The following is a 41,646-nucleotide window of genomic DNA, read 5'->3' as shown; positions in this document are numbered from 1 at the left end:
GTTCGGACAGTCCGAACGCGACCCCCGGTTTTTCGATTGCTTCAGCCGGACTGCGGGTCGCTGTCGTCGTGCTCGTCCCCGGTCGACGTGCCCTGCTCGCCGCGAAGGGTCTCGCGCTGGGCTTCCGGGGTGTCGCCGTGCGGGTCGTCGCCCCGGGCGCCTTCGGCGGGGTCGGTCGGGTGCTGCGTGCGCTCTTCGGACGTCATTTCGTCCTCCTTCACGGTCGTTTCCGCAGCGGATACCCCCGCCGCGCACGGCTCAACCCCCGGCGTTTGCCGCGAAGATCGCCGGGTAAGCCGGGAGCGACGCGGTTGTCACCGGCGATCGCGCCGGGACCGCGGTGAGGTGAAGGAGACCCAGATGACCACGTCGGCGGAACCCGTCCGCCCGGGCCCCTTGGCCGCCCGGTCCGTCGTCCACTCGCCCGTGCCGCCCGCCCCGCGGATGCTGCGGCTGCCCGGTGTCTACCGCCCCCAGGAAGACACCGCCCTGCTCGCGTCGGCGATCGCCGAGCTGGCGATCCGGCCCGGCGCCCGCGCCCTCGACCTGTGCACCGGCACCGGCGCGCAGGCGATCACCCTGGCCCGCCGCGGCGCGGGAACCGTGCTGGCGGTGGACCTTTCGCGCCGGGCGCTGGCCTCGGCGCGGCTGAACGCGCTGGTCCGGCAGCTAGCCGTGCGCCCGTGCCGGGGAGGCCTCGCCAGAGCGCTGCGCGAGGGCCCGTTCGACGTCGTCGTGGCGAATCCGCCGTACGTGCCGTCCCCGGCGGCGACGGTCCGGGCCACCCGGGGCTGGGACGCCGGCCCGGACGGTCGCGCGCTGCTGGACCCGCTGTGCGCCGCCGCGGGCACGCTGCTGCGCCCGGGCGGGACGATGCTGCTCGTGCAATCGGCTCTGTCCGATGTGGACAAGTCGCGGGAAATGCTGGCCGCGCAGGGCTTGCGGGCCACGGTGGCCCGGCGCGCCCGGATCCCGTTCGGCCCGGTCCTTTCCGGACGGACGGAGTTCCTCGAGGCGGCCGGGCTGATCGAGCCCGGCCAGCGGGTGGAAGAACTGGTGGTGCTGCGTGCCGAACGCTGAGCGCGGGCCTCGCCGGGTGACCGTCGTCCCGGGCGGCCCGGTCCTGGTGGAGGGACCGGTCGAGCTGAGCACGCCCGAGGGCGAGCTGGTGCGCTCCGACCGGTTCCTGGTCGCGGTGTGCGCGTGCCGGCGGAGCAAGCGGTTCCCGTTCTGCGACACCAGCCACCGCAAACGCGTCCGCACCCAAGCGGACGACTGACGGGCGATGGCCTCCCGGTCCGGCCGGGAGGCCATCTCGTCTCAGCTCCGCAGGGACGACCGGCCGGCCTTCCAGCGGCTCAGCACCTGCTCGCCGAAGCGGCCCTCGAGGAACTCGGTCGCCTGAATGCCGAACACGATGTCGGCGGCCAGCTCGGGCTCCTGCTCCAGCAGGTCGCCGAGCACGTCGTGGCGCATGACCTGCTCGTGCACCGCGTCGGCCTCGATGTGCTCGGTGTAGAAGAACCGGCACGCCTCCGGCGCGTCCAGGCGCCGCAGGGCCTGGTCCATCCGCTGCGCGGACGGCGCTGTCGTGATCTCCGCCGCCGCGAAGTGCCCGCACAGCGCGCCCCGCAGCGACCGGTGCAGGCCGAACAGCGACATCATGTTGACCACCGCCAGCATCGAGCCGGGGACCTGGTCGATGAGCTCCAGGTAGCCGTCGGGCAGGCCGGCCGCGCGCAGCAGGTCGGTGTAGAGGCGGGCGTGCACGAGCTCCGCGCGGCCGCCGCCGAACTCGTCGAACTCCACCGCCACCAGCGCGGCCTTGGCGCGGCCGCGCAGCCGCGGGATCACCCACGCGTGCGGGTCGGCCTCCTTGTGGTGGTAGATCGAGCGGTGCGTGAAGTACTCCCGCAGCTGCGTCCAATCACCGTGGTCGCGCAGGTAGTGCGAGACGCCTTCGATATCGATCGGCTCGACCAGCAGGCCGTCGAGTTCCGCTTGGACGTCGTCGCCGCCCGCCACGTTGTCGCGCAACGCGGCGAGGAACCGGGCCTCCAGCGCGCCGCGCAGGCGCAGCAGCTCCGGGTCCCACTCCCAGTCGGGGGACACGCCCGGCAGGCCCTGGTAGTGCAGTTCGTAGCACAGGTGCAGGGCCAGCTGGAGGTCGTCGCCGAGCGGGTCGGCGTCGGCGAGACCGTCGAAGTCCAGGTCGGCCCGCGGCTGTTCGCGCAGGAGGATGCCCAGCACCGAAGCCGAAAGCGGGCCTCGCGCGGCCGGCAGGGTGGCCGCCGCGGTGGTGGAAGTCGTCATGGTCCCGGCTACCCGGTCAGCAGCGTTCCATGCGCGGCGGGCACGGTCGCCGCGGTGAGCCACCGCACCGCGGCCGCCGTCTCCTGGCCGGCCACCGCCCGCTGCTGCGTGGCCCCGGTGCCGCCGTCGCGCACCGCGTCGACGAGCTTCCGGACCTCGGCCAGGTCACCGCTGTCTTCCAGCGGTGCCCGGACGTGCGCGAGGAGGTCGTCGACGAGCGTCCACGCCGGACGGCGGGTCGCGTCGGCGGCGTCCACCAGGTCCCCGCCGAGGCCGTGGCGCGCGGCGGCCCACACGGCCGCGGCGGCCACCTGCGGGGACAGCGGCGTGGCCTCCCGGCCTTCGGAGAGCTCGGCGAGGGCCCGCTGCACCAGCGCCCGGCTGAGCAGGGCCTGCAGCACGGCGTGGTCGACGGTCAGGGCGGTGTCGGCGACCCGGAACTCGACCGTCGGGAACCGGCCGGACGGGCGGGCCAGCCAGAACGTCTGGTCCGGGTCGACCAGCGCGCCGCAGTCGACCAGCGTGTCGACGGCCCGCCGGTACTCGGCGTACCCGCGCAGGTGCGGGGCGACGCCGGAGCCGGGGAAGCGGGACTGCAGGACCATCCGCCAGCTGTCGTAGCCGGTGTCGCGCCCGTGGTCGAACGGCGAATTGGCGGACAGCGCGAGCAGCGTGGGCAGCCACCGGCCGAGGTGGTTGACGACGGCCACCGCGGTGTCGGGATCGGGCACGCCGACGTGGACGTGGCACCCGCAGGCCTCGTAGTCGGCGACGACCGCGCCGTAGACGGCGTCGATCTCGGCGTACCGGCCGGTGCTCGCGGGTGGCTCCGCGGCCGGCCCGGGCCCGACCGGCGTCCCGGTGGCCAGCAACGCGCAGTCTTCGGCCGCGGCGGCGCCGGCCAGCACCCGGCGCGCGGCGGTCAGCTGGTACCGGAGCTCGTCGGCGGTCGTGCAGACTCCGCTGGCGGCTTCGAGCTGAGTCAGCCGCAGTTCCCGGTGCACCCGGACGCCATCGGGCAGCGACCCGTGGTGGCGGTAGCGGGCCAGCACCGGCTCGGCGCACGGCGAAGCGTGCCCGGTGCGGGGGTTCACGAGGAGGAACTCCTCTTCGACGCCCATCGTGGGCGGGCCGTCGGACATGGGCAGCCTCCTTCCGGACCGGCTGGGGTTACCCGCTCCGGCCGCGGAAATGCGCCTGGACCCGGGGCTTGTTTCGCGGTTCGGCAGCCGCGGGTACCTCGCACTCATGACAACTCACGAGCGGTTGCGGGTGGTCGGCGCTCCGTCGTCGCACCGCCTGCCGTCACCCCGCGCCCCGTCCGACGGCGACCAGGGGAGCCACCTCCGCTGGAAGAGCCCGGACGCGGTGGTCGTGGAGGTCACAGGCGAGGTGGACCTGTGTTCGGTGGCCGCCTTGGCGGCGGTCCTGGACGAGCACGTCCGAGCACGCCCCGGAGTGCTGCGCGTGGACCTCGGCCAGGTGTGCTTCCTCGGCGCGGCGGGCATCCGCGTGCTGTTGCGGGCGCACCGGTACGCCGAGGCGGTGGGCGTTCACCTGGTGATCGACCCCGGCCGGTCGCATGCCGCGGTCCGGGCATTGGAATTGCTCGACCGGCTTCAGGATTAGGCCTTATCCGACGACTCTTCCGGCTGCGTCAGACGCTCTCGACAAGGACGTCACTTCTTGATGGACATCCAGGAGGCGACCTCGGCCAGTGCGTCGAGCGTCGCGCCGTCGAAGTGACCGGTGGCGGTGTCGGCTTCGGCGACGACCATCCCATAGCCCTCCGGGCGTGAGGCGTAATGCAGCCCCGTCATCTTCACCCCGGCCACCCCGAGCACCACGGCGACGTCCAGCGGCCGTACATCTCCGCTGTCCTGCACTCGCTCGACTCTTTCGAACGCCGCGGCCTGTTTCTTGCTACGGAAACCGACGCGCACCACCGAAACGACCGCGGCGTTGCCATGCCCGTCACCGACGGCCAGCAGCATTCGATGCAGGGACGAACACGGCGTTCTGATCAGAAACTCGCGCACTTTGTCCGTGGCTGCCGCGATGCACTCAGTCGAGTGTTCGAGATCGTGGACTTCTCGGCGCAGCTGCTTGACCTTCAGCTTGCTCCAGGCCTCGTCCGTCTTGCCTTTCTTCGCCGACTCGCGGCCTTCGGCTTCGCGAGTCTTGATCGACCGTCCCGGCAGAGCGTCGACGACGTCACCAGCGGCGTTGCCGGCGAAAGCTTCGGATGCTGCTGCTCCGGCACCCACGCCGCCACCACCCGCGAACACGCCGGCCGCACCTACCCCGGCGACGCCGCTTCCGGCAAGGACGACCGCGGCCGCGACCGCCACCAAGGGGCCCGCACCGCCCTTGCCGTCCTCGATGTAGATCCGTTTTCCATTTTTCGTGATCCAGCGACCCACGTGTGCGTTTCCCCTCGCATTTGCTCAGCGCGCCTCGCGTACGCGACGTGCAACTGAACATTTACGCATGGCGTCTGTGGGTGGTTGCCCGCCATTCGAGTGAACCCGAGCGCTGGAAACAGGGCATCGAGCCGCCGGAACTCCGAATGACTTGATCGCTGGGGCTCATTGCGTGAGCGCGTCACCATCGGCCCGGCGAGCCCGCACCGTGGTGCGAGGCGTCCTAGTCGCCGGTGAGCAGGTCGACCACGTCCTCGGCCCGCTTCCGTTCCCCGAACCGCCGCCGCTGGCGGTCGGCGCCGCCGCCTTCGGCGGCCAGGCGGGCCGTCCCTTCCCGCGCGAAGTCCAAGTCCCCGGCCGCTTCCAAGGCCGGGGCCGTCAGCTCCACCAAGTCGTCCAATACCGCCTTCGCCGGCTCCAAGTCCCCGCTCTTCGGGTGCGGGCAGCAACCGGTCACCCCTTCGCGTGACGCCCGCCAGAGCTGCGCGCGCAGCACCTCGTTCGACAGATGCGGCGCCGGGCCGTCGTCGGCCAGTGCCGTGGCGACCAAGCCTCGCGCCAGCACACCCAGCAACACCGCGTCTTCCGGCACCGCCGCGACGTCGGCGATACGGAACTCCAGCGTCGGCTGCTTGTCCGAGAGCCGGACGTCCCAGTAGATCATTCCGCGGTCGAGGATCGAGCCCGCGCGCAGCCAGCCGTCGACGATGCTCTCGTACTCGTCCAGCGAAGCGAAGCGCGGCGGTGGTCCGGCCGAGGGCCAGCGGCTCCACTGCTGGTAGCGCCAGCTGCAGTAACCCGTGTCGTAGCCGTCGGAAATCGCCGAGTTCGCCGTCACCGTGAGCAGCGCCGGCAGCCACGGCCGGATGCGGTTCAGGACCTGGACGCCGCTCTCCTTGTCCGGGATCGCCACGTGCACGTGACACCCGCAGGTGAGCGACGTCCGGGCGGTGGCGCCGAAGTGTTCGGCCATCCGCTCGTAGCGCGGGTTCGGCGTGATCACGGGTGGGTTCGTTTCGGACAAGAGCGGGGACGCGGCCGGCAGCACGCGGTACCCGCGCCGGCGGGCGGCGCCCGCGAGGTCATCGCGCAGCCCGCGCAACTGGCGCAGGGCTTCGGTGTGGGTCCGGCAGACGTCGGTGGCGGCTTCGGCCTGGGACCGCGTCAGCTCGTGCTGCAGCTCGCCTTGGTCGTCTCCGGCGGCTTCGGCCGCGTCGACGACGTCGTCGCCGGCGTGGGACAGGTGCCCGCGGCGGTCGACGACGAAGAACTCCTCTTCGATGCCGAACGTCAGCACATCGCCCGTCGGTTGGTTCACCGGTGTTCTCCTGGGGGGTCGGGGACCGGACGAATACCCGGCGGACGGTTCGGGCAAACCGGGTTTTCCCGCGCGCGCAGCGGGTATCCGACCGTCCATGTCGACCGACGCCATCGTGCTGCTCAAGAACGATCACAAGACCGTGGAGAAGCTGTTCAAGCAATTCGAGAAGGCGGGGGAGGAGGCGTACGACGAGAAGCGCCGGATCGCCGACTCGATCATCGAAGAGCTGACCGTCCACGCCTACATCGAGGAGGAGATCTTCTACCCGGCCGCGCGGGAAGCCGTGCCGGAGACCAAGGACCACGTGCTGGAAAGCGTGGAGGAGCACCACGTCGTGGTGTGGATGCTGTCGGAACTGCTCGGCATGGACCCGAAGGACGAGACCTTCGACGCCAAGGTCACCGTGCTCACCGAGAACGTCCGCCACCACGTCGAAGAAGAAGAGGACGAGTGGTTCCCCGAGGTCCGCTCGGCGATGGGCCGCAAGCAGCTGCAGGAACTGGGGCAGCGGATGATCGACGCCCGCTCCGACGCCCCCAAGAACCCCCTGGAACTCAAGAGCGCCAAGGCCTGACGGAGGAGGGCGCCGCTTCCCGGGAAGCGGCGCCCTCGCGGTCACCCCTTCGCGACGACCCGGATGGACTCGAGTTCGGAGTCGGCCGGGTCGGGCAGCTGCATCCCCGCGCCGAGCCCGCTGCGCAGGTAGTCGAGCATCGGCTGGGTGATCACCTCGCCGGGCAGCACGCCGGGCGCCCCGGGCGGGTACGGCGTGATCATCTCGGCCGCGATCCGGCCGGCCGCTTCCGCCACGGGCACTTGCTCGGTCTCGCCGAAGAACGCGTCGCGCGGCAGCATCGCCGTCTCCAGCTCCATCTCCCGCGGCGACGGCAGATCCACCTTCGGCGGCTTTTCGAACGACGGCACGGCCTTCACCAGCGCTTCGACGGCGTCGAGCAGCGTGCCCGCGGTCCCTTCGTCGTCGGAGTGGGTGAACTGGGCGACGATCCGCCGGTGGTCGGACAGGCCGACCGTGACGCGCCGGTGCGCGCGCAGCCAGTCGGCGGCCTGGTACCCGCTGATGCCGAGGGGATCGAGGTCGAGGACGACCTTGAGCGGGTCGGCCGAGTCGGCGAGGTCCGGGCCGAGCAGTTCGTCGTGCAGCACGGTGACGCCCAGCTCGCCCAGCCGGCCGCGAACCGACTCCACGAGTGTCAGCGCACCTTCGAGCAGTTCCTTGCCGTGCTCGGCCATCTGGCGGCGCCAGCCGTCGAGGGCCGCGTACACCAGGGAGCTCGCGCTCGTCGTGCCCAGCAGGTCCTCGCGCGCCTTCAGCACCTTCGGGTCCACGCGGTCGCCCTGCAGGTGGAAGACCGAGCTCTGCTCGACCGCCGCGCCCATCTTGTGCACGCTCGTGACGCACACGTCGGCGCCGACGTTCATGCCCCACGGCGGGAGTCCGTCGTGGAACGGCAGGTGCGCGCCCCACGCCTCGTCGACGATCAGCGGCAGCCCGCGGTCGTGGCACCACTCGGCGATCGCGCGCAGGTCGCCGCAGGTGCCGTAGTCGGTCGGGGTCACGACCAGGGCGCCCTTGACCTCGGGATCGCGCTCGTGGGCCTCCGCGAACTCCCGGACGCCCGGCGGGTGGCTCAGGTGCCGTTCGGCGTCCCAGTGCGGCCGGACCCAGACGGGCCGGACGCCGCTGACGATCAGCCCGGAGATCACCGACTTGTGGACGTGCCGCGGCACGAGCAGCTTTTCGTGCGGACCGGCGACGGCGAGCATCGCGCTCTTCACCGAAAGCGAGCTGCCGCACGTCGAGAAGAACGTGTGCTCGGCGCCCACCGCGTCGGCCATCAGCTCCTGCGCTTCGGCGAGCACGCCCTGGCGCATCAGGCGGTCGTCGAGGCCGTTGAGCGCGATGACGTCGGACTTGAAGACGTCGGCGCCGACGATGTCGAGGACCCGGGGATCAACGCCGCGGCCCTGTTTGTGGCCGGGGGCGTTGAACGGGACGTAGCCGGCGCTGTGGTAGTCGCGCAGCGCCTCGAGCACCGGTGCCTTGCTGTGGTCCATGGCGCCGGAGTAGCCGGACGTGGTCCGCGTGAAACACCCCCGGTGGCGTGACCGCGCGTGGTTGGGGTATCCCGGAGGGCATGGAGTGGCACGAGGAGCTGCACGAGCGGGCCGACGAGCGCATCGAGCACCTGGACGAGCGGCTGTGGGCCGTCGCCACCGCGCTGCACGAGCGGCCGGAACTGTCCTATGAGGAGCACGCCGCCGCCGAGCGGCTCACCGGCGAACTGGCCGCCGACGGCTTCGCCGTGGAAACCGGGATCGCCGGGCTCCCCACGGCGTTCGTCGCCCGCGCCGGTGAAGGGCGGCCGTGCATCGCGCTGCTGCTGGAGTACGACGCCCTGCCCGGGCTCGGGCACGCCTGCGGGCACAACCTGATCGCCGCGGCCGGACTGGGGGCCGCGCTGGCCGCCAAGGACGTCCTGGGTGACACCCCGGGCTCGGTGCTCGCCGTGGGCACCCCCGCCGAAGAACGCGGCGGCGGCAAGGTCGCGATGGCCGAGGCGGGCGTCTTCGACGACGTCGACGCGGCCCTGATGATTCACCCGGGCGTGCACTCGTGGTCGTGGGCGCCGCTGACCGCGCAGGTCGAGGTCAAGGTGACCTTCCACGGCCGGGCGGCCCACCCGACCGGCGACCCGGAGCACGGCATCGACGCCCTCGCCGCGCTGATCCAGGCGTTCGGGGCGATCTCGGCCCTGCGCCAGCGGCTGCCCACCGGGTCGCACGTCCAGGGCATCATCACCGAAGGCGGCGAGGCGACGAACATCGTCCCCGACCGCGCCGAAGGCCGGTTCGGCCTCCGCGCGCTGACGACGGACGCGCTGGACCGCCTGGTCGAGGACGTGACGACGTGCGCGGAAGGCGCGGCGCTGGCGACCGGGGCGAAGGTCGACGTCGAACGCCTCGGGCGCGGGTACGCGCACTTCCGCGACAACCCGGTGCTGTCGGAGCGGTTCACCGAGCACCTGGCGGCCTGCGGGATCCACGCGACCCCGCCGGCGCCGGGGGCCTTCCTCGGGTCGTCGGACATCGGCGACGTCAGCGTCCGGGTCCCGGCGATCCACCCGTTCGTGGGTATTACCGCGGAGGAGAAGTCGGACCACACGCCCGAGTTCGCCGAGGCGGCGGCGAGTCCGCGCGGCCGGGCGGCGATGCTGGCCTCGGCGGCGGCGCTGGCCCGCACGGTGATCGACCTGCGGACACACCCGGCACTGGTCAGCCGCGCGTGGGACTGCTTCCGGGACCTGGCGCGGAACGGGCGCTGACCGGCCGCCGCCGCAGGCGCTCCACGTGGTTCATCGCCTCGCCCCCTTCCGGGATCGCCTGCATGAGCCAGTTGTGGAACATCCCGGGCCAGCGCGCTGCCCGCGGAGTCACCGGAGACGACGATGCGCTCGGCGTCGATCCCGTGGGACCAGCGGGTAGACCGGCAGCGTCACCGTGCAGCCGAGCCGCGCGACCAGGTCGGCGGCGTAGCGCCATGGTGCTTTCCGGCGCCCGCCGGACCTGGCGCGGCGGCCCGGCCGACCACTCCTTCCCGTCCGCACCCGGTTACCCGGGCGCGGACGGGACCTGACTAGGCGACGGAGGTGTAGTGCGACGCGTCACCTTCGAGCGACTCGCTGGGCCGCCCGTCGATGCCGGCCGGGACGTCGCCGGCCACCGTGACGCGGTTGAGCCGCCGCGGCAGGCCGTCGTAGTTGTCGATCGCGTAGTGCTGGGTGATCCGGTTGTCGAACAGCACCAGCTGGTCCGGCTCCCACGCCACGCGCACGACGTTCTCCGGTCGCGTCACGTAGGACTGCAGCAGTCGCAGCAGGTCCCGGGACTCGGTCACCGACAGGCCTTCGATCCGCTGGGCGAACCCGCCGATGAACAGGCCGCGCTCGCCGGTCACCGGGTGCACCCGCACCACCGGGTGCACGGTCCGGTACTTGAGCGAGACGAACTGCGCCCGGCGCTCGCGCTCCTGCTCGTCCACCGTCTCCGGCGGCTGCACGTAGTCGTAGTCGTTGGTGTGCACCGCCCGCAGCGTGTCGGCGAACGCCCGCAGCGGCTCCGGCAGGTCGCGGTAGGCCGCGGCGGCGTTCGCGATCAGCGTCTCCCCACCGTAGGGCGGCACCACGAGGCTGCGCAGCGTGCTGGCCTTCGGCGGGTTGAGGACGAAGGTGACGTCGGTGTGCCAGTGGTTGGCGCGCCCGCGCTCGCTGTCGACAGGCAGGATCGCCGGCGCGCCCTCGACGGCGGGCACCGTCGGGTGCGCCTTGGTGAGCTCGCCGAAGTGCGCGGCGAACCGCTGCTGGCCCTCGTCGTCGAGCCGGACGTTCCGGAACACCAGCGCCTTGTGCTCGTGCAGGGCGTCGGTCAGGAACGCCACCTGGGCGGCGTCGAGGTCGCCGGCCGGGTCGAAGCCGACGATCTCGGCGCCGATCCTCCCGGTCAGCTTGCGGACGTCGGTGCCGATGGTGGTCATGCGGGCTCCTTCACTCGGTTGCGGTTGACGGGCCGCGCGAGGCCGTAGTGCTCGCGCAAGGTGGTGCCGGAGTACTCGGTGCGGAACAGGCCGCGCCGCTGCAGCTCCGGGACGACGAGGTCGACGAAGTCGTCGAGCCCGCCGGGCAGGGTGGGCGGCATGACGTTGAAGCCGTCGGCGGCACCGCCGCGGAACCACGCCTCCAGCTCGTCGGCGACCTGGACCGGCGTCCCGGCGAAGACGCGGTGCCCGCGCCCGCCGGCCAGCCGTTCCAGCAGCTGCCGGATGGTGAGATCTTCCCGCCGGGCCAGGCCGACGACCAGGTCGAACCGGCTCTGGCCGCCCTCGGTGAAGCTGCCGACGTCGGGCAGCGGCCCGTCGAGCGGGTAGCCGGTGACGTCGTGGTCGAGCATCTTCGACAGCTGCCGCAGCCCGTAGTCCGGGATGATCAGCGCGTTCAGCTCGGCCTCGCGTTCGCGGGCCTCCGCTTCGGTGCGGCCCAGGATCGGCGAGATCCCGGGGAGGATCTTGATTTCGTCCGGCGTGCGGCTGTACTTCGCGAGCCGGCCCTTGACGTCGTCGTAGAACGCCTTGCCTTCGGCGAACGTCTGCTGCGCGGTGAACACGGCTTCGGCGTGCCGGGCCGCGTACTCCTTGCCGGTCTCCGACGACCCGGCCTGCACGAGCAGCGGGTGTCCCTGGGGCGGGCGTTCGATGTTGAGCGGGCCCCGCACCTGGAAGTGCGGTCCGTCGTGCTCGATCGCGCGGATGCGGTCGGTGTCGGCGTAGACACCGCTGGGCCGGTCGACGACGGCGGCGCCGTCGTCCCAGCTGTCCCACAGCTTTTTGACGACCTCGACGAACTCCTCGGCCCGGTCGTACCGCGCCTCGTGCGAAGGGCGCTTGGCGAGGTTGAAGTTCCGGGCCTCGTCGATACCGGCCGAGGTGACGATGTTCCAGCCCGCGCGGCCACCGGAGAGGTGGTCGAGCGAGGCGAACTTGCGGGCCAGGTGGTAGGGCTCGTTGTAGGTGGTCGACGCCGTCGCGATCAGTCCGATGTGGACCGTGGACGCGGCCAGCGCGGACAGCAGCGTCAGCGGTTCGAAGTGGCTGTGGGAGTTGTGCTTCACGTTGCCCCACAGGGCGACGCCGTCGGCGAGGAAGATCGAGTCGAGCTTTCCGCGCTCGGCCGTGCGCGCGAGGTCGACGTAGTGCTGCAGCGTCCGGGCCCGGTGCGGGTCGGTCGAACGGTGCCGCCACGCGGCTTCGTGGTGGCCGTTCGGCATCACGAACGCGTTGAGGTGCATCATGCCTTCTCCTTGGGACGCCAGGTGGAAAACCGCCGTTCGAGGCCGACGAAGCCGGCGTTGACGACGACGCCGAGCACCGAGACCGCGATGATCCCGGCGTACATCTGCTGGATCTGGAAGTTCACCTGGCTCGTGTTGATCAGGTAGCCGAGCCCGGCCTTCGCGCCGACCATCTCCGCGGCCACCAGCACCAGGATCGAATAGGACGCCGCCATCCGGATACCGGTGAACACCGTCGGCACCGCCGAGGGCAGGATCACCTTCCGGAACAGCCGCGGGCTGGACAGCCCGAGCGAGCGGGCCGCCTTGACCAGCAGCGGGTCGACCGTGTTGACCCCGGCGATCGTGTTGAGCAGCACCGGCCACACGCAGGCGTAGACCACCAGGCTGACCTTCGACAGCTCGCCGATGCCCAGCAGCAGCGTGAACACCGGCAGCAGCGCCAGCGCGGCGGTGTTGCGGGCCAGCTCCAGCAGCGGCTGCAGGAACCGCGCCACCGGCCGGTACCAGCCGATCAGCAGGCCCAGGGGCACAGCGACCGCGACGGCAACGGCGAACCCGGCGGCGGACCGTCCGACGCTGGCCAGCAGGTGGTCGGCCAGCTCGCCGTCGAGGGTCAGCTCCCACAGGGCCTGGAGGTCCTCCGACAGCGGCGGCAGGAACGTCCGCGTGCTCTCGTCGAGGACGAACCGGGGGACCAGCTCCCAGAGCAGCACGAAGAGGACGACCGCGGCGGAGGCGTGCACGGCCCGGGTGAGCGTCTTCCCGAACCTGCGTGGTTTCGGCGGCGGCTCGCTGGGTCTGGTGTGGACTGCGGGCGCTTCGAGGGTGGTGGTCGTCATCGGGCCGCGCTCCGTTCGTGTTCGGCCGCCTTGCGGACCTCGTCGTGCAGCAGTTCCCAGAGCCGGTGGCGCTGCCGGCCGAACTCGGGCCCGGAGCGCACGTCCCCGGCACGGTCGCCGAGGTCGACGTCGACGACGGCCTTGAGCCGCCCGGGCCGCGACGTCAGCACCGCCACCCGTTGTCCCAGGTAGACGGCCTCGTCGATGCCGTGGGTGATGAACACGATCGTCTTGCCGGTGCGGCGCCAGATCCGCAGCAGCTCCTCCTGCAGCTGCTCGCGGGTCTGGGCGTCGAGCGCGGCGAACGGCTCGTCCATCAGCAGCACGGCCGGGTCGTAGGCGAGACTGCGGGCGATCGCGACCCGCTGCTTCATCCCGCCGGACAGTTCGTGCGGGTAGCGGTCCTCGAAGCCGGACAGGCCGACCAGGGCGAGGTATTCGCGCGCCCGTTCGGCCCGTTGCCGCTTCCCGAGCGATCCGCCTTCGAGGCCGAATTCGACGTTGGCGCGGGCGGTGCGCCACGGGAACAGCGCGTACTGCTGGAAGACGACTCCGCGGTCGAGCCCCGGGCCGCGCACCGGGTCGCCGTCGATCAGCACTTCGCCGGACGTCGGGGTGGCGAGGCCGCCCAGCAGGTCGAGCAACGTCGACTTTCCCGAGCCGCTGGGGCCGACGAGCGAGAGGAACGTGCCGTCGGCGATGTCGAGGGAGACGTCGTCGAGGGCGGTCAGGGCGCCGAAGGTCTTGGTCACCGAGCGGATGCTGATCACTTGCTCACCGCCGGGGCGCCGTCGCGGTAGGGGTTGAACTCGTTGGTGTAGAGCTTCGAGGTGTCGATCCGGTCGTGCTTGAGGTAGCCCTCCTGCTTGAGCCACGGCTCCCAGCGGGTGTAGTCCGCGTCGGAGATGAGGCCGCCGCGGGTGATGCCGACGCTCTTCCAGTACTTCAGCGTGTCGGTGCTTTCGTTGCGGCCGCGGGCTTTCACGATCTTCGTGAAGCGGGCGATGACCTCGTCTCGCGGGGTGGTGCGTTCCCACTCGATCGCCTTGGCCACGGCGGAGACGAAGATCTTCGCGGTTTCCGGGTACTTCTTGATGAAGTCGGTGCGCAGCACGTACGGGCCGCCGTTGTAGGGCCCGAACGCGCCGACGTCGGTGAACAGCGGGCGGACGCCGCCGGCCGCGAGGGCGTGGTCCTGCAGGATCCCCTGGAGCGCGGCGACGTCGAGCTGGCCGTTGCGCAGCGCCTGTTCGGCGTTCACCGGCGGGATGACGACGAGCTGCACCTGCTTGATCTCGTCGCCGGAGAGGCCCTGCCCCTGGAGCCAGGTGTCGAGCGCGGCTTCGAGGTTCGCGCCGGCGGTGTTGACGCCGACCTTCTTGCCGATCAGGTCGCGGGCGGTCCGGATCGGGCTGTCCTCTTTGGTGTAGAAGCCGAGGAAGGTCTTGTCGTCGGAGCCGTAGTAGTTGACGACCGCCTTGACCGGCGCCCCGGCTTCGACGAGCTTGACGACCGCGCCGGTGAAGGCGCCGCCGAAGTCGGTCTGGTCGGTGGCCGCGGACTGGATGTCCTGCGGGCCGCTGATCGTGTTGCCGACCCACTTCAGCTTGACCGGGCCGAAGTAGCCCAGGTCTTCGGCGAGTTCGGGCAGGGTGACGGCGTTCGCGCTGCCTTGGTAGCGCAGCTCCAGCTTCTCCGGTTGCCCGGGCGCACCGGTGGCCGTCGCCGAAGCGCAGCCGGCCAGCAGCATCACGGCGGCGGCGAACAGGGGCAGGGTTTTCTTCACGGTGGTTTCGTCCGTTCCGGGAGTCGGTGGGGATGGCAGCAATTGTCGGCGGCCCCCGGACGGACGGTCAATTTTGCGAGTTCGTGAAATAACTCGTGCGCTTCACGAAGCGCGGGACCACCGTGTCGGAAGTGGACCGAGCGGGTCGTCGTAGAGGACGTCCAGGAGCACCGCCCCGCCGGCGGTGGCCAGTTCGGTGCCCGGGAAGCTCGTGCCCACAACGGTTTCCGTCGGGTTGACGCAGCGGGACCGGATCCCGACCTCGTCCCGGATGATGGGAAGGCAGCTCGGGACGTGGGCTACACTGCGGTCGACCACCACGAGCACGGCCGGATTCAGCACATCGAGCAGGAGTGCCGCCGCCTGGCCGATGAGCCGCGCGCGTTCTTGGAACATCCGCACCGCCGCGGAATCTTTTCCGGTCGCGAGCGCGAGCAATTCCGGAAAGTCCGGGCGTGCGAGCAATCCGCTTTCCGCGGCTTTGCGGGCGAGGGTCGCTTCGGAAACGGCGGCTTCGAGACAACCGGTGCGCCCGCACCGGCACGGCTCGGTGCTGTCGTCGACCCGCAGGTGCGCGACGGCCCCGGCGGCCGAGCGCGGCCCGTGGTGCACGGTCGCACCGGTGGCGAACGCGGCGTCCACGACGTTGCCGGTGAACAGCTGCACGACGCTGTCCCGCGCCCGCGGGTGGCCGAAGAGCCGTTCGGCGTGCACCAGGGCCCGCGCGTGCCCGTCGACCTCCACGGCCAGCCCGGTGCTGCCGGCCAGGAGGTCGCGGACCGGGACGTTCCGCCAGCCGAGCAGCGGGTGTTCGACGACGGTGCCGGAGGCCCGGTCGACCCAGCCACCGGTGGCGACCCCGAGCCCGAGCGGCTCACGGTCCGGCGCGTGCCCGAGCAGCAGGTCGTCGAAGATCTCGGCGGCGCGGGCGAGCAGGTCTTCGGCGGCCAGGCCGTCGTGCGGTTCTTCGTGCTGCACCAGGACATTCCCGCGCAGGTCGAGCAGGGCGACGGTGGCGTGGTGCACGGCCAAGTGCAGTGCACCGGCGACGTGCCGGTCCGTGTCGAGGTCGACGGGCACGTGCGGCCGCCCGACACCCCCGCGTGACTCGGCTTCCGGGAGTTCGCGCAGCAGTCCGCGCTGCAGCAGTTCGGCGGTGTGCCCGGTGACGGCGGCGGCGGACAGCCCGGTGCGGCGCGCGATGGTGCTGCGCGCGATCGGGCCGCCGTCGAGCACGGCCCGCAGGACCGCGCTCGCACTGGCGCTGCGCCGGGCACCGCGCGCGTCAGTCCTCTGTGGACTCTCCGCCCGGCTGGTCATCGCCCGATCGTGGCAGACGAACCGGCGCGCGCCCAGCGTGCCCAGGATGTGGGTGGCCGCCCGCCGAGGTCGCGAATGACTCATTCGGGACCTCCGACGTCCCGAATGAGTCATTCGCGGCACCCGGGGGTGGTGACCGGCGGGCGAGGATGCGGGCTTGACGCATACCCATATGGGCATATGATGAGCCGCGTGGCGCGAGCAGCGACGACGGCAGACACCTTCAACGCCGTGGCCGAACCCCGGCGGCGGCAGATCCTCGACGTCCTCATGGACGGTGAGCGGTCGGTCGGCGACCTCGTCGACCTGCTCGGCCTCGCCCAGCCCCAGGTGTCGAAGCACCTGCGAGTGCTGCGCGAGGTCGGTGCGGTGGACGTGCGCGGCGACGGGCGGCAGCGGCTCTACCGGCTCAACGGCGCCGCGCTCAAGCCCATCCACGACTGGGTCAAGCGCTACGAACGGACGTGGGCGGCGCGGTTCGACCTGATGGACGACGTCCTCGAGGAACTCAAGGAACAGGAGCAGTGACGTGGAGATCACCACCCCCGGCGACGACCGGGTCCTCATCACGCGCGAGTTCGACGCGCCCAAGCACCTCGTCTACCGCGTGTGGACCACCCCGGAGCTGGTGAGCCGGTGGTGGAGCGGCCACCGCGGCACGACCACCGAGGTCGAGCTGGACCTGCGGCCCGGTGGCCGCTGGCGGTACGTGCTGAAAACGGACGACGGCACCGAGGTCGGCTTCCACGGCGAGTACCGCGAGATCGTGCCCGAGGAGCGGATCGTCTACACCGAGGTGTTCGAGATGCCCGGCGTCGACCTCGATGACGTGGACGGCCCGCTGAACACCGTCACCTTCACCGCCCTCGACGGCGACCGCACGCGCCTGGAGCTGCTGACCGAGACCGGCAGCAAGGAGTTGCGCGACACCATCCTGCAGTCCGGCATGGAGGTCGGCGCGCGGGGGCAGATGGAGCTCATCCAGGAGCTGGCGGACTCCCTGCGTTAGCCGCGCGCAGGAACCGCTCGCCCGTCTTCGCCAGCGCGTCGGCGAGCTCCGGTGCGTCGAGCACCTCGAAGTCGACGTCGAGCACGCCCAAGTACAGCGCGAGCATCTGCGCGTGGTCGGAGCCGACCTCGGCGACGCAGCGGTCCGGGCCTTCGGGCGTGACGTCGACCGCGATCGGCAGCCGGGACCGGACGTACTCCACCGAAGCGTGCAGCCGCACCCGGGCGTGGAACCGCCAGGTCGCCGCGCCCGCGCTGCGCTGGACGAACTGCGCGACGTCGCCCTCCGGGGGCTCACGTGGGGCGAACCGCGGGCCGTTCGGCACCTTCGGCGTCATCCGGTCGACGCGGAAGGTGCGCCAGTCGTCGCGGGCGGTGTCCCAGGCGACCAGGTACCAGCGGCGCCCCCAGCTGACCAGCCGGTGCGGCTCGACGTCGCGGCGGCTCGGCGTGCGCTGGTGGCTCGTGTAGTCGAAGCGCAGCCGCTCGCTCGCCCGGATCGCCGTCGCGATGGCGGTCAGGACGTCCGCGTCGACGGACGGGCCGCCGCCGGGCACCGCGACCGTCGCCGTCTGCAAGGCCCGGACCCGGTGCCGCAGCCGGGACGGCAGCACCTGCTCCAGCTTGGCCAGCGCGCGCACCGACGTCTCGCCGATGCCGGCGACCCCCGCCGCCGTCCGCAGCCCGACCGCGACGGCCACCGCTTCGTCGTCGTCGAGCAGCAGCGGCGGGAGCTGGGCGCCCGCGCCGAGGCGGTACCCGCCCTGGACGCCCGGGGCGGCCTCGACCGGGTAGCCGAGCTCCCGCAGCTTGCCGATGTCGGTGCGGACGGTGCGCGCGGAGACACCGAGCCGGTCGGCCAGATCGGCGCCGGTCCAGTCGCGCCGCGTTTCGAGCAGCGACAGCAGCCGCAGGAGGCGAGCGGAGGTCTGCAACATTTTTCGAGGATCGCACGAATCGCGGAAGGAAGTCTTCCGCAATCGCTCATAACGTGCTGCTCATGACGAACGAAATCCGCCCTTTCCGCATCGACGTCCCACAGGCCGAGCTGGACGACCTCCACCGGCGCCTCGCCTCCGCCCGGTTCGCCGACCCGGTGCCCGGCGACGAGCCCGACTGGTCCCGCGGCATCCCGACGAGCGTCGTCCGGGAACTCGCCGAGTACTGGCGCGACGGCTTCGACTGGCGGGCCCAGGAAGCGGCGCTCAACGCGTTTCCGCAGTTCACGACCGAGATCGACGGCCAGACCATCCACTTCCTGCACGTCCGCTCGACCCGGGCCGACGCCGTTCCGTTGCTGCTCACCCACGGCTACCCGGGCTCGGTCGCCGAGTTCCTCGAGGTCATCGGCCCGCTGACCGAGCCGGGCCCGGACGCGTTCCACGTCGTCGTCCCGTCGGTGCCCGGGTTCGGGTTCTCGACGCCGTTGAGCGGCCCCGGCTGGGAGCTGGCCCGCACGACCGACGCGTTCGCCGAGCTGATGACCCGCCTCGGCTACGACCGGTTCGCCGCGCAGGGTGGCGACCTCGGCGCGGGGGTCACCGGCCGGCTCGCGGCGGTGTACCCGGAGCGGGTGATCGGCACGCACGTCAACAGCGACCGCGGCACGATCGCGCTGGCCGGCGAGCAGCTGCCGTTGCCGGAGGGCCTGTCCGAGGCCGAACAGTCCGAATTGGACGCCGCCCGCGCGGACTGGCGGGCCGGCCGCGGGTACCTCGACCTCCAGTCCCACAAGCCCGAGACGATCGCGGCCGCGCTCACCGACTCCCCGGTCGGGCAGCTGGCCTGGATCGCGGAGAAGTTCGAGGCGTGGACCGGAGCGAACGGCGTCGACCGCGACCGGCTGCTGACGAACATCAGTCTGTACTGGTTCACCCGCAGCGGCGCGAGCGCGGCCCGGTTCCTCTACGAGGCCGCCCACGCCGGACACGGCTGGCTGGCCCCCTCGGACGTTCCCGCGGGCTGGGCGGTGTTCGACTCTTCCCCGGTGGTCCGGCGGATCATGGACCCCGAGGAGAAGATCGCGCACTGGTCCGACTTCGCCGAGGGCGGCCACTTCGCGGCGCTGGAGGAGCCCGAGCTCCTCGTGGCCGACATCCGCGCGTTCTTCCGCGGGCTGCGGCCGTGAACGTCCGCGCGCTCAACCGGGCGCTGCTCGCGCGGCAGCACCTCCTGGAACGGACGTCGCGGCCGGCCGCGGCGATGGTCGGGCACCTGGTCGGGATGCAGGCGCAGGCCCCGCTCGCGCCGTACGTCGGGCTGTGGACCCGGATTTCCGGGTTCCGGCCCGGCGAGCTGGCGGCCCTGATCACCGGCCGCCAGGCCGTGCGCGGGCTGCTGATGCGGGGAACCGTCCACCTGGTCCTCGCCGAGGACGCGCGCGTGCTGCGGCCGCTGGTCCAGCACGTGGTGGCAAACGGTTACACCGGCCACTTCGGGCGCCGCATCGGCGACGCCGACCTCGGCGCGGTGTCCCGCTTCGGCCGTGAGCTGCTCGAAGAGCGGCCACGAACCCGGCGGCAGCTGCAGGACGCGCTGGCCGCGCGGTGGCCGGCGCACGACGCCGAGGCGCTCTCGTACGCGGTCGGCTATCTCGTGCCGACCGCACAGGTGACACCCCGCGGCGTGTGGGGTTCGACCGGCCCGGCCACGCTGACCACCCTGGAAGGCTGGCTCGGCGGTCCGCTGGACTGCCGTCCGTCGCTCGAGGACGTGGTGCGGCGGTACCTGCGGGCGTTCGGCCCGGCATCGGTCGCCGACGTCCAGGCGTGGTCGGGACTGACGAAGCTGCGCGAGATCGTCGAGCCGATGGGCTTGCCGACGTTCCGCGCGGAGTCCGGCGAAGTGCTGTACGACGTGGAAGACGGCGTGCTCCCGGACCCTTCGGCCCCGGCGCCGGCGCGGTTCCTGCCGGAGTACGACAACGTCCTGCTGGCGCACGCCGACCGGGCGCGGGTCCTCCCGCCCGGCCGGCGGGTCCCGCTGCCGCCGGGCAATGGCGCTTCCCGCGGGACACTGCTGGTGGACGGCTTCTACCGCGCGGACTGGCGGCTGCATCCCGACGCCCTGGAGGTCACCACCCACGACCGGCTGACGGCGGGGGAGCGGGCGGAGATCGAGACGGAAGCCGGGCGGCTGCTGGAGTTCCTCGACGCGGGGTCGCGATCTGTGCGAATCACCGGAACTTGAGCGAGGTGGTGGGCCAGAATTGCCCGGTGCAGTTCGCCATCCTCGGGCCGGTCGAAGCCCACCGTCCGGACGGGACCCCGGTCGCCCTCGGCGGGCCGCAGCTGCGGGGGCTGCTGGCCCTGCTCGCCCTCGACGCCGGGCGGGTGGTCGGCGCCGAACGGCTGATCGACGGCCTGCACGGCGAGCACCCGCCCGAGGGTGCTTCCGAAGCCCTCCAGTCGCAGGTCTCGCGGCTGCGCCGGCGCCTGAAGGACGGCGGCGCGCCCGACGGCCTGGTCGAGTTCACCCCCGCCGGGTACCGGCTGGCCGTCGATCCCCAGGACGTCGACGTCCACCGCTTCGAACGGCTCACCGCGCAGGCGCGGGAAACTCCCGAACCGGCCGTGAAGCTCCGGCTGTTCACCGAAGCTCTCGCCCTCTGGCGGGGCCCCGCGCTCGACGGGCTCGCCGACCCGCCGCGCGCCGCCCGGCTGGTGGAACTGCGGCTGGCCGCGACCGAAGACCGCGTCGAAGCCGCGCTCGCGCTCGGCCACCACGAGCGGCTCGTCGCCGAGCTGCGGGAGCTCACCCGCGAACACCCGCTGCGCGAACGGCTCACCGCCCAGCTCATGCGGGCCTTGCACGGCAGCGGGCGGTCCGCCGAAGCCCTGGCGGTGTTCGCCGAGATTCGGGAGCGCCTGGCCGACGAACTCGGCGCCGACCCGTCGGCCGAGCTCGCCGACGCCCACACCGCGGTCCTCCGAGCCGCCGCTCCCGCCCCGGCCCGCCGGGTGCCCGTGCCGCTCACCGGGTTCGTCGGCCGCGCCGAGCTCGACCGGCTCACCGCCGCCCTGCGCGACGCCCGGCTCGTCACGCTCACCGGACCGGGCGGCGCGGGCAAGACCCGGCTCGCCGTCGAAGCCGCGGCCCGGGCCGACGGCGAGATCTGCTTCGTCGAACTCGCGACGACCACCGACGTCCCGCGCGCGGTCCTCGCCGCACTCGGCCTGCGGGAACAGGGCGTGCTGACGCCGGGCACGGCCGCCGACCCGGCCGACCGCCTGGCCGCCGGGCTCGCCGACCGGCCGGTGCTGCTGGTCCTGGACAACTGCGAACACGTCGTCGCCGAGGCCGCGCGGCTGGTGCGGCGCCTGCTGGGCGAGTGCGCCGGTCTGCGCGTCCTGGCCACCAGCCGTGAAGCGCTCGGCTTGACCGGCGAGACGCTGGTGCCGGTCGGCGCCCTGCCCGCCGACGCCGCGGCGCGGCTGTTCACCGAGCGGGCCACGGCCGTGGCGCCCGGCGAAGCCCCGGAGCCGGGTGCGGTCGCGCGGATCTGCGCCGCCCTCGACGGCCTCCCGCTGGCCATCGAGCTCGCCGCCGCGCGGCTGCGTTCGCTGTCCGCCGACGACGTCGCCGCCCGGCTCGGCGACCGGTTCCGGCTCCTTTCACGCGGCGACCGGACCGCCGAGCCGCGGCACCGGACCCTCCGCGGCGTCGTCGAGTGGAGCTGGGACCTCCTGGACGCCGAGGAACAGGTGCTGGCGGGCCGGTTCGCGGTGTTCGCCGGTGGCGCGCGACCGGCCGCCGTCGAGCGCGTCTGCGATGTCCCCGACTTCGTGCTCACCGGCCTGGTCGAGAAGTCCCTCGTCGAGTTCGACGGCCGCCGGTACCGGATGCTGGAGACGATCCGCGCGTTCTGCGCCGAGCAGGGCGACGACCGGCGGGCGGCGCACGCGCAGTACTTCCTGGACGTCGCCCGCGCCCACGAGCCGAAGCTGCGCGGCGCGGACCAGCTGACCGCCCTGGCCGAGCTGACCGCCGAACACGCCGACCTCCACGCGGCCCTGCGCTGGAGCGCCGCCGAAGACCCGGAAACCGCGCTGAGGCTCATCGCCGCGCTGTCCTGGTACTGGTGGCTGCGCGGCCTGCGCAGCGAGGCGACGCCGATCGCGGACACCGTCCTGGCCGCGGTCGGTCCCGAACCGCCGCCGGGGCTGGCCGAGGAATACGTCCTGTGCGTGATCCAGGCGTCGGACACCGGCGTCGCGATCGAGCCGATCCTGCGGCAGCTCGACGGGTCGCTGCGATACCCGTACCTCTTCCTGCTGTGGGCGTTTTCCCCGCGCACCAAGGCCGAAGACGGCGAACGGCTGGCCGCGCTGATCGGCCCGGACGCGTGGTCCCGGGCGTTCGCGGGGATCGGCGACGGCCTCGGCGCCCAGTACCGCGGCCGGATCGCCGAAGCCGAGGCGCACTTTTCGGCGTCCCTGGACGCCTTCCGGACCTTGGGCGACCGCTGGGGCGAGGCGAGCGCGCTGGAGAAGCTCGCGGAGTTCGCGGACTGGCGCGGCGACCACGCGCGGTTCCGGGAGCTGATGGACGAGTCCGTCCGGCTGGCCGGCGAACTCGGCGCGGCCGAAGACGCGGCCGATCTGCTCTGCCGCCGTGCCGACGGCGTCCTGCGGCAGGGCGACGCCGACGCCGCGAAGGCCGACTACGAAGCCGCCGCCGAGCAGGCGCGCGCCGCGGGCACGCCGGTGACGCTCGCCCGGGCCCGCGGCGGCCTCGGGGAGATCGCGCGCCGTGCGGGTGACCTCGTGGCGGCCCGGCGCTGGTACTCCGCGGCACTCGCCCTGGCCGCCGACCCGGTGACCGGCGGCGAGACCCGCATCCGCGTCCACACCGGCTTCGGCTGGACGGCGGCCGCCGAGGGCCGCCTGGACGAGGCGACCGAACTGCACCAGGAAGCGCTGGCCACGGCGCTGGAGCACGCGAACCTGCCCGGCGCGGCCCAGGCGATCGAAGGGCTGGCCGGGGTGCTCGCCGGGCGGGAGGAGGACGAGCGGGCCGCGTTCCTGCTCGGCGTGGCGGTCGGGCTGCGCGGCGCGCCCGTCACCGGCGATGTCGACGTCGACGGCGTGGCCGACCGCGTCCGGGCCCGCATCGGCGCCCCGGCCTACGCCGCCGCCTTCGACCGGGGCCGGGAAACGCTGCCCGAGCAGGCGGTCGAGGAGGCCGGTCAGCGGCGGTTCGCGCTCGGTTCGTGAGCGGTCAGCGGCCCCGCCGAAGCTTCGGGGCATGACGAAGCACATCCTGATCTCCGGCGCCGGTGTCGCCGGCCCCGCCCTCGCCTGGTGGCTGCACCACCACGGCTTCCAGGCCACCGTCGTCGAGCGCGCGCCGAGCCTGCGCGAAGGCGGCTACAAGGTCGACATCCGCGGCGTCGCGGTCGACGTCGTCCGCCGGATGGGCCTGCTGGAGCGGGTCCACGCGGCGAGCACCGACATGCGCGGCGCGGCGTTCGTGAACAAGCGCGGCAAGCAGATCGCCACCCTCGACGCGGACACGTTCGGCTTCCGCCACGGCGACGACACCGAGATCCTCCGCGGCGACCTGGCCCGCATCCTCCACGACGCCACCCGTTCGCACACCGAGTACGTCTTCGGCGATTGGATCACCGGGCTCGACCAGGGACCCGACGGCGTCGAGGTGACGTTCGCCCACGGCGAGCCCCGCCGGTTCGACCTGGTGGTGGGGGCGGACGGCCTGCACTCCGGCGTCCGCGCGCTGGCGTTCGGCCCGGAGGAGGATTACCTGCGCCGGTTCGACGCGTACATCTCGATTTCGACGGTGCCCAACACGTTCGAGCTGGACCGCTGGGAACTCCTGCACTCGGCGGCACCGGGCAAGATGGTCAACGTCTACAGCACGGCACGGGCGCACGACGCGAAGGCGGCGTTCTGGTTCACCGCACCGCCGCTGCCCTACGACCGCCGGGACGTCGACGGCCAGAAGGACCTGGTCGCGGACCGCTTCGCCGGCCTCGGCTGGGAAATCCCGGACCTGCTCTCGGCCATGCGCGAGGCGGACGACTTCTACTTCGACCCGGTGTGCCAGGTGGTCATGGACCGCTTGTCGGCCGGCCGCGTGACCCTCGTCGGCGACGCGGGCTACTGCCCGTCGCCGGCGTCGGGCCAGGGCACGAGCTTGGCGCTGGCGGGCGCGTACGTCCTGGCGGGCGAGCTGGCCTCGGACTTCTCCGAGGCACTGCCCCGCTACGAAGCCTTGATGCGGCCGTTCATCGAGAAGAACCAGGCGCTGGCGAAGACGGCGTTGCGCGGGATCATCCCGCAGTCGCGGGCGTTCGCGTGGTTCAACACCCGGATGATCAAGCTGATGCCGTACCTGCCGGGCCGCAACCGCGTCCTGGAGCAGATGTCCCGCCCGATCCGGGAAGCGGCGAACGCGTTGGAGCTGCCGGATCACGCGGCTAGTGCAGCGGATCGTGGCCCCAGTTCATGAGCGAGTGCCGCCAGGTGGTGTCCTTGACGTCGCCCGAGGGGCGCTGGGCCAGGTGCCGGTGGACGTAGCCGACGACCTTGCGCATGTGGGCGAGGTCGTCGCCGGTGAGGTCGTCCTTCTTCTTCCGCAGGATTTCCACGATCCGGCGGCCGGACCGGTGCCCGATCGACTCGGCGTCCTTGTGCTGCCCGGCGGCCTTCGACTCGTCGGTGCCGAGCCAGTCGTCGAGCTGCTTGGCGGTCATGTTGACGCTGTCGCCGAACTCGCGGCGCGTTTCTTCGTCGTCCATTCCGGACGGGTACCCGCTGCGGCCGCGCAGCACGCAGGTCAGCATCGGGAGGGTGAACTCGCCGTCCGCCGTTTCCGGTTCCTGCGCGAGGAAGGCCCGGATCCGGTCGAGGGTGTTCTCGCGCTCCGGTGGCGGCATGACCAGGACACCCGCCCGGGTGGCCAGCGCCGCCACCAGGGAGCCGGCGGTGCGGCGCTGTCCGTGCGGGAATCCGGCGCGCTCCGGGGCACCGAACCGGGGCGGAAGGACCTCGGCCGTTTCGGCGCGCCAGCCGGTGGGGGTGTCCCGCGGGCCGATCACCGCTCTTCCGCCGGCGCGCGCCAGCCCGGCCACCCAGCCGACCCGGTCGTCCACGACGTTCCACAGCCCGGCCAGGACGCCGCCCGCCGCGAGGACCCGGGCGATCTCGGGGCCCGCGACCGCCATGTCGAACCAGTGCAGGGCGTTGCCGGCCAGCACCGCGTCGACGGACGCGTCCGGCAGCGGGATGGCCTCGGCGCGGCCCGGCCGGGCACGGACGTCCGGCAGGGCGCGGCGCAATTCCGCCAGCATGGCCGGGTCGGGCTCGACCGCGGTCACGGCGAAACCCAGGGCCACCAGCGTGGCGGTCAGCTTGCCGGTCCCGGCGCCGAGGTCGAGCACCCGGCGGCCCGGTGCCGGGTCGAGCGCCCAGCGCACCGCGGCCTCGGCGTAGTCCGGGCGGTGTTCGGCGTAGGCGGCCGCCGCCGCGCCGAACGACGTGGCGTGCGAGCGCCGCTCCATACGATCACCGTATCGGTTGGCCGGCGCCGGTGGTGAGCCGGCGAAACCGGGGTACCCCTCCCGCCATGACCAAGGAATTCAAGAAGGGCGACCGCGTCAAGTGGGACGCCGGCAACCAGAGCTCCGTCGGCACCGTGGAGGAGAAGCTCACCAAGGACACCCACGCCGGCAAGCGGGACGTCAAGGCGTCCCCCGACAACCCGCAATACCTCGTCCGCAGCGAGAAGTCCGGCAAGACCGCCGTCCACCACCCGGACAAGCTGCACAAGGCCTAACGCGCCGCCTTGACCTTCTCCGCGACCTCCACCAGCTCCTCCTTCGTCCGCACCCGCCAGTCGGCGCTCAGCACGAAGCCGTCGCCGGCGAACCGGGGGATCACGTGCAGGTGGACGTGGGGGATCTCCTGGCCCGCCGCCTTGCCGTCGGCCAGGAACAGGTTGATCGCCTCGCACTGCAGGGCCGTGCGCCGCAACGCCGCCGCCAGTTCCTGGGCGATCGTGAACATCCGCGCGCCCGCGGAAGCCGGAAGCGAAGCGAGGTCCGCGTGGTGGGCCCGGGGGAGGACCAGCAGGTGGCCGGTCGTCACCGGGCGCAGGTCGACGATCGCGACGAACTCGTCGTCCTCGTGCACGAACGCGGCCGGGGCCTGACCCGAGCCGATGGCGCAGAAAACGCATTCTCCGGTTGCCGTGGTCGCCGGCATGCGGCGGAGCTCAGCCATGCGGGTGACCTTATCGGCCACCGAGCCAGTTCTGCAGGGCCCACCACGACCGCACGGCGTCGAGAACGCGGCCGCCGCTGTTCTCGGCCAGGGCCACCGGGGTGAGCTCGGCCAGCCGGTCGAGGCGGTAGCGGACCGTGTTCGGGTGCAGGTGCAGCGCTTCGGCCGTGGTCCGCAGGCGCTGGCCGTGGTCCAGATAGGCCAGCGCCGTCGCGGCCAGCTCCCGGTGGAACGCGTTCGCGGGGTCGAGGGCGCCGAGCAGGCCGCCCGTGAGCAGATCCGCCAGCAGCGGCTGCGCCGACAGGGCGACTTCGCCCGCCAGCGCGGTCAGGTCGTGGTGGCCGGGCCCGGCGATCCGCGCCGCCGCCGTGCAGAGGCGGTGCACTTCCCGCAGCTCGGGCAGCGTCACCGGCGGCGCGACGACCAGCACCACGCCCTCGGCCGGCGAAATCCCCGCGGGCGGACGGGCCGCCAGGCCGGTGAGCCGGCCCTCCACCAGGCCGTACACCCCACCGAACTCCAGCAACGCCTGTTCGAGCGTGCGCGCCCGCGCCGGGTCGCTGACGTCGGACACCACGCAGGAGTAACGGCCTTCGGGACGCAACCCCGCCTGCCGCAGCTCCTCCGGCGTGGGCGGGTGCCCGGCGAGGAGCAGGGTGCGCAGCAGCTGGGTCCGCGCGTCCCGCACTGTTCGTGACAGCTGCAGTTCGGCGGCGTGGTAGCCCTTGACGATGTGCCGTTCCAGCGCGCCGGTGTAGCGCTCGGCGTCGAGCACGGTTTCGAGGATGACGTCGTCGGGCAGGCCCGCGGCCCGGGCGCGTTCGACGGCGAAGCGCGCCGCGAGCGTCCGGCCGGCCTGGACCCCGCGCAGCAGGTCGGTGAGCGGGACACCCTGGGCGGCCCGGTCGGCGCCCAGCGCCTCGGCGGTCGTGTAGTCGGCGCTGTCGGGGTTCGTGGTGGCGCGCAGCGCGGCCGAGAGCAGGAACTGAACGTGCCGCCGGTTCTCCGCCTCCGGCAGCCGCGCGACCTCGGGCGACTGGTCCCGCGCGGCCTTCACCAGCTCGTCGACGACGGTCTCGTCCGCGGCCATCGCGTCGAGCACCTGCCGGAGCAGCGGCGAGGCCGGCACGGCACCCTCCCGTTGTGGCAGGGCCACAACACCGCGTCCGCGATGTTGGGCGAGCGGCCCTACCGGAGCGGCTCCGGTGGCCGGTTATCGTGGCAATACCGGACAGTAACCTCGTTTCTCCGCGAAATCCACCGCACCTCTTCAATGCCGAAAGGTGTCTCCTCGTGCGCACTCCACGTCGGAAGCGGTCGTACTTGTCCCGCCTGGCCTGCCTCACCGCGTCCGTCGCCCTGCTGGCGACCGGGGCCGCGGTGCCGGCGACCGGCGCGGCGGCGCTGCGGGAGGTGATGTTCGTCGGCAACAACTGGGAAGGCACGGCCGACGTCATCCAGTCCCGCGGCTCGTTCGCCCGGATCGCGCGGGTGAACATCATCCCGGACAAGGATGCCCGGCTGACGGAGATCTACCTCAACCCGATCAAGCTGGCCTTCTTCCTGGGTATCCGCAACGGGCCCGGCGAGGGGCACGACCAGTTCGTCGACGACATGTACACCACCCCGGACGGCTCGTCGGTGGTGGCGTCGCGGCCGAGCTTCGCCGACGTCGTCTCGATCAACCTGACGACCGGCCGGATCAACTGGCGCTTCCCGGTGTCGGGCTTCCGCTCCGACCACATGGCGGTGTCGCCGGACGGCCGCCGCGTCGCGGTCTCCGCCTCGACGTCGAACACCGTGCACGTGCTGGACATCGTCACCGGGCAGCAGGTCGGCTCCTTCGCCACCGGCGACAAGCCGCACGAGAACGTGTTCACCGACGGCGGCCGCTACCTCTGGAACATGTCGATCGGCGAGGTCAATACCGACCTCGACGACCCGGGCTGGGACTTCACCAAGGGGGACCGGCGGATCACCGTGGTCGACGCCGCGACCTTCCGCCAGGTCAAGGTGATCGACATGCGCCAGCGGCTCGACGCCTTCGGCCGCAGCGACCTCTCGGACGCCGTCCGGCCGGTCGCGTTCACCCCGGACGGGTCGAAGCTGTACTTCCAGGTGTCGTTCTTCAACGGTTTCGCCGAGTACGACGTGGCCACCGACAAGATCACCCGGATCAAGGAACTGCCGAAGAACCCGGCCACCAGCGACGACCGCAAGACCTTCGTCAACGACTCCCGTCACCACGGCATGTCGATGAACCCGGCGGGCACCAAGCTCTGCATCGCCGGAACGATGGACGACTACGCGACGGTGGTCGACCGCACGACCCTGCAGCAGGGCACGCTGGTCCCGGCGGTGAAGCCGTACTGGGCCACGGTGAGCGGCGACGGCCAGGCGTGCGTGATCTCGGAAGCCGGCGCCGACCAGGTGACGGCTATCGACTTCACGACGGGGCAGAAGCTCGTCTCGGTCCCGGTCGGCGACCACCCGCAGCGGGTCCGGATCGGCCACGTGCCGGACGGCTGGACGGGCCCCACGGGTTCCTGACTTCGGGCGGTGCCCGCCGGGAGGAACCCGCCGGCGGGCACCGCCCTTGTGCAGGGTGGCACCGGCGCTGAGAGTTCCGCACTGCCCGGCCGTCCGGGCCGGTGGGGCTCCCTGGCCCCGGGCGAACCATGACCGCTCAGGACGTCTCGAACGCGATCGTCAGCCAGCCGCGGACTTCGTCGTCCACATCGGACACCGCGCGCAGGCTCAGCTTGTGCCCGACCCGCGGCCCGCTCGCCCAGCTCGCCGGGGCGATGCGGGCCGTTTCCACCGGCCGGGGCAGCCACAGGTACACCAGCACGTCGCGGGATCGCGGGCGCAGCTCCGCCAGCTTCCGGTCCCGCTTCAGGAACACCCCGACCTTGACGGCGTCCTCGTGGACGTCGCCGAGGGTGCGCAGGTGGCCGAGCACCGCGTCGTAGACCGCGCGCTGCCACGGTGGCTTGCCCGCGAACGTCTGCTCGACCGTGCAGCCGGGGACGCACGTGTGCCCCTGGCCCGCACGCGCGAACTCGCGGTCGCAGCGGGGGCACGTCCAGCGGGTCGGCATGCCGTCCAGGATGGCACTCACAGCGCGGCCGGACCGAGTGCCGGGATGGTCGCCGCCGCGTGGACCAGCCGGCGGGCCGCCTCGGCCGCGGCCTTGCGCTGGGACGGTGGGAGCTTGTCCAGCAGCGCCCCCAGCGCGGCCTGCCGACGCTCGAGCATGCGTGCCACGATCTCGTGCCCGGCCTCGGTCACCTCCAGCGTGACGACGCTGCGGTTGCCCGGGCTGCGGCCGCGGGCCACGTACCCGAGGCCTTCGAGCCGATCCGCCAGCCGCGTCACCGAGGACGCGTTGACACCCATCGCCGCCGCCAGCTGGGAGCTCGGGACGCGGCCGAGGCGGTCGAGGACCAGCAGCAGCCGCGACTGCGGGAACGACACCTCCGGCGGCGCCGCGTGCGCGCATTCCCACGCGATCCCGACCAGGACCACGGTGAGGCCGTCGAGGGCGGCCACGTCCGGGTCGCCGCCCAGGGCCGCGTCTTGGTGGTGGGGTTGCATGCCGCAATACTTGCCAATCGCAAGAGCATCGGTCAAGATGGACATCCCCGGCGCTCGCCGGGTGTGTCCGGCCGCATCGGCCACTCTTGCGTTTCCGCTGCCTTCAGCACGCCTGAGAACTGATTCCGTTGGCAGGCAAGAATAATTCCCCGGATTCTGCTGAACCTCCTCCCTGTGACGTCCGTGTACCCCGTACCCGCACTGTCGTCAGAAGGAGGAATCATGCCGGATCACCGTGGCATGACGGGCCGCGCCAAGGCCCGGACCGCGCTGGTCGTCGTGGCCACGCTCGCCGTGGTCGGCGTGGGCTCGGTCATGGTGCTGCAGGCCAACGCCCAGACCTCGCCCGGCTCGACGCAAGCGCAGGTCCCCGCCTACGGCCAGGACATGGCCGGCATGCAGATGGGCTCGGCCGGCGAAGCCGCCGCCACCGGTCCGGCGACCGGCGCCGGGCCGGTCACCGAGCTCGACAAGACGTTCCTGGTCAAGGTTCGCCAGGCCGGGCTGTGGGAGATCCCGGCCGGCTCCCTGGCGCAGACCCACGCCAGCAGCGAACAGGTCAAGCGCGCCGGGCTGCACCTGCTGGACGGCCATTCGCGCCTCGACCAGCTCGTGCGCGAAGACGCGAAGATGCTCGGGGTGACGCTGCCCGACCAGGCCACCCCCGAGCAGCAGGGCTGGGTCCGCCAGCTGACCGCCGCCCAGGGGCTCGAGTTCGACAAGCTGTTCGCGAACCTGCTCCGTTCGTCGCACGGCAAGATCTTCGCGACCATCGCCGAAGTCCGCGCCGGGACGCAGAACGACGTCATCCGGCGGCACGCGCGGCAGGCGAACCAGACGGTGATGGACCACATGGAGGTGCTCGAGGACACCGGACTGGTCGACGCCAAGACGATCGACGAGGTCGCGAAGGCGGTGAACCCGCCGGCGAAGTGACGCGCCGGGAGCCGCCCGCCGGGGATCCGGGCGGCTACCGGGCCGGCGGCACGATGCCGTACTCGTGGATCTTGCGGTAGATCGTCGCCCGTGAGATGCCGAGCAGCTTCGCCGCCCGGACCTTGTTGCCGTCCGCGTCTTCCAGGCACCGCACGATGGCGTCCCGCTCGATCGATTCGAAGCGGTTCAGCGGCCGCCGGGTCACCGCGTGGAACTCCGCCGGGAGGTCGCCGGGGCGGATGGTGCCGGCGCGGCGGCGCTGGGCGACCGTGCGCAGCACCTGGTGGAGCTGGCCGGTGTTGCCCGGCCACTCCGCCCGCATCAGCAGGTGCAGGGCCGCGGCCGAGCACGTCAGCCTGCCGCCGTAGCCGAGCTTGCTCAGCACCAGCGGGACGAGCTCGGCGAGGTCTTCGACGTGGTGGCGCAGCGGCGGCACCCGCACCGTCCGGGGGAAGAACTTCAGCAGCTCGGCCAGCGCCGGTTCGGTCTCGGCCTCCGGCACGAGGGTGACGACGACCCAGGGTGGGCTCGCGTCCTCGCGCAGGGTCCGCAAGACCGCCGCCAGCGCGGTGGCCGCCGGGGCCGCCAGCCGGTCCGCGTGCCGGATCACCAGCGTCCGGATCGGGGCTTCGGCGTGCTCGCGCGGCAGCGCGGCCCAGTCCGGGCCGGACGCCGCGTCGACGGTGCGCAGCCGGGCCGCCGGGTGGTGGCGCTGGTGCAGGCCCTTGGCCAGGGTCAGCTTGCCGGTGCCGGGCTCCCCTTCGAGCGCGACCCACTCGCCGCGCTGGTGGCCGGAGTCGAGGTCGTGCCCGCAGCGCAGCCACAGCGGTGCCGAGCCGACCACACCCGGCAGGTACATCGGCAGCATCGGCGTCGGGACGGCCAAGGTCTCCTCGGCCTCGATCAGCTTCACCGACAGCACGCCGCCCGCGGTCTCGGCTTCGCGCCGGCCCGCGACGCGGCGGCACAGCACCCGCACCCGCAACCCGCTCGACAGCGACAGGGTCGCCGGCGTCCGGCGGCCTTCGGCCAGCGCCTCGGTGGCGTGGCCCAGCAGCACCGACTGGTCGGCCGGGTCGAGCAGCTGCCGCGCCCGGTCGTTCATCATCACGATGTCTTCGTTGAACGCCAGCACGATGCCCGTCCACCGGCGGCAGGTCTGCAGGTAGGCCTGGAACAGCAGCATCTCCCGCAGATCGCTGTGGCGCAGCAGGGCCTGGCGGATCTGCTCGGCCGTCGAGCGGGCCAGCGCGACGAGCAGGCCGCCGGCGTCCTTGTACCAGCAGGTGAGGTCGACGGCGCCGACCTTCTTGCCCGAGATCGGGTGGTGGATCGGCACCCCGGCGCAGGCCAGGTTCTCCAGGTGCTCGGCGTAGTGCTCGTGGCCGAACACCGTCGTCGGGCGGCCGTCCTCCAGCGCGGTGCCGATGCCGTTCGTGCCGACGGACTGCTCGCCATAGCTGAACCCGGGCACCAGCTCGACGCGCTCGAGGTGCCGGGCGAGGTCGGCGTCCCCGGTCCGCTGGGTGAGCACGACCCCGCCGGGGTCGGTGAGGATGAGGCTGATCGGCTGGCCCTCGAACTGCTCGCCCAGCTTCTCCAGCACCGGTTCGGCGCCGCGCATGAGCGGGATGTCGAGGTTCTGGTCGCCGAGGTAGAGCGGGTCGATCCGGTCGGCCTCGACCTGGAACTCCCGCGACCGCCGCCACGAGGCGAGGATCGTCGGCCGGACCGTGTCCGCGGGAACCGTTTCCGCGGTGAGGAACCGCACCCGGGTGCGGGCGAGTTCGTCGTCGGCGACCAGGGCCATCTCGTCCACGTGACCTCCAGTTCCCCGCGGCCCACGTGGGTGCGGGCACACCCGTTGTGCCGCCCGTCCAGCGTACGGGTGCGGGTGACACACCGGTGTCTCAAATTGAGACGCTCCCGGCCGCGCGGCGGCGGTGCGATGGGGTCATGGCCGCCGAGACGTACAACCCGTGGACGATCGTCAACCTGGTCTTCACCCACCTGGCCGAGCAGGGGCTGCACCCGACGCTGGGCGCCGCGGGCGACCCCGGCGAGCCCGCCGCCGCGCTGCTGCGCGCGTTCGGGATCGTCCCGGCCGCCGAAGGGGACGCCCGGGTGCGGGCCGGCGTCCACGACGAGCTGGCCGCGTTGCGCGCGCGGCTGCTCGACACGCCGCCGGGCCGCGGTTCTGTCTCAGATTGAGACCCGCGGCCACCGCGCGGGCCCGCCTAATGGTCAACGCCGGGCCGGCGAGCCGTGAATAAGGAGTGATCCATGAGTCGCCAGAGTGTGGCGAAAGCCCACCAGAAGATCCAGGAACTGTCGTGGGAACCGGCGTACCACACCCCGGTTTCGCACTACGGCACCGACTACACCTTCCGGAAGGCCAAGAAGAAGGACCCGTTGAAGCAGGTCCTCCGCTCGTACTTCCCGATGCAGGAGGAAAAGGACCACCGGGTCTACGGCGCCGAGGACGGCGCGATCCGCGGCAACATGTTCCGCCAGGTCCAGGAACGCTGGCTGGAGTGGCAGAAACTGTTCCTGTCGATCATCCCGCTGCCGGAGATCTCCGCCGCGCGGGCGATGCCGCTGCTGTTCCGCACGGTCCCGAACCCGGAACTGCACAACGGCCAGGCGATCCAGATGATCGACGAGGTCCGCCACTCGACGATCCAGCAGAACCTCAAGCGCCTGTACATGCAGAACTACATCGACCCGGCGGGCTTCAACTCGAGCCTGCGCAACTTCCAGAACGACTACTGCGGCACCATCGGCCGCCAGTTCGCCGAAGGTTTCATCACCGGGGACGCCATCACCGCGGCGAGCATCTACCTGACCATCGTCGCCGAAACGGCGTTCACGAACACGCTGTTCGTCGCCATGCCCGCCGAAGCCGCCGCGAACGGTGACTACCTGCTGCCCACGGTGTTCCACTCGGTCCAGTCCGACGAATCGCGGCACATCAGCAACGGCTACGCGACCCTGCTGATGGCGCTGTCCGACGAAAGCAACCACCAGCTGCTCGAACGCGACCTGCGGTACGCGTGGTGGAACAACCACGCCGTCGTCGACGCCGCGATCGGCACGTTCATCGAATACGGCACCAAGGACCGCCGCAAGGACCGCGAAAGCTACGCGGAGATGTGGCGCCGCTGGATCTACGACGACTACTACCGCTCCTACCTGGTCCCGCTGGAGAAGTACGGGCTCGTCATCCCGCACGACCTGATCGAGGAAGCCTGGAACCGGATCTGGAACAAGGGCTACGTCCACGAGGTCGCGCAGTTCTTCGCCACCGGGTGGCTCGCCAATTACTGGCGGATCGACCCGATGACCGACGAAGACTTCGAGTGGTTCGAGTACAAGTACCCGGGCTGGTACGACAAGTACGGCAAGTGGTGGGAGAACTACAACCGCCTCGCGACGCCGAACGGGCACCACCCGATCGTCGCCGAGGACGTCGACTACGTGTACCCGCACCGCTGCTGGACCTGCATGGTGCCGTGCCTGATCCGCGAGGACATGGTGGTCGACCAGGTCGACGGCCAGCACCGGACGTACTGCTCGGAGACCTGCCGCTGGACCGACGCCGAGGCGTTCCGGCCCACCTACCAGGGCCGCAACACCCCGAACATGGGCCAGCTGGTCGGCGCCCGCGAGTGGGAGACGCTCTACCACGGCTGGAACTGGGCCGACGTCGTCTCCGACATGGGCTTCGTCCGCGACGACGGCAAGACCATGGTCGCCCAGCCGCACCTGGACCTCGACCCGAAGAAGATGTGGACGCTCGACCACCTGCGCCGGATGCCCGAAGTGCAGTCGCCGAACGTGCTGCTGAACCGGATGACCGACGCCGAGCGTGCCGCGTTCGTCGCCGACTACAACCGCCAGGGTCCGGCCGGGCGCCCCGCGCCGCAGGCCTGAGACGGAAGGGCCTGGCATGGCGGAGAAACACCGCGTCCGGTTCGAGCCGGTCGGGATCGAGATCGACGTCGCCGAGGACCAGACGATCCTGCGGGCCGCCGCCGAGCAGGGCGTGATGCTCATGCACGGCTGCAAGGAAGGGCAGTGCGCGGCCTGCAAGTCGTTCCTCCTCGACGGCGACGACGTCGAACACGACCGGTATTCGACCTTCGCGCTTCCCGACTACGAAAAGGAGGAAGGCTTCACGCTGCTGTGCCGGGCCCACGCCTACGAAGACCTGACGATCGAGCTGCTCAACTACGACGAGGAGATGATCCAGTCCGGCCTGCCGATCCAGGAGGCCGACGTCGAGGTCGTCGCCAACGATCCCGTGACGCACGACCTCCGGCACCTGGTGGTGCGGCTCGACGGCGACCTGAAGTTCTTCCCCGGGCAGTACCTGGACTTCGCGATCCCGGGCACCGAGGAGACCCGGTCGTTCTCGATGGCCAACACCTCCGCGCGCGACGGGCTCCTGGAGTTCGTCATCAAGATCTACCCCGACGGGCTGTTCTCCCGGTTCCTGGCCGACGGAGTCGCGGTCGGCGACCGGCTCCGGGTGACCGGCCCGTTCGGGGTGTTCACCTTGCGGGACAACCCGGGCGCGGACCTCGTGTTCGTCGGCGGTGGGGCCGGGATGGCGCCGATCCTGTCCCTGCTGCGGTCGATGGCCGAGCGCGGGATCGACCGGAAGGCCGTCTTCTACTACGGCGCCCGCCGCCGCCACGACCTCTGCTTCGAGGCGGAACTGCGGGCGCTCGAGGAGAAGCTGCCGTCTTTCCGTTACGTCCCCGCGCTGTCCGAGCCGGGCGACGCCGGCTGGACCGGCGAAACCGGCTTCGTCACCGACGTCCTGCGCCGGGCCGGCGTCGATCTGACCGGTGCCGACGCCTACGTCTGCGGGCCGCCGCCGATGGTCGAGGCCGCGCTGGAGCTGCTGCCCGCACTCGGCGTCGCGGACAAACGCGTCTTCTACGACAAGTTCACCACCACGGGCGAAGGGTAGGAAACCCATGACAGCCACCTCCGAACGCAGCGTGCCCAAGCCGGCGTTCACCGACGCCGAGGCGGGCGCGAAGGTCTTCCCGGACTCCACGGCCCGCCAGTACAACTACTTCACCCCGGCCAAGCGCAAGCAGAGCCACTACGAGGACGTCACCGTCGAGGTCCAGCCCGACCCGCGGCACTACCTGTCGCAGGGCTGGCTCTACGCCTTCGCCGACGGCCAGGGCGGCTACCCGCTGGAGTGGACCGCGCTGAAGGCGTGGGGCTCCGACCGCCCGCTGCCCGAGCGCGGCCCGGGCTCCGGCGGCAAGGGCTACGACTGGCCGGCGCACGGCTGGCACGAGTTCCGCGACCCCAACGAGGAGTGGGAGCTCACGCTCTACCGGTACAACGCGAACGTCGTGCGCCAGCTGAACCAGAACATCGACGCCGCGCGCCAGGCGAAGGCGTTCGAACAGTGGAACCGCAACTGGGTCGACTTCGTCGCCAAGCACGTCGGCGCGTGGATGCACGTCGACCACGGCCTCGGGCTCTACCTGTTCGCCAACGCCAACCGCCGCGCCCCGACGAACATGCACAACAACGCGATCTCCGTGAACAGCATGCACCGGATCCGCGCGGCGCAGGACCTGGCCCTCTACAACCTCACGCTGACCGAGGAGATCGAGGGCTTCGACGGCACCGCCCACCTGTCCACGTGGAACGAAGATCCCGCCTGGCAGGGCGTGCGGGAGACCGCCGAGCAGCTGACCGGGATCTGGGACTGGGGCGAGGCGATCTTCGCCGCGAACGTCGTCTTCGAACCCCTGGTCGGCGAATTGTTCCGCAGCAACCTGGTCCAGCAGGCCGCGCCGGCGAACGGCGACTTCGTCACCCCGACGCTGATCGGCGCCGAGGAGTTCGACTTCTCCGAACGCGACCTCCGCTACACGAAACCGCTGTTCCACCTGCTGATCAACGACAAGGAGTTCGCCGACCACAACAAGGCGCTGCTGCAGAAGTGGCTCGAGGACTGGGTGCCGAAGAGCATCGCCGCCGCCCGGGCGCTGCAGCCGCTGTGGTCGCAGCCCGACGCCAAGCCGATCCGGTTCGAGGACGGTCTCGACCGCGTGAAGAGCCGGTTCGCCGGCATCCTGTCCGAATTGGGCCTCAAGGCACCCGAGGAGCTGGGCCAGTGACCATCTTCAAAACCGCGGAAAGCCCGTTCAAGGCCGACAACACCGCGTCCAACATGTGCGGCTTCACCCTGATGAACAACCAGGTGGGCGCGATCATCGCGGAAGTGATGGGCACGAAGGACAACGTCACCATCACCCCGCTGCCTTCGATGATCCGGGTCGACGCCGTCGGCCGCATGGACGTCGTCTACGCCGAGGTCGACGAGGCCGCCGGCGAGGAGGAGGGCTGGTTCACCGCGGCCGAGTTCGAGGAGAGCATGTCCACCCACTACGGGCGGATGATCCACGAAGACGACCGCACGATCATGTTCGCCAACCCCGAGGACGCGGCCGAATACCTCGACTTCGACCTCAAACCGATCAAGTAGGACCCAGCACTCGATCCGGCTCAGGAGGATCAGGAAATGTACGAAAAAGACGGCGAGAAGTATTTCGTGGTGGACGCCCACACCCACTTCTGGGACGCGAGCCCGGAGAACTGGGTGGAGGGGCAGGAGGAATACGCCAAGGGCTGGATCGAGTGCTTCCACGCCTACCAGGGGCTCGGCCCGAAGGAGACGCACTGGCCGCTCGACCGGTTCCAGAAGTACTCCGAGGAACTGATGATGCACGACCTGTTCGAGGCCGGGCACGTCGACACGGCCGTCTTCCAGCCGACCAACCTGCGGCAGTGGTACAAGAACGGCTTCAACACGACCGAAGCGGACGCGGCGCTGGCCGAGAAGCACCCCGGCAAGTTCCTCGTCAACACGACCTTCGACCCGCGTGAAGGCGACGAGGGCCTGAAGGCCCTGGAAGAGCGTGTCAAGCGGTACGGCTGCAAGGGCGTCAAGCTCTACACGGCCGAGTGGCGCGGCGACTCCCGCGGCTGGAGCCTCAAAGACCCGGAAACCGCGCGCTACCTGGAGAAGTGCGAGGAACTCGGCGTCACGAACATCCACATCCACAAGGGACCGACGATCTGGCCCCTGGACAAGGACGCGTTCGACGTGTCCGATGTGGACTACGCGGCGACGAACTTCCAGGGCCTCAACTTCATCGTCGAGCACGTCGGCCTGCCGCGCATCGAGGACTTCTGCTTCATGGCCACCCAGGAGCGGAACGTCTACGCGGGGCTCGCCGTCGTGGTCGGCGGCCTGATGCACGCCCGGCCGAAGTTCTTCGCCAAGGTCATGGGCGAGCTGATGTTCTGGCTCGGCGAGGACAAGCTCGTCTTCGGCGCGGACTACGCGATCTGGGAACCGAAGTGGCAGGTCGAGGGCTTCGTCGACTGGAACATGCCGTCCGACGAAGAGCTGTCGGACTTCCCGCCGCTGACCGTCGACCAGAAGAAGAAGATCCTCGGGCTGAACGCGGCCCGCCTGTACGGCATCGACGTCCCGGAGGAACTGAAGCTGGCGAATCCGAAGGACGTCGAGCCCGTCGGCGTGCCGAACCCGTGACCGCCGTGGTGACCGGGGCCCGCGCCGCCGTGTGGGCCGCGCTGGGCACCGTCCGGGATCCCGAACTGGACGAACCCCTCACCGACCTGGGATTCGTGGCCCGCTGCGAGGTGAGCGCCGCGGGCCACGCCGTCGTCCGGCTGCGGCTGCCGACGTACTTCTGCGCGCCGAACTTCGCGTTCCTGATGGTCGCGGACGCCTACGACGCCGTGGCCGGGGTGCCGGGCCTGACCGGGCTCGACATCCGGCTCGACGACCACTTCGCGTCCGACGTCATCAACCGCGGGGTCGCGGCCCGGCAGGGGTTCGTCGCGTCGTTCGACGGCGAGGCCGTCGACGAACTCGACACGCTGCGGTACGACTTCGTCCGCAAGGCCGTCCTGGCCGGCACCGACCGCGTCTGCCGGTCCCTCGGCCGGGACCCGGCGGCGCTGACCCTCGGCGACCTCCCGCCGAGCCCGGACCTCGACCGGCTGCGGGCCCGCCGCCGCGAGCTCGGCCTGCCCGCCGAGGACGGCGACCCGCTGCTGCTCGACCCGGCGACCGGGCGAGCGGTGTCCGCGGCCGAGGCGAAGCGCCACCTGGCGTTCGCGCGGCTGACCCGCACGAGCATGGAGGCCAATTCGGGCGTCTGCCGCGGCATGCTGCGCGCGCGGTACGCCCTGACCAGCGAAGAGGAGGGCACGGGATGAAGGCCGTGCGGCTGCAGAAGTACCATCAGCAACCGGTGATCGAAGACGTCCCGGAGCCGCGCGCGACCGGACCCTTCGACGTCGTGGTCAAGATCGGCGGCGCCGGCGTGTGCCGCACCGACCTGCACATCATCGAGGAGCAGTGGGCCGAGAAGTCCGGCGTCGCACTGCCGTACACGATCGGCCACGAGAACGCGGGCTGGGTGCACGAGGTCGGCCCGGCGGTGACGAACGTCGAGGTCGGCGACACGGTCATCCTGCACCCGACGCCGACCTGCGGGCTCTGCCACGCCTGCCGGGCGGGCGACGACATGCACTGCCCGAACGGGAGCTTCCCCGGCATCAGCAGCGACGGCGGGATGGCGGAGTACCTGCTGACGTCGGCGCGGGCGTGCATCAAGCTCGATCCGTCGACCGAGCCGTCCGACGTGGCTGCCTTGGCCGACGCGGGGATCACCGCCTACCACGCGGTGCGCAAGGCCGTGCCGCACCTATACCCGGGCACCACCTGCGTCGTCAACGGCGCCGGCGGCCTCGGGCACATCGGCATCCAGTCGCTGAAGGCGCTGACCGCGACCCGCGTGATCGTGGTCGACCGCAACGCCGACGCCCTCGACCTGGCGGCCACCCTGGGCGCCGACGAGACCGTGCTGGCCGACGGCAAGCAGGTCGAAGCCGTGCTCGACCTGACCGGTGGCAACGGCGCCGAGGTCGTCCTCGACTTCGTCGCCGAGCAGGGCGCCCAGCAGGACGCCTTCGCGATGACGCGGCGCGCCGGGTCGCACTTCGTCATCGGCTACGGCTCGAACATCGAGATCCCGACGATCGACATCATCTCGACCGAGCGCAACATCATCGGCAACCTCGTGGGCACCTACAACGACCTCGTCGAGCTGATGGTCCTGGCCGAAGCCGACAAGGTCACCCTCCACACGAAGAAGTACCCCCTGGACGCGGCGCTCGACGCGCTGGCCGACCTCGACGCCGGGCGCGTGCGCGGCCGCGCGATCCTCACCCCCTAGGAGCGGGCAGATGGCGAAGGAACTGCGGTTCGGCTCGGACGCCCGCGACCTGCTGCTGGTGGGCGTCGACAAGCTGGCCGAAGCGGTCAAGTCCACGTTGGGCCCCAAGGGCCGCAACGTGATCATCGAGAAGATCACCGGCTCGCCGGTGGTCACCAACGACGGCGTCACCATCGCCCGCGAGATCCACCTGAAGAACCAGTTCGAAAACATGGGCGCGCAGCTGGTCAAGGAAGCGGCGATCAAGACCAACGACGTCGTCGGCGACGGCACGACCACCGCGACCGTGCTCGCCCAGGCGATCGTCCGCGAAGGCATGCGGGCGATCGCGAGCGGCGGCAACCCGGTGCTCGTCAAACGCGGCATCGACCACGCGGTCGGGCTGCTGGTGGCGCACCTGGAGAAGCAGGCCCACCCGGTGGTGTCCGAACAGGACTACGCGCGGGTGGCGGCGATCTCGGCCAACGACGACGACGCCGTCGGCGCGGTCATCGCCAAGGCCCTGCACACCGTCGGCGACGGCGGTGTGGTGACCGTCGAGGAGTCGCCGTCGATCGGGATGAGCGTCGAGTTCGTCGAAGGGTTCGAGTTCGACAACGGCTACCTCTCGCCGTACCTGGTCACCGACCCGGGCCGGCTGGAAGCGGTGCTCGACGACCCCTACATCCTGATGTGCGCGGAGAAGATCACCAAGGTGCAGCAGCTGATGCCGTTGCTGGACAAGGTGATGCGGGCACCCCGGCCGCTGGTGGTGATCGGCGAGACGGTCGAGGGCACGGCGCTGTCCATGCTGGTGCACAACCACATGAACGGCACGTTCCAGTCGGTCGCCGTCCGCGCGCCCGGCTTCGGCGACCGGCGGCTGCACAAGCTGGAGGACCTCGCGGCCATCGTCGGCGGCGCGGTGCTCTCGCGGCAGTCCGGGTTCACGATGGAGACGATGACCCTGGAGCACCTCGGCCGCGCCAAGCAGGTCCGGGTCACCGAGAACCGCACCACCATCGTGGGCGGCGCGGGCTCGTCGGAAGCGGTGGACTTCCGGGTCGGGCAGCTGCGGGCGGAGCTGGAGCGCGCGCAGTTCGGCGTCGACGAGGACGTCCTGACCGAGCGGATCGGCGCCCTCACCGGCAAGGTCGCGGTGGTCCGGGTCGGTGCGGCCACCCCGGCCGAGCTGAAGGAACTGCAGCACCGGGTCGAGGACGCCCTGTCGGCGACCCGGGCGGCGATGGCCGAGGGCATCGTGGCCGGCGGGGGAGCGGCGCTCCTGCACGCCGAAAAGGCCCTGGAAGGCCTCGGCTTGGACGGTGACCAGGCGATCGGCGTCGAGATCGTCCGGCGGGCCCTGGCCGAACCGGCGTTCCTCATCGCGCACAACGCGGGCCACCCGGCGCACGAGATCGTCACGCGGACCCGGGAACTGGGCGACGACGAGGGCTTCGACGCCCTGCACGACCGCTACGGGGACATGATCGCCCTCGGCGTCGTGGACCCGCTGCGGGTGTGCCGCTCCGCCGTGCAGAACGGGGCTTCGGTGGCCGGTCTGCTGCTCACGACGAACTCGCTGATCGCCGAGGAACAGACCCCGTGGGGCGGCAGCCCGGCCCTGATGACCGAGTTCGGCCCGCTGGACGAAGGCCTGCACCAGCCGTCGCCCGACGCCAGCACGCCGCAGTCCCTCGGGATGG

At 71.6% G+C, this 41,646-nt stretch carries 42 protein-coding genes and 1 pseudogene; 23 read left to right on the top strand and 20 right to left on the bottom strand.

What is annotated here, in order from left to right; genetic code table 11:
* Nucleotides 1–41: 41 nt before the first annotated feature.
* On the bottom strand, nucleotides 42–206 hold the full coding sequence (locus ACWDN5_RS29005; protein ID WP_310975710.1) for a hypothetical protein: 165 nt from the start codon (nucleotides 204–206) through the stop codon (nucleotides 42–44).
* A gap of 154 nt (nucleotides 207–360) precedes the next feature.
* Between ACWDN5_RS29005 and ACWDN5_RS29000 the strand changes: the two genes are divergently transcribed.
* Together ACWDN5_RS29000 and ACWDN5_RS28995 are read left to right on the top strand one after the other, a co-directional pair.
* Nucleotides 361–1,080: a methyltransferase gene (locus tag ACWDN5_RS29000; RefSeq protein WP_449678509.1), complete on the top strand. Its 720-nt coding sequence runs from the start codon at nucleotides 361–363 to the stop codon at nucleotides 1,078–1,080.
* The gene (locus ACWDN5_RS28995; protein WP_449678508.1) at nucleotides 1,067–1,279 is read left to right on the top strand and encodes a CDGSH iron-sulfur domain-containing protein; all 213 of its coding nucleotides are present in this window, start codon (nucleotides 1,067–1,069) and stop codon (nucleotides 1,277–1,279) included. Before ACWDN5_RS29000 ends, ACWDN5_RS28995 begins: the two co-directional genes overlap by 14 nt.
* A 41-nt stretch (nucleotides 1,280–1,320) precedes the next feature.
* Here ACWDN5_RS28995 and ACWDN5_RS28990 read toward each other — a convergent pair whose 3' ends face one another.
* On the bottom strand, nucleotides 1,321–2,313 hold the full coding sequence (locus ACWDN5_RS28990) for an iron-containing redox enzyme family protein (protein WP_449678507.1): 993 nt from the start codon (nucleotides 2,311–2,313) through the stop codon (nucleotides 1,321–1,323).
* Nucleotides 2,314–2,321: 8 nt separating this feature from the next.
* Nucleotides 2,322–3,455 carry a carboxylate-amine ligase gene (locus ACWDN5_RS28985; RefSeq protein WP_449678506.1) on the bottom strand — a complete coding sequence of 378 codons (1,134 nt, stop codon included), beginning with the start codon at nucleotides 3,453–3,455 and terminating at the stop codon, nucleotides 2,322–2,324.
* 106 nt (nucleotides 3,456–3,561) lie between these two features.
* Between ACWDN5_RS28985 and ACWDN5_RS28980 the strand changes: the two genes are divergently transcribed.
* Nucleotides 3,562–3,942 (top strand): STAS domain-containing protein, encoded by a 381-nt coding sequence (locus ACWDN5_RS28980; protein WP_449678505.1) that lies wholly within the window; start codon nucleotides 3,562–3,564, stop codon nucleotides 3,940–3,942.
* A gap of 50 nt (nucleotides 3,943–3,992) precedes the next feature.
* Here ACWDN5_RS28980 and ACWDN5_RS28975 read toward each other — a convergent pair whose 3' ends face one another.
* Both ACWDN5_RS28975 and ACWDN5_RS28970 read right to left on the bottom strand, forming a co-directional pair.
* Complete coding sequence (locus tag ACWDN5_RS28975) at nucleotides 3,993–4,736, bottom strand: hypothetical protein (RefSeq protein ID WP_449678504.1); 744 nt, start codon at nucleotides 4,734–4,736, stop codon at nucleotides 3,993–3,995.
* Between the two features lie 223 nt (nucleotides 4,737–4,959).
* Nucleotides 4,960–6,054 carry a carboxylate-amine ligase gene (locus ACWDN5_RS28970; protein ID WP_449678503.1) on the bottom strand — a complete coding sequence of 365 codons (1,095 nt, stop codon included), beginning with the start codon at nucleotides 6,052–6,054 and terminating at the stop codon, nucleotides 4,960–4,962.
* A 97-nt stretch (nucleotides 6,055–6,151) separates the two neighbouring features.
* Between ACWDN5_RS28970 and ACWDN5_RS28965 the strand changes: the two genes are divergently transcribed.
* On the top strand, nucleotides 6,152–6,631 hold the full coding sequence (locus ACWDN5_RS28965; protein WP_310975717.1) for a hemerythrin domain-containing protein: 480 nt from the start codon (nucleotides 6,152–6,154) through the stop codon (nucleotides 6,629–6,631).
* 41 nt (nucleotides 6,632–6,672) lie between these two features.
* On the opposite strand, the gene ACWDN5_RS28960 is transcribed toward ACWDN5_RS28965, so the two are convergent.
* Nucleotides 6,673–8,133: an aminotransferase class I/II-fold pyridoxal phosphate-dependent enzyme gene (locus ACWDN5_RS28960; RefSeq protein WP_449678502.1), complete on the bottom strand. Its 1,461-nt coding sequence runs from the start codon at nucleotides 8,131–8,133 to the stop codon at nucleotides 6,673–6,675.
* A gap of 80 nt (nucleotides 8,134–8,213) precedes the next feature.
* Here ACWDN5_RS28960 and ACWDN5_RS28955 point away from each other — a divergent pair, with 80 nt between their 5' ends.
* Complete coding sequence (locus ACWDN5_RS28955; RefSeq protein WP_449678501.1) at nucleotides 8,214–9,401, top strand: amidohydrolase; 1,188 nt, start codon at nucleotides 8,214–8,216, stop codon at nucleotides 9,399–9,401.
* 311 nt (nucleotides 9,402–9,712) lie between these two features.
* Here ACWDN5_RS28955 and ACWDN5_RS28950 read toward each other — a convergent pair whose 3' ends face one another.
* The 6 genes from ACWDN5_RS28950 to ACWDN5_RS28925 all read right to left on the bottom strand — a co-directional run bounded on the left by ACWDN5_RS28950 (nucleotide 9,713) and on the right by ACWDN5_RS28925 (nucleotide 15,867).
* Nucleotides 9,713–10,609, bottom strand: coding sequence for a TauD/TfdA dioxygenase family protein (locus tag ACWDN5_RS28950; protein WP_310975720.1), 897 nt, complete (start codon nucleotides 10,607–10,609; stop codon nucleotides 9,713–9,715).
* Nucleotides 10,606–11,919 carry an LLM class flavin-dependent oxidoreductase gene (locus ACWDN5_RS28945; protein ID WP_449678500.1) on the bottom strand — a complete coding sequence of 438 codons (1,314 nt, stop codon included), beginning with the start codon at nucleotides 11,917–11,919 and terminating at the stop codon, nucleotides 10,606–10,608. Before ACWDN5_RS28945 ends, ACWDN5_RS28950 begins: the two co-directional genes overlap by 4 nt.
* A complete protein-coding gene (locus ACWDN5_RS28940; protein ID WP_449678499.1) occupies nucleotides 11,916–12,761 on the bottom strand; it encodes an ABC transporter permease in 846 nt (281 codons plus the stop codon). The genes ACWDN5_RS28945 and ACWDN5_RS28940 overlap by 4 nt, the downstream gene beginning before the upstream one ends.
* Nucleotides 12,758–13,531: an ABC transporter ATP-binding protein gene (locus ACWDN5_RS28935; RefSeq protein WP_449678498.1), complete on the bottom strand. Its 774-nt coding sequence runs from the start codon at nucleotides 13,529–13,531 to the stop codon at nucleotides 12,758–12,760. The genes ACWDN5_RS28940 and ACWDN5_RS28935 overlap by 4 nt, the downstream gene beginning before the upstream one ends.
* Nucleotides 13,528–14,547, bottom strand: a complete 1,020-nt coding sequence (locus ACWDN5_RS28930) for an ABC transporter substrate-binding protein (RefSeq protein WP_449678497.1) — start codon at nucleotides 14,545–14,547, stop codon at nucleotides 13,528–13,530. Before ACWDN5_RS28930 ends, ACWDN5_RS28935 begins: the two co-directional genes overlap by 4 nt.
* A 102-nt stretch (nucleotides 14,548–14,649) precedes the next feature.
* Nucleotides 14,650–15,867 (bottom strand): ROK family protein, encoded by a 1,218-nt coding sequence (locus ACWDN5_RS28925; RefSeq protein ID WP_449678510.1) that lies wholly within the window; start codon nucleotides 15,865–15,867, stop codon nucleotides 14,650–14,652.
* Between the two features lie 192 nt (nucleotides 15,868–16,059).
* On the opposite strand from ACWDN5_RS28925, the gene ACWDN5_RS28920 reads away from it, so the two are divergent.
* Together ACWDN5_RS28920 and ACWDN5_RS28915 are read left to right on the top strand one after the other, a co-directional pair.
* Nucleotides 16,060–16,395: an ArsR/SmtB family transcription factor gene (locus tag ACWDN5_RS28920; protein WP_310975725.1), complete on the top strand. Its 336-nt coding sequence runs from the start codon at nucleotides 16,060–16,062 to the stop codon at nucleotides 16,393–16,395.
* A gap of 1 nt (nucleotide 16,396) precedes the next feature.
* On the top strand, nucleotides 16,397–16,876 hold the full coding sequence (locus ACWDN5_RS28915) for an SRPBCC family protein (protein ID WP_449678496.1): 480 nt from the start codon (nucleotides 16,397–16,399) through the stop codon (nucleotides 16,874–16,876).
* On the opposite strand, the gene ACWDN5_RS28910 is transcribed toward ACWDN5_RS28915, so the two are convergent.
* Entirely contained in the window at nucleotides 16,845–17,813 is a 969-nt protein-coding gene (locus ACWDN5_RS28910; RefSeq protein WP_449678495.1) for a helix-turn-helix transcriptional regulator, read from the bottom strand. The genes ACWDN5_RS28915 and ACWDN5_RS28910 overlap by 32 nt on opposite strands.
* Nucleotides 17,814–17,875: 62 nt before the next feature.
* On the opposite strand from ACWDN5_RS28910, the gene ACWDN5_RS28905 reads away from it, so the two are divergent.
* From ACWDN5_RS28905 to ACWDN5_RS28890, 4 genes are read left to right on the top strand one after another with little or no spacing between them, the layout of a single operon-like run.
* On the top strand, nucleotides 17,876–19,003 hold the full coding sequence (locus tag ACWDN5_RS28905) for an epoxide hydrolase family protein (RefSeq protein WP_449678494.1): 1,128 nt from the start codon (nucleotides 17,876–17,878) through the stop codon (nucleotides 19,001–19,003).
* On the top strand, nucleotides 19,000–20,064 hold the full coding sequence (locus ACWDN5_RS28900) for a winged helix DNA-binding domain-containing protein (protein ID WP_449678493.1): 1,065 nt from the start codon (nucleotides 19,000–19,002) through the stop codon (nucleotides 20,062–20,064). The genes ACWDN5_RS28905 and ACWDN5_RS28900 overlap by 4 nt, the downstream gene beginning before the upstream one ends.
* Nucleotides 20,065–20,090: 26 nt before the next feature.
* Entirely contained in the window at nucleotides 20,091–23,090 is a 3,000-nt protein-coding gene (locus ACWDN5_RS28895) for a BTAD domain-containing putative transcriptional regulator (RefSeq protein ID WP_449678492.1), read from the top strand.
* Nucleotides 23,091–23,121: 31 nt separating this feature from the next.
* Nucleotides 23,122–24,345 carry an FAD-dependent monooxygenase gene (locus tag ACWDN5_RS28890; RefSeq protein WP_449678491.1) on the top strand — a complete coding sequence of 408 codons (1,224 nt, stop codon included), beginning with the start codon at nucleotides 23,122–23,124 and terminating at the stop codon, nucleotides 24,343–24,345.
* Here ACWDN5_RS28890 and ACWDN5_RS28885 read toward each other — a convergent pair.
* Nucleotides 24,314–24,634 (bottom strand): DUF3140 domain-containing protein, encoded by a 321-nt coding sequence (locus tag ACWDN5_RS28885; protein WP_310975764.1) that lies wholly within the window; start codon nucleotides 24,632–24,634, stop codon nucleotides 24,314–24,316. The two genes, ACWDN5_RS28890 and ACWDN5_RS28885, sit on opposite strands and share 32 nt — an antisense overlap.
* 429 nt (nucleotides 24,635–25,063) lie before the next feature.
* A pseudogene (locus ACWDN5_RS28880) lies at nucleotides 25,064–25,396 on the bottom strand (class I SAM-dependent methyltransferase); the annotation flags it as partial.
* 65 nt (nucleotides 25,397–25,461) lie between these two features.
* On the opposite strand from ACWDN5_RS28880, the gene ACWDN5_RS28875 reads away from it, so the two are divergent.
* Nucleotides 25,462–25,671, top strand: a complete 210-nt coding sequence (locus ACWDN5_RS28875; protein WP_310975732.1) for a hypervirulence associated TUDOR domain-containing protein — start codon at nucleotides 25,462–25,464, stop codon at nucleotides 25,669–25,671.
* Here ACWDN5_RS28875 and ACWDN5_RS28870 read toward each other — a convergent pair.
* Both ACWDN5_RS28870 and ACWDN5_RS28865 read right to left on the bottom strand, forming a co-directional pair.
* On the bottom strand, nucleotides 25,668–26,117 hold the full coding sequence (locus tag ACWDN5_RS28870; RefSeq protein WP_449678490.1) for an HIT family protein: 450 nt from the start codon (nucleotides 26,115–26,117) through the stop codon (nucleotides 25,668–25,670). The genes ACWDN5_RS28875 and ACWDN5_RS28870 overlap by 4 nt on opposite strands.
* 10 nt (nucleotides 26,118–26,127) lie before the next feature.
* Nucleotides 26,128–27,246 carry a helix-turn-helix domain-containing protein gene (locus ACWDN5_RS28865; RefSeq protein WP_310975734.1) on the bottom strand — a complete coding sequence of 373 codons (1,119 nt, stop codon included), beginning with the start codon at nucleotides 27,244–27,246 and terminating at the stop codon, nucleotides 26,128–26,130.
* Nucleotides 27,247–27,410: 164 nt separating this feature from the next.
* On the opposite strand from ACWDN5_RS28865, the gene ACWDN5_RS28860 reads away from it, so the two are divergent.
* A complete protein-coding gene (locus ACWDN5_RS28860) occupies nucleotides 27,411–28,667 on the top strand; it encodes a YncE family protein (RefSeq protein WP_310975735.1) in 1,257 nt (418 codons plus the stop codon).
* 136 nt (nucleotides 28,668–28,803) lie between these two features.
* On the opposite strand, the gene ACWDN5_RS28855 is transcribed toward ACWDN5_RS28860, so the two are convergent.
* On the bottom strand, nucleotides 28,804–29,217 hold the full coding sequence (locus ACWDN5_RS28855; protein WP_449678489.1) for a DUF5655 domain-containing protein: 414 nt from the start codon (nucleotides 29,215–29,217) through the stop codon (nucleotides 28,804–28,806).
* A gap of 17 nt (nucleotides 29,218–29,234) precedes the next feature.
* Nucleotides 29,235–29,714, bottom strand: coding sequence for a MarR family transcriptional regulator (locus ACWDN5_RS28850; RefSeq protein ID WP_449678488.1), 480 nt, complete (start codon nucleotides 29,712–29,714; stop codon nucleotides 29,235–29,237).
* A 222-nt stretch (nucleotides 29,715–29,936) separates the two neighbouring features.
* Here ACWDN5_RS28850 and ACWDN5_RS28845 point away from each other — a divergent pair, with 222 nt between their 5' ends.
* On the top strand, nucleotides 29,937–30,650 hold the full coding sequence (locus ACWDN5_RS28845) for a DUF4142 domain-containing protein (protein ID WP_449678487.1): 714 nt from the start codon (nucleotides 29,937–29,939) through the stop codon (nucleotides 30,648–30,650).
* Nucleotides 30,651–30,684: 34 nt separating this feature from the next.
* On the opposite strand, the gene ACWDN5_RS28840 is transcribed toward ACWDN5_RS28845, so the two are convergent.
* Complete coding sequence (locus ACWDN5_RS28840; protein ID WP_449678486.1) at nucleotides 30,685–32,469, bottom strand: sigma-54-dependent Fis family transcriptional regulator; 1,785 nt, start codon at nucleotides 32,467–32,469, stop codon at nucleotides 30,685–30,687.
* A gap of 137 nt (nucleotides 32,470–32,606) precedes the next feature.
* On the opposite strand from ACWDN5_RS28840, the gene ACWDN5_RS28835 reads away from it, so the two are divergent.
* The 9 genes from ACWDN5_RS28835 to groL form a co-directional block, all read left to right on the top strand.
* Nucleotides 32,607–32,861, top strand: coding sequence for a hypothetical protein (locus ACWDN5_RS28835; RefSeq protein ID WP_310975740.1), 255 nt, complete (start codon nucleotides 32,607–32,609; stop codon nucleotides 32,859–32,861).
* Nucleotides 32,862–32,933: 72 nt separating this feature from the next.
* Nucleotides 32,934–34,583, top strand: a complete 1,650-nt coding sequence (locus ACWDN5_RS28830; RefSeq protein ID WP_310975741.1) for a ferritin family protein — start codon at nucleotides 32,934–32,936, stop codon at nucleotides 34,581–34,583.
* 16 nt (nucleotides 34,584–34,599) lie between these two features.
* Entirely contained in the window at nucleotides 34,600–35,628 is a 1,029-nt protein-coding gene (locus ACWDN5_RS28825) for an FAD-binding oxidoreductase (protein ID WP_449678485.1), read from the top strand.
* 7 nt (nucleotides 35,629–35,635) lie between these two features.
* A complete protein-coding gene (locus ACWDN5_RS28820) occupies nucleotides 35,636–36,805 on the top strand; it encodes a ferritin family protein (RefSeq protein WP_310975743.1) in 1,170 nt (389 codons plus the stop codon).
* The gene (mimD, locus tag ACWDN5_RS28815; RefSeq protein WP_310975744.1) at nucleotides 36,802–37,173 is read left to right on the top strand and encodes a propane 2-monooxygenase effector subunit MimD; all 372 of its coding nucleotides are present in this window, start codon (nucleotides 36,802–36,804) and stop codon (nucleotides 37,171–37,173) included. The genes ACWDN5_RS28820 and mimD overlap by 4 nt, the downstream gene beginning before the upstream one ends.
* Before the next feature lie 36 nt (nucleotides 37,174–37,209).
* Complete coding sequence (locus ACWDN5_RS28810; protein ID WP_310975745.1) at nucleotides 37,210–38,247, top strand: amidohydrolase family protein; 1,038 nt, start codon at nucleotides 37,210–37,212, stop codon at nucleotides 38,245–38,247.
* The gene (locus ACWDN5_RS28805; RefSeq protein WP_449678484.1) at nucleotides 38,244–38,939 is read left to right on the top strand and encodes an iron-sulfur cluster assembly protein; all 696 of its coding nucleotides are present in this window, start codon (nucleotides 38,244–38,246) and stop codon (nucleotides 38,937–38,939) included. The genes ACWDN5_RS28810 and ACWDN5_RS28805 overlap by 4 nt, the downstream gene beginning before the upstream one ends.
* On the top strand, nucleotides 38,936–39,961 hold the full coding sequence (locus ACWDN5_RS28800; protein WP_449678483.1) for an NAD(P)-dependent alcohol dehydrogenase: 1,026 nt from the start codon (nucleotides 38,936–38,938) through the stop codon (nucleotides 39,959–39,961). The genes ACWDN5_RS28805 and ACWDN5_RS28800 overlap by 4 nt, the downstream gene beginning before the upstream one ends.
* 10 nt (nucleotides 39,962–39,971) lie before the next feature.
* Nucleotides 39,972–41,646, top strand: a 1,675-nt coding sequence (gene groL / locus ACWDN5_RS28795; protein WP_449678482.1) for a chaperonin GroEL, incomplete at its 3' end; no start/stop codon positions are given.

This window comes from Amycolatopsis sp. NPDC003731 (assembly GCF_053586895.1).
Note: the sequence above shows the minus strand (reverse complement) of the source record. Positions and strands in the feature narration are given on the sequence as shown.

Excerpts from the sequence above, each read along its gene's own strand:
- ACWDN5_RS29005 (WP_310975710.1), bottom strand. The coding sequence starts at position 206 with ATGACGTCCGAAGAGCGCACGCAGCACCCGACCGACCCCGCCGAAGGC.
- ACWDN5_RS29000 (WP_449678509.1), top strand. The coding sequence starts at position 361 with ATGACCACGTCGGCGGAACCCGTCCGCCCGGGCCCCTTGGCCGCCCGG.
- ACWDN5_RS28990 (WP_449678507.1), bottom strand. The coding sequence starts at position 2,313 with ATGACGACTTCCACCACCGCGGCGGCCACCCTGCCGGCCGCGCGAGGC.
- ACWDN5_RS28985 (WP_449678506.1), bottom strand. The coding sequence starts at position 3,455 with ATGTCCGACGGCCCGCCCACGATGGGCGTCGAAGAGGAGTTCCTCCTC.
- ACWDN5_RS28980 (WP_449678505.1), top strand. The coding sequence starts at position 3,562 with ATGACAACTCACGAGCGGTTGCGGGTGGTCGGCGCTCCGTCGTCGCAC.
- ACWDN5_RS28965 (WP_310975717.1), top strand. The coding sequence starts at position 6,152 with ATGTCGACCGACGCCATCGTGCTGCTCAAGAACGATCACAAGACCGTG.
- ACWDN5_RS28960 (WP_449678502.1), bottom strand. The coding sequence starts at position 8,133 with ATGGACCACAGCAAGGCACCGGTGCTCGAGGCGCTGCGCGACTACCAC.
- ACWDN5_RS28955 (WP_449678501.1), top strand. The coding sequence starts at position 8,214 with ATGGAGTGGCACGAGGAGCTGCACGAGCGGGCCGACGAGCGCATCGAG.
- ACWDN5_RS28950 (WP_310975720.1), bottom strand. The coding sequence starts at position 10,609 with ATGACCACCATCGGCACCGACGTCCGCAAGCTGACCGGGAGGATCGGC.
- ACWDN5_RS28945 (WP_449678500.1), bottom strand. The coding sequence starts at position 11,919 with ATGATGCACCTCAACGCGTTCGTGATGCCGAACGGCCACCACGAAGCC.
- ACWDN5_RS28940 (WP_449678499.1), bottom strand. The coding sequence starts at position 12,761 with ATGACGACCACCACCCTCGAAGCGCCCGCAGTCCACACCAGACCCAGC.
- ACWDN5_RS28925 (WP_449678510.1), bottom strand. The coding sequence starts at position 15,867 with ATGACCAGCCGGGCGGAGAGTCCACAGAGGACTGACGCGCGCGGTGCC.
- ACWDN5_RS28910 (WP_449678495.1), bottom strand. The coding sequence starts at position 17,813 with ATGTTGCAGACCTCCGCTCGCCTCCTGCGGCTGCTGTCGCTGCTCGAA.
- ACWDN5_RS28905 (WP_449678494.1), top strand. The coding sequence starts at position 17,876 with ATGACGAACGAAATCCGCCCTTTCCGCATCGACGTCCCACAGGCCGAG.
- ACWDN5_RS28890 (WP_449678491.1), top strand. The coding sequence starts at position 23,122 with ATGACGAAGCACATCCTGATCTCCGGCGCCGGTGTCGCCGGCCCCGCC.
- ACWDN5_RS28885 (WP_310975764.1), bottom strand. The coding sequence starts at position 24,634 with ATGGACGACGAAGAAACGCGCCGCGAGTTCGGCGACAGCGTCAACATG.
- ACWDN5_RS28875 (WP_310975732.1), top strand. The coding sequence starts at position 25,462 with ATGACCAAGGAATTCAAGAAGGGCGACCGCGTCAAGTGGGACGCCGGC.
- ACWDN5_RS28870 (WP_449678490.1), bottom strand. The coding sequence starts at position 26,117 with ATGGCTGAGCTCCGCCGCATGCCGGCGACCACGGCAACCGGAGAATGC.
- ACWDN5_RS28855 (WP_449678489.1), bottom strand. The coding sequence starts at position 29,217 with ATGCCGACCCGCTGGACGTGCCCCCGCTGCGACCGCGAGTTCGCGCGT.
- ACWDN5_RS28850 (WP_449678488.1), bottom strand. The coding sequence starts at position 29,714 with ATGCAACCCCACCACCAAGACGCGGCCCTGGGCGGCGACCCGGACGTG.
- ACWDN5_RS28845 (WP_449678487.1), top strand. The coding sequence starts at position 29,937 with ATGCCGGATCACCGTGGCATGACGGGCCGCGCCAAGGCCCGGACCGCG.
- ACWDN5_RS28835 (WP_310975740.1), top strand. The coding sequence starts at position 32,607 with ATGGCCGCCGAGACGTACAACCCGTGGACGATCGTCAACCTGGTCTTC.
- ACWDN5_RS28830 (WP_310975741.1), top strand. The coding sequence starts at position 32,934 with ATGAGTCGCCAGAGTGTGGCGAAAGCCCACCAGAAGATCCAGGAACTG.
- ACWDN5_RS28825 (WP_449678485.1), top strand. The coding sequence starts at position 34,600 with ATGGCGGAGAAACACCGCGTCCGGTTCGAGCCGGTCGGGATCGAGATC.
- ACWDN5_RS28820 (WP_310975743.1), top strand. The coding sequence starts at position 35,636 with ATGACAGCCACCTCCGAACGCAGCGTGCCCAAGCCGGCGTTCACCGAC.
- ACWDN5_RS28810 (WP_310975745.1), top strand. The coding sequence starts at position 37,210 with ATGTACGAAAAAGACGGCGAGAAGTATTTCGTGGTGGACGCCCACACC.
- ACWDN5_RS28800 (WP_449678483.1), top strand. The coding sequence starts at position 38,936 with ATGAAGGCCGTGCGGCTGCAGAAGTACCATCAGCAACCGGTGATCGAA.